Genomic DNA, 54,826 nt, shown 5'->3' on the forward strand with positions numbered 1-54,826 from the left:
GCTATGGCTTGGGGGCAGGGGCCGCCTCGGGTTTGTCCAGCTTCACCTCAAACCCATACTGCACCGTGTCCAGGCCGGTGCGCTGGTAGGTTTCCAATGTCGTCGGCTGGCCGTAGAAGTAATGCACGTCGAACAGCGCCGTGCCGTATTCCTCGGCGCGGTGGCTGACGCCGAGAATTTCCTTCAGGTAGTTGCCGCTGGCGTCCTTGGCATAGAACCGCCAGCTGTCAGAGGGGAACAGCTTCTGGTCGACAATCAGCGCGTTGTCCTTCAGCTCCAGGCCCTTGGGCAGTTGCCCGGCAGTGAGGCTGCCTTTCTCGATGGTCGCCAGGAACAGCGGCATCGATCCGACGGCAAACCCCGGGTTTTCAGGAAACAGGTTCAAGTCATAGGTGATGGTGCCGCGCCCCGGGTCGACCTCGTAGGCTTCGGCGGGCAGTTCGATCGGCTCGCCAAGCTTGCCTTCGTCGTTGGCGGTGAGGAACGTCACCGGGGCATCGCCGCCGCCGCGGTCCTCGCCCAGCAGGTCGTCGTTGAAGGTGTAGGGGTGATCGAACTCAACGTGCGCCGCACTGGCGTCATCCACCGACTGGTTGATGGTGACGCTTTTCTTCAGTTGGTCTTCGGACAGGGTGGCGTCCTTGAGCCAATCTGCGGCCTGGTCGTCATACACGGTGACGGGCATCGGCAACGGCTGTACGGTTTTTTCCAGGCTGTTCTTGTCGAAGCGCCGTACGGGCAGGTCCAGGTCCTTGCGGGTCACCGTGGCCTGGGAAAAGTCGAGCACGCTGACTTGCACATTGTCGATCAGGCCATTGAAGTACACCTTGGTGTAGTGGCTGTTCTGCTTGAGCTCGAAGGCTTTCTGCTCGTCTTCCAGCTGTTTCTCGAAGGCGTCGGACCAGCCCTTCTGCTTCTGCATTTCGGCCAGTTGCTTCTCGTAGAACGCCAGTTGCGCGGCGTTTTCGTTGATCGAGCCCGAGCGCGAGAGAAATTGCCCGGTGGTGTCACGAGCCTGCACCAGCAACGGGTTCGGCGATTCGTCCGCGACTTCCGGCGCCAGCGGGGCGCTGTTGGTCAGTTCGATCTCGGCGTAGTTCTTTTCCAGGGCCAGCAGGGTGACGGTGACGTTTTCTTCGGTGCGCTTGCGGCCCACGTCCTTTTTCGACAAGTCGAAGGTGAAGACTTTACGCGGGGCAATCACTTCCACCTTGCCCTTGAGGGTGACGGGCTGCGGCTGGCTTTTGTTCTCCGTCTCGACGCCTTCGACGAACGGGTAGGTCACCGTCAGGTCATCGGGGTTGGTCAGGTTGGAACTGGTGGGGCTCAACTGGATGCCCGGATCGGTTTCCGACCATTCCGGCTGGAACGGGATGACCTTGTTGTTGCTCAGGGTCACCGACTGCCATTCCAGGCCGTGTGGGAAGGGGAACTGGTCGGGCATGTTGAAGTTGAACGGGAAGATCGGCTGCAGGTCCGTCAGGTAGTCCGAATGGGACGCCTTGCGCAGGACAAACAGGCCATTGATGTAGGTATCGACCAGGGCCTGCGGCGTAGGGTAATGCTTGAGCAGCGCCAGGGCGTCTTCGCTGTACTCGGCCTCGATGGGCTTGGTGGCGAGCTTGGCGCGCGCCCGTTCCAGCAACAGCAGCGAGCCTCCGAGCTCGGACACGGCGTCCTTGAGCTTGGGGTCCTGGATGGCGTCCAGGGATTGTTCGAACTTGGCGGTTTTCTCTTCGAGACTGGCTTGCTTGTGTTCATCGCTTGGGGAACAACCGCTGCCCATCAGCAACGCCGCACACAGGCCAAGGCTGGCCAAAGGGGATCGCACATCCATTATCTGAGTTTTCCTGTCCGACATCATCGAGCCGAGTTGATGAGCTCGACACTAGCAGAAAAATTCCTTAACAGATGCCGTACAGATCAGTTTTCTCGACGGTTTCTGGGGTTTGGGTGCGGCTGGTATACTCGCCGCCATTTTTAGCCAAGCTGTGTGAGATTCAATGGAACGCTTTATCGAAAATGCAATGTATGCCTCACGCTGGCTGTTGGCGCCGATCTATTTCGGGCTGTCCCTGGGGCTGCTGGCGCTGGGCCTGAAGTTCTTCCAGGAAGTGTTTCATGTGATTCCCATCGTGTTCACCATGAGCGAGTCGGATGTGATCCTGGTGCTGCTGTCGTTGATCGACATGGCCCTGGTGGGCGGCCTGCTGGTGATGGTGATGATCAGCGGCTACGAGAACTTCGTCTCCCAGCTGGACATCGACGAAAGCAAGGAGAAGCTCAACTGGCTGGGGACCATGGACTCCTCGTCGCTGAAGATGAAGGTCGCGGCGTCCATCGTAGCGATTTCGTCGATCCATCTGCTGCGGGTCTTCATGGACGCCAAGAACGTCGATCCCGAGCACCTGAAATGGTACGTGATCATTCACATGACCTTCGTGGTGTCGGCGTTTGCCATGGGCTACCTGGACAAGGTTACCAAGCATTAATCAGCCCCTGGCGCTCTCCTGCGCGGGGCTCATCAAGGGCGTGGCTTGTGTGCTAGTCTGCTCGCCCTTTTAGTTTGGACGGCACCTGTGTCGTCCTACAGCGGAGCCTTTCCATGTCCGAAGTTAATCTGTCCACCGACGAAACCCGCGTGAGCTACGGCATTGGCCGTCAGTTGGGCGACCAGCTGCGCGACAACCCGCCACCGGGCGTGAGCCTGGACGCGATCCTGGCTGGCCTGACCGACGCTTTTGCCGGCAAGCCTAGCCGTGTGGACCAGGAGCAAATGGCCGCCAGCTTCAAGGTCATCCGCGAAATCATGCAAGCCGAAGCCGCTGCAAAGGCTGAAGCTGCTGCTGGCGAAGGCCTGGCTTTCCTGGCTGAAAACGCCAAGCGTGACGGCATCACCACCCTGGCTTCCGGCCTGCAATTTGAAGTGCTGACTGCAGGTAGCGGCGCCAAGCCGACCCGTGAAGACCAGGTGCGTACTCACTACCACGGCACCCTGATCGACGGCACTGTGTTCGACAGCTCCTACGAGCGCGGCCAGCCTGCGGAATTCCCGGTTGGCGGCGTGATCGCCGGCTGGACCGAAGCCCTGCAACTGATGAATGCCGGCAGCAAATGGCGCCTGTACGTGCCGAGCGAACTGGCTTACGGCGCTCAAGGCGTTGGCAGCATCCCGCCGCACAGCGTTCTGGTGTTTGACGTCGAGCTGCTCGACGTTCTGTAAGACCTTACCTGCAGGAGCGAGCCTGCTCGCTCCTGCAGTGTTTTGCGCGGTTGCTCATGGATGAAACTTGCCATTGAGATCCGTCACCGGGCGCAACGCTCGGGCATAGCAGAACAGAAACAGATTTCTCACCACTTCCTTCAGCACCCCGGGCTCACTGGAACTCAGGCCATTGACGTCCAGGTCGCCCTGATCCTGCAGTTCGCTTAACGCCTCTTCTTCCAGCACCGCGCAGACTTCCCCGGTTTCCCGATGGAGGATTCGCAGGTAAGGGTGTGGACGGTCCAGCCAGGCATCGATCAAATAAGTCATGGGAAGTATCTCCTTGATGGGTTTCAATGAGAATAATTCTTATTCGTAGAATAGCAAGTCCCTATTGGCCATTTCCGGACTTTTCTGTGTGGATATTGTTTTTGATCAAAAGGCCTGGCCTTTTGCCGCCAGTGCGGAACTGACGCGGGGAGGGTGAAGCGCCATCCCGTGCAGGGCACGGGATGGAGGCAGCATATTCAGACCTTGCGGACGAACTCGGACTTGAGTTTCATCGGGCCGATACCGTCGATCTTGCAGTCGATATCGTGGTCGCCATCGCACAGGCGGATGTTCTTGACCTTGGTGCCGACCTTGACCACCAGGGACGTGCCCTTGACCTTGAGGTCCTTGATCACGGTGATGGTGTCGCCGTCCTGCAGGACGTTGCCCACAGAGTCTTTCTTCACGGATTCATCGCTGGCCGCCTCGGCTTCGCCGCCGACGGCCCACTCATGGGCGCATTCCGGGCAAATCAGCTGGGCGCCATCTTCGTAGGTGTATTCGGAATTGCATTTCGGGCAGGGTGGCAACGTGCTCACTAAAGCTCCTTGGTTTCAGGATGGCTAAAAAGCGCACATTGTATAGGGTTTTAGCCGGGCAGGGGGCAGCAACGCCAGAGAACGCTGTGGGAGCTGGCTTGCCTGCGATGCAGGCACCTCGGTTTGTCTGTTACACCGCAGTGATGCAATCGCAGGCAAGCCAGCTCCTACATGGAGCAGAGCAGAATCAGTGAGTACGGGCGACCGCGAACTCACTCAGCTCAACCAGGGCGTCCCGGTATTCGCTGGCTGGAAGGGCTTCCAGGCATTGGATCGCGCGAGCCACGTAGTCACGGGCCAGTTGCGCGGTGTATTCGAGGGAACCCGAGGCTTCCACGGCTTCGCGGATGCTTTCCAGGTCTTCGATCCCGCCTTTCTGGATCGCCTTGCGCACCAGGGCGGCCTGTTCCGGCGTGCCTTCGCGCATGGTGTAGATCAGTGGCAAGGTCGGCTTGCCCTCGGCCAGGTCGTCACCGACGTTCTTGCCCAGGGTTTCGGCGTCGCCGCGATAGTCCAGCAGGTCGTCCACGAGCTGGAAGGCCACGCCCAGGTGATCGCCGAACGTGCGCAGGGCTTCGCTCTGCTCGGGCGTCGCTTCGCACAGGGCGGCGGCGCTATGGGTCGAGGCTTCGAAGAGCATCGCGGTTTTGCCGCGAATCACTTCCATGTAGGTTTCTTCGGTGGTGCTGGCGTCGCGAACCTTCGACAGCTGCAACACTTCGCCTTCGGCGATGATGCGCGTGGCCTGTGAAAGAATCTTCATCACCGGCATCGAGCCCAGCTCGACCATCATTTCGAACGAGCGCGAGTACAGGAAGTCGCCCACCAGCACGCTCGGCGCATTGCCCCACATCGCGTTGGCCGTCTCGCGACCACGGCGCATGCCGGACATGTCGACCACGTCGTCGTGCAGCAGGGTGGCGGTGTGCAGGAACTCGATGGTCGCGGCCAGCAGGCGCAGGTCATCGCCTTCGCGGCCCAGGGCCTTGCCACACAGCAACACTAATAAAGGACGCAGGCGTTTACCGCCGGCCGACGTAATGTAGTCGCCAATTTTGGAGACCAGCGGCACTTTAGAAGTCAGCTGCTTCTTGATGATGCCGTCGACGGCGCTAAAATCGTCCGCCACCGCGCGGTAGAAAGCTTGGGGTTGCATCAGCGACAGTCGCTCCAGAAGGGTTGCGCGGCATGCTAGGACCCGCGTCCCGTAGTGTCAAGGCGCGATAGACGGCTACTTGCAACACCTCCATAGCTTGCGTACAATCGCGCACCCTGAACTTCCTGGGCAGCACCTGCCTTACGCAATTGCATTCGGGACGTCCATCCCATGCAGCCATGCCAGCCAATACCTCTTCTTATAAAGCGCTGGGTGAGCAGGATTATCGGAGAAATACCATGTCGTACGCAGTAATTGTTACTGGTGGCAAGCAATACAAGGTCGCCCCAGGTGAATACCTGAAGATCGAGAAGCTGGAAATCGCTACTGGCGAATCCGTTACTTTTGATCGCGTTCTGTTGGTCGCCAATGGCGATGACGTGAACATCGGCGCTCCAGTTGTTGCAGGCGCTACCGTTGTGGCTGAAGTGATCTCCCAAGGTCGTCACGATAAAGTCCGCATCATCAAGTTCCGTCGTCGTAAGCACCACATGAAGCGTATGGGCCACCGCCAGTGGTACACCGAGATCAAAATCACCGGTATTCAGGCTTAATTTCAGCCTAATTCCTCACTAGGAGAATTGACTCATGGCACACAAAAAAGCTGGTGGTAGTACCCGTAACGGTCGCGACTCAGAAGCCAAACGCCTTGGCGTGAAGATGTATGGCGGCCAGGTTATCATTCCGGGCAACATCATCGTGCGTCAGCGCGGCACCCAATTCCACGCCGGTTACGGTGTTGGCATGGGTAAAGATCACACTCTGTTCGCTAAAATCGACGGCGTGATCAAGTTTGAAGTAAAAGGCGCTTTCAACCGCCGTTACGTGAGCATTGTCCCGAAGACTGAAGTCGTCGCGGCATAATTACGTAGTTGCTGGAAAAGCCCTGTCTCGCGACGGGGCTTTTTCGTTTGTGGGGTGAGTCTCTTGCAAAGCTGTTTGTGATGGGCGAAAGCAGTGGATTTGCGGTCGTTGCTTGAGGTCGCTGCGCTCATTTTTGCAAGAGTCTTATGTCTTGGTTTCTTAAGCTCGTCCGTGTGGCGAGAGGCGTTTTGTTATGAAGTTCGTTGATGAAGTTTCGATCCGAGTAAAAGCTGGCGACGGCGGTAACGGTTGCATGAGTTTCCGTCGGGAAAAATTCATCGAAAACGGTGGTCCTAACGGTGGTGATGGTGGTGATGGCGGCTCGGTCTACATGATCGCCGACGAAAACCTCAACACCCTGGTGGACTACCGGTACACCCGGCACTTTGATGCCGAGCGTGGCTCCAACGGCGGCAGCACCGACTGCACCGGTAAAAAAGGCGAAGAGTTGGTGCTGCGGGTTCCGGTTGGTACCACCGTGATCGACTCCGCAACCCAGGAAGTCATTGGTGACCTGACCAAAGCCGGTCAGCGCCTGCTGGTGGCTCATGGCGGCTGGCACGGTCTGGGCAACACCCGTTTCAAGTCCAGTACCAACCGTGCGCCACGCCAGACCACGCCGGGCAAGCCAGGCGAGCAGCGTGACCTGAAGCTGGAAATGAAGGTGCTGGCTGACGTGGGCCTGCTGGGTCTGCCGAATGCCGGCAAAAGTACGTTCATTCGCTCGGTGTCTGCTGCCAAGCCGAAAGTCGCCGATTACCCGTTCACTACCCTGGTGCCGAACCTGGGTGTGGTCAGCGTCGACCGCTGGAAAAGCTTCGTGGTTGCGGACATTCCGGGCCTGATCGAAGGCGCTTCCGACGGCGCAGGCCTGGGGATCCGTTTCCTCAAGCACTTGTCCCGCACCCGTTTGCTGCTGCACCTCGTCGACATGGCGCCGCTGGATGACACCAGTGCACCGGACGCTGCTGAAGTGATCGTCAGCGAGCTGACCAAGTTCAGCCCGTCCCTGGCTGAGCGTGATCGCTGGTTGGTGCTGAACAAGTGCGACCAGATCCTTGAGGAAGAGCACGAAGAGCGCGTCAAGGAGATCGTTGATCGCCTGGAGTGGACCGGTCCGGTCTACGTGATCTCGGCCATTGCCAAAGAAGGCACTGAGCGCCTGACTCGCGACATCATGCGTTACCTCGAAGACCGTGCCGATCGCCTGGCCGCCGACCCTGTCTACAAGGCCGAGCTGGCTGAACTGGATCAGCGCATCGAAGACGAGGCTCGTGCCCAGTTGCAGGCGCTGGATGATCAGCGTGCCCTGCGTCGCAGTGGCGTCAAGTCGGTCCATGATATCGGTGACGATGATTGGGACGAGGAAGACGTGGATGATGAAGATGGTCCGGAAATCATTTACGTGCGCGACTGATTCGTTGCAGTAAACTTAAGCGCCGCTCAATCGAGCGGCGTTTTGGTATCTGGAAATCGGTAGTCACGAATAACGTTATGGGCGGCGCTGGGTCGCGCGGCCCTCTATCTAAGGTTGAAGATGATGCGGAGCAAGGTGACAGGTGCGCAGCGTTGGGTCGTTAAGATCGGTAGCGCGCTGCTGACGGCGGATGGCAAGGGGCTGGATCGTGCGGCCATGAGTGTCTGGGTGGACCAGATGGTGGCCTTGCATGAGGCCGGCGTCGAGTTGGTGTTGGTGTCGTCCGGGGCGGTTGCCGCCGGCATGAGCCGCCTTGGCTGGACCGCGCGACCCAGCGCGATGCACGAGCTGCAAGCCGCTGCTGCCATTGGTCAGATGGGCCTGGTACAGGCCTGGGAGTCCAGCTTTGCCGAGCACGGGCGCCACACGGCGCAGATTCTGCTGACCCATGACGACTTGTCCGACCGCAAGCGCTACCTGAACGCCCGCAGCACCCTGCGTGCCCTGGTTGAACTCAAGGTGATCCCGGTGATCAACGAGAATGACACCGTGGTGACCGACGAGATTCGCTTCGGTGACAACGACACCCTGGCAGCGCTGGTGGCCAACCTGGTTGAGGCTGACTTGCTGGTGATCCTCACGGATCGCGACGGCATGTTCGACGCTGACCCGCGCAATAACCCTGAGGCCCAGCTGATTTACGAAGCGCGTGCCGATGATCCGGCGCTGGATGCGGTGGCTGGCAGTGTCGGCGGTGCCCTGGGGCGTGGCGGCATGCAGACCAAGCTGCGTGCGGCACGGCTGGCGGCGCGTTCCGGCGCGCATACCATCATCGTTGGCGGTCGGATTGAGCGGGTGCTGGATCGCCTCAAGGCGGGCGAGCGCATCGGTACGCTGCTGTCGCCTGAGCGTGGCATGCTGGCGGCGCGCAAGCAGTGGCTGGCGGGGCATCTTCAGACGCGCGGTACCCTGGTGTTGGATGCTGGTGCGGTTTCAGCGTTGTCCCAAGGCAACAAAAGCTTGCTGCCGGTGGGTGTAAAACTGGTCCAGGGCAGCTTCCGCCGTGGCGAAATGGTGGTGTGCGTGGCGCCGGACGGTCGTGAGATTGCCCGTGGCCTTGCCAACTACAGCGCCCTTGAGGCGCAGAAAATCATCGGGCAGTCGTCTGAGGCGATTGTCGGTCTGTTGGGTTACATGGCTGAGCCGGAGCTGGTTCACCGGGATAACCTGATTCTGGTTTAAGTAAAAAGGAAGTCTCGATGCGCGTAATGAAGGGATTGCTCGGTTTGCTGCTGGCGATGCCGTTGCTGGCGTCGGCCGAAGAGATTGGCCAGGTGTCGACGGTGTTCAAGTTTGTCGGCCCCAATGACCGGATCGTGGTCGAGGCCTTTGATGACCCGAAGGTGGATGGCGTGACCTGCTACCTGTCTCGCGCCAAGACGGGCGGGGTAAAGGGTGGGTTGGGTCTGGCGGAGGATCGCGCCGAGGCGTCGATTGCCTGTCGCCAGGTAGGTGCGATTCGCTTCAAGGGCGAGCTGAAGGATGGGGATGAGGTGTTCAAGGAGCGCACGTCCCTGGTCTTCAAGACCATGCAGGTGGTGCGTTTCCTCGACAAGAAGCGCAATACCCTGGTGTATCTGGTCTACAGCGACCGCTTGATCGAAGGCAGCCCGCAGAATGCGGTGACGGCGATTCCGATCCTGCCGTGGCCCACAGCGCAATAAATCTGAAGCAGAGCCGGCATGCCGGCTCTTTTTTCGGCTTTCCCAAATCGCAGGCAATAAAAAACCGACCCTGGGGTCGGTTTTTTAACAAGCTTATCGCTTAGGCTGCAGCAGCAAGGTTCAGAGCCTTGATGTGGCCATTCAGACGACCTTTATGGCGAGCAGCTTTGTTCTTGTGGATGATGCCTTTATCGGCCATACGGTCGATAACTGGCACAGCCAGAACGTAAGCAGCTTGAGCTTTTTCAGCGTCTTTTGCGTCAATGGCTTTAACTACATTCTTGATGTAGGTACGAACCATGGAACGCAGGCTGGCGTTGTGGCTGCGACGCTTCTCAGCCTGTTTTGCACGTTTTTTGGCGGAAGGTGTGTTGGCCACCGTCGAGCTCCTCGAAAGACTTTTTAGGAAATAGCAAACAAAATAGGCCGCGAATCATGCCGATGAGTTGAAGTCTTGTCAAGGGCGTGTGATGCGAACTGCTGAGTGGTCGATCTTAAGAGGCGGGTGATTTATTTCCGGCGCTTGACCTGTAAACTCGCGAGCTTTGGCTCTGTGCTTGTTGCAGGCGCGGAGTATCGCATATGTGGGCCGTTTGTTCGCCTGCTCTTTATCTATAGGCAAAAACTCTTTCAATGAATCTGCTCAAATCGTTGGCCGCTGTCAGCTCTATCACTATGATTTCCCGGGTTCTGGGGTTTGTGCGTGACACGTTGCTGGCGCGTATTTTTGGCGCCAGCATGGCCACGGATGCCTTCTTCATTGCCTTTAAACTGCCCAACCTGCTGCGGCGGATCTTCGCCGAGGGGGCTTTTTCCCAGGCATTCGTGCCGATTCTGGCGGAGTACAAGGCCCAGCAAGGCGAGGAGGCGACCCGCACCTTCATTGCCTATGTTTCGGGTTTGCTGACGTTGGTGCTGACGCTGGTGACGATCGCCGGGATGCTCGCCGCGCCCTGGGTGATCTGGGCCACGGCCCCCGGTTTTGCCAATACACCGGAAAAATTCGCCCTGACCACTGATCTGTTGCGGGTGACCTTTCCTTATATATTGCTGATTTCCCTGTCGTCCCTGGCCGGGGCGATCCTCAATACCTGGAACCGTTTCTCGGTGCCGGCCTTCGTGCCGACCCTGCTTAACGTCAGCATGATTATTTTTGCGCTGTTCCTGACACCGTATTTCGATCCGCCTGTGATGGCCCTCGGCTGGGCGGTCCTGGCTGGTGGCCTGGCACAACTGCTGTACCAGCTGCCGCACCTGAAGAAAATCGGCATGCTCGTGCTGCCGCGTTTGAATCTCAAGGACACCGGCGTCTGGCGGGTGATGCGCAACATGCTGCCGGCCATCCTCGGGGTTTCCGTCAGCCAGATTTCCCTGATCATCAACACCGCCTTCGCCTCGCTGCTGGTCTCGGGTTCGGTGTCGTGGATGTACTACGCCGACCGTCTGATGGAATTGCCGTCCGGCGTGCTCGGCGTGGCACTCGGCACCATCCTGCTGCCAACGCTGTCGCGCACCTATGCCAGCAAAGACCGCCACGAATATTCGCGGATTCTCGACTGGGGCCTGCGCCTGTGCTTCGTGCTGGTGCTGCCGTGTGCCGTGGCCCTGGGGTTGCTCGCCGAGCCACTGACGGTCGCGCTGTTCCAGTACGGCCAGTTCACTGCGTTTGACGCCTCGATGACCCAGCGTGCGCTGATCGCCTATTCCGTCGGCCTGCTGGGCATTATCGTGATCAAGGTGCTGGCCCCCGGCTTTTATGCTCAACAAAACATCCGTACCCCGGTAAAGATCGCGATCTTCACCCTGGTGGTTACCCAGCTGCTCAACCTGGCGTTCATCGGTCCGCTGAAGCATGCCGGGCTGGCGCTGGCGATCAGTGTGGGGGCCTGCATCAACGCCGGGCTGCTGTTTTATCAGCTGCGTAAACAGAAAATGTTCCAGCCTCAGGCGGGCTGGGGCTTGTTTGCGCTCAAGTTGGTGGTGGCGGTGGGGACGATGGCCGCGGTACTGCTGGGCCTGATGCACTTCATGCCGGCCTGGGAGCAGGGCCATATGCTCGAGCGCTTCATGCGCCTGGGAGCGTTGGTGGCGGCTGGTGTGCTGGTGTACTTCGGCATGTTGCTGCTGATGGGCTTCCGCTTGCGGGATTTCAATCGCAAGTCGCTGAGCTAGAGACTTTTCGTCGATAAGACGGTTGTTTTATCGATTCGCGCAAATGGCCTGCGCTGTTGCCTGTCGTCCGGGGCCGGGTGTGGTTATAATCGACCACTTTATGAGCAAGAAGCGCGTTATGCAGCTGGTTCGAGGTCTCCACAACCTGCGCCCCCAGCATCGGGGCTGCGTCGCCACTATTGGCAACTTTGACGGTGTTCACCGTGGCCACCAGGCTATCCTGGCCCGCCTGCGTGAGCGTGCGGTTGAGTTGGGCGTGCCCAGCTGCGTGGTGATTTTTGAACCACAGCCGCGCGAATTCTTTACCCCGCAGACGGCGCCGGCGCGTCTGGCCCGCCTGCGGGACAAGCTGCAACTGCTGGCTGAAGAAGGTGTGGACCGCGTCCTCTGCCTGGCTTTCAACCAGCGCTTGCGCAGCCTCAGCGCCGCCGAGTTCGTCGACCGTATCCTGGTGGACGGCCTTGGCGTGCAGCATCTGGAGGTCGGCGACGACTTCCGTTTCGGTTGCGACCGGGTAGGGGATTTCGATTTCCTGCAGCAGGCCGGCGTCACCCAGGGTTTTACCGTCGAAGCCGCGCAAACCGTCGAACTGGACGGCCTGCGCGTGAGCAGTACCCAGGTGCGTAACGCCCTGGCCGCTGCCGACTTCGCCTTGGCCGAGCGTTTGCTCGGTCGCCCGTTCCGGATTGCCGGGCGGGTGCTGCACGGCCAGAAGCTGGCGCGCCAACTGGGCACGCCAACCGCCAACGTGCAGCTCAAGCGCCGTCGTGTGCCACTGACCGGGGTTTACCTGGTCAGTGTCGACATCGACGGCCAATCGTGGCCCGGAGTCGCCAACATAGGCGTCAGGCCCACGGTTGCAGGTGATGGCAAAGCCCACCTGGAAGTTCACCTTTTGGATTTTGCCGGTGATTTGTATGACCGGCGTTTGACGGTGGCTTTCCACCAAAAGCTGCGTGAAGAGCAGCGTTTCGCCTCCCTGGAGGCGTTGAAAACGGCGATCAATGCGGATGTCGCCGCCGCCCGTGCACTAGCCGCACCTAGCGCCCATCGCTAATGAAGAGCCTTAAATGACCGACTATAAAGCCACGCTAAACCTTCCGGACACCGCCTTCCCAATGAAGGCCGGCCTGCCACAGCGCGAACCGCAGATCCTGCAGCGCTGGGACAGTATTGGCCTGTACGGAAAGTTGCGCGAGATTGGCAAGGATCGTCCGAAATTCGTCCTGCACGACGGCCCTCCTTATGCCAACGGCACGATTCACATCGGTCATGCGCTGAACAAGATTCTCAAGGACATGATCATCCGCTCGAAAACCCTTTCGGGTTTCGACGCGCCTTATGTCCCGGGTTGGGACTGCCACGGCCTGCCGATTGAACACAAGGTCGAAGTGACCTACGGCAAGAACCTGGGCGCGGATAAAACCCGCGAACTGTGCCGTGCCTACGCCACCGAGCAGATCGAAGGGCAGAAGTCCGAATTCATCCGCCTGGGGGTGTTGGGCGACTGGGCCAACCCGTACAAGACCATGAACTTCAAGAACGAGGCCGGTGAAATCCGCGCCTTGGCCGAAATCGTCAAGGGCGGTTTCGTGTTCAAGGGCCTCAAGCCCGTGAACTGGTGCTTCGATTGCGGCTCGGCCCTGGCTGAAGCCGAAGTCGAGTACGAAGACAAGAAGTCCTCGACCATCGACGTGGCCTTCCCGATCGCCGACGAAGCCAAACTGGCGCAAGCCTTCGGTCTGGCGAGCCTGGCCAAGCCAGCCTCCATTGTGATCTGGACCACCACCCCGTGGACCATCCCGGCCAACCAGGCGCTGAACGTGCACCCGGAATTCACCTACGCCCTGGTGGACGTCGGTGACAAACTGCTGGTGCTGGCTGAAGAGCTGGTGGAGGCGTGCCTGGCCCGCTACAACCTGCAAGGCTCGGTGATCGCGACCACTACCGGGTCCGCGCTGGAACTGATCAACTTCCGTCACCCGTTCTACGACCGCCTGTCGCCAATCTACCTGGCCGAGTACGTTGAGCTGGGCGCCGGCACCGGCGTGGTTCACTGCTCGCCTGCCTATGGCGTAGACGACTTCGTGATCTGCAAGCAGTACGGCCTGGTCAACGACGACATCATCAATCCCGTGCAAAGCAACGGCGTGTACGTGCCGTCCCTGGAATTCTTCGGTGGCCAGTTCATCTTCAAGGCCAACCCGGCGATCGTCGACAAGCTGGCGGAAGTCGGTGCGCTGCTGCACACCGAAACCATCACCCACAGCTATATGCACTGCTGGCGTCACAAGACCCCGCTGATCTACCGCGCCACTGCGCAGTGGTTTATCGGCATGGACAAAGAGCCGACCAGCGGCGAAACCCTGCGCAAGCGTGCGATCAAGGCGATCGAAGACACCAAGTTCGTTCCGGCCTGGGGCCAGGCGCGCCTGCACTCGATGATCGCCAACCGTCCGGACTGGTGCATCTCCCGCCAGCGCAACTGGGGCGTGCCGATCCCGTTCTTCCTGAACAAGGAAAGCGGCGAGTTGCACCCACGTACCGTCGAGCTGATGGAAGAGGTTGCCCAGCGCGTTGAACAAGAGGGCATCGAAGCCTGGTTCAAGCTGGACGCCGCCGAGCTGCTGGGCGACGAAGCGCCGCTGTACGACAAGATCAGCGACACCCTCGACGTCTGGTTCGACTCGGGTACCACCCACTGGCACGTACTGCGCGGCTCGCACCCGATGGGCCATGAGACCGGCCCGCGTGCCGACCTGTACCTGGAAGGTTCGGACCAACACCGTGGCTGGTTCCACTCCTCGTTGCTGACCGGTTGCGCGATCGACGATCACGCCCCGTACCGCGAGCTGCTGACCCACGGTTTCACCGTCGACGAGAACGGTCGCAAGATGTCCAAGTCCCTGGGCAACGTGATCGCGCCGCAAAAGGTCAACGACACCCTGGGCGCCGACATCATGCGCCTGTGGGTTGCCTCTACCGATTATTCGGGCGAGATGGCCGTTTCCGAGCAGATCCTGCAGCGCAGCGCCGATGCCTACCGCCGGATCCGTAATACCGCACGCTTCATGCTGTCGAACCTGACCGGTTTCAACCCGGCCACCGACATCCTGCCGGCCGAGGAAATGCTCGCCCTGGATCGTTGGGCCGTGGACCGTACCCTGTTACTGCAGCGCGAGCTGCAAGAGCACTACGGCGAATACCGCTTCTGGAACGTCTACTCGAAGATCCACAACTTCTGCGTGCAGGAGCTGGGTGGTTTCTACCTCGACATCATCAAGGACCGCCAGTACACCACCGGCGCCAACAGCAAGGCCCGCCGTTCGGCGCAGACCGCGCTGTACCACATCTCTGAAGCGCTGGTGCGCTGGATCGCCCCGATCCTGGCATTCACCGCCGACGAACTGTGGGAATACCTGCCGGGCGAGCGTAACGAGTCCGTGATGCTCAACACCTGGTACGAAGGCCTGACCGAATTGCCGGCCGACTTCGAGCTGGGCCGCGAGTACTGGGAAGGCGTAATGGCCGTCAAGGTTGCCGTGAACAAGGAACTGGAAGTGCAGCGCGCGGCGAAGGCCGTTGGCGGCAACCTGCAGGCCGAGGTCACGCTGTTTGCCGAGGAAGGCCTGACCGCTGACCTGGCCAAGCTGAGCAACGAACTGCGCTTCGTCCTGATCACCTCGACCGCCAGCCTGGCGCCGTTTGCCCAGGCGCCTGCAGATGCCGTTGCGACCGAAGTCCCGGGTCTCAAGCTCAAGGTGGTCAAGTCCTCCTTCGCCAAGTGCGCCCGTTGCTGGCACTGCCGTGAAGATGTCGGCGTGAACCCCGAGCATCCGGAAATCTGCGGTCGTTGCGTCGACAACATCTCTGGCGCTGGCGAGGTTCGTCACTATGCCTGAAGCCAGTCGTTTTGGACGCCTGGGCTTGCTCGTGTTGAGCGTGCTGGTGCTGGTCATTGACCAGCTCAGCAAGGCTCACTTCGAAGGCGCCCTGGAGATGTACCAGCAGATCGTGGTGATTCCCGACTACTTCAGCTGGACCCTGGCCTACAACACCGGCGCTGCGTTCAGCTTCCTGGCTGACAGCTCCGGCTGGCAGCGCTGGCTGTTTGCCCTGATCGCCGTGGTGGTCAGTGCCGTGCTGGTAGTCTGGCTCAAGCGCCTGGGGCGTAACGACACCTGGCTGGCCGTTGCGTTGGCGCTGGTGCTGGGTGGCGCATTGGGCAACCTCTACGACCGCATTGCCCTGGGCCATGTGATCGACTTTATTCTGGTGCATTGGCAGAACCGCTGGTACTTCCCGGCGTTCAACTTTGCCGACAGCGCCATCACCGTCGGTGCAATCATGCTGGCGTTGGATATGTTCAAAAGCAAGAAAACCGGAGAGACCGTTCATGACTGAACAGGTATTGGCTGAGCAACGCATTGGCCAGAACACGGAAGTCACCTTGCATTTCGCATTGCGCCTGGAGAATGGCGACACGGTCGACAGCACGTTCGACAAGGCCCCGGCGACCTTCAAGGTCGGCGACGGCAACCTGCTGCCGGGTTTCGAAGCGGCACTGTTCGGTTTCAAGGCCGGCGACAAGCGCAACCTGCAGATCCTGCCGGAAAACGCCTTTGGCCAGCCCAACCCGCAAAACGTGCAGATCATCCCGCGTTCGCAGTTCCAGGACATGGAGCTGTCGGAAGGCTTGCTGGTGATCTTCAACGATGCGGCGAATACCGAGCTGCCGGGTGTGGTGAAAGCCTTTGATGACGCGCAAGTGACCATCGACTTCAACCACCCGTTGGCCGGGAAAACCTTGACCTTTGATGTTGAAATCATCGACGTTAAAGCGCTGTAACTAACGAAATCGGCCTACTGCAGGGGCGAGCTTGTTGGGGCTGCTTCGCGGCCCAGCGGGAGCAAGCGCCCTCGCCACACAAGCTCGATCCTACAGGGCAAGACACGAGGCACAGCATGCAAATCAAACTCGCCAACCCCCGTGGCTTCTGCGCCGGCGTGGACCGGGCGATTGAAATCGTCAACCGCGCCCTGGAAGTTTTCGGGCCGCCGATTTACGTGCGCCATGAAGTCGTCCACAACAAGTTTGTGGTCGAAGACCTGCGCAGCCGCGGGGCCATCTTCGTTGAGGAACTGGACCAGGTGCCGGACGACGTTATCGTCATCTTCAGCGCTCACGGCGTTTCCCAGGCGGTACGCACCGAAGCAGCAGGCCGTGGCCTGAAAGTGTTCGACGCCACCTGCCCGCTGGTGACCAAGGTGCACATCGAGGTCGCGCGCTACAGCCGTGATGGTCGTGAATGCATCCTGATCGGCCACGCCGGTCACCCGGAAGTCGAAGGCACCATGGGCCAGTACGATGGCAGCAATGGTGGGGCGATCTACCTGGTGGAAGACGAAAAAGACGTCGCTGCATTGCAGGTGCACAACCCTGAAAAGCTGGCTTTCGTTACCCAGACCACCTTGTCCATGGACGACACCAGCCGCGTCATCGATGCCTTGCGCTCGCGCTTCCCGGCCATCGGCGGTCCACGCAAGGATGACATCTGCTACGCCACCCAGAACCGCCAGGATGCGGTCAAGCAATTGGCCGACGAATGCGATGTTGTGCTGGTGGTGGGGAGCCCCAACAGCTCCAACTCCAACCGCCTGCGCGAACTGGCCGAGCGCATGGCCACCCCGGCCTACCTGATCGATGGTGCCGAAGACATGCAGCGCAGCTGGTTCGACGGTGTCGAACGCATTGGCATCACTGCCGGAGCCTCGGCCCCGGAAGTCCTGGTGCGTGGCGTTATTCAGCAACTGCAGGCCTGGGGCGCCACGGGCGCTGATGAACTGGCTGGCCGTGAAGAGAACATCACTTTCTCCATGCCCAAGGAGCTGCGGGTTCGTTCGCTGCTCTGAGGCCCAGAGTGCCGGCATAGCCCCGGCACAAAGCCTGCTCGGTCTTGTTACTGCGCAGGCTGATACGCCCGCTGGCGGCCAGCACTATTTGATACAGGCTCAGTTGCTGGTCCGTCGCACACACGTGGACGGTGCCGGCGCTGAATGCCCCTGCTGACAGCAGCGGTTCACCCAGGCTGCTGAAGCGTATCTGGGTTCTCACCGGCGTATTCCCCACAATCGGTATCTGCCCACTGTCCTGGCGCTCCAGCAGCACCGGGTTTTTGTCGTCCAGATGGCCGCGACCGTTCAGGTCCAGTATCACCCTCCAACCCCGGCTCCAGTCATCGTCCAATGCATGGATAACCACCGTGCGATTGCGTGCGATGGCTTCTGTGCGGGCATAACGCAGTCCGCCGGCAAGGGATTCGGCGGCGCTCTGGCGTCGTTGCGACTCGAGCAGCCCCTTGAGACTCGGCACTGCCAGATTGGCCAGGATGCCGCTCAGGAACAGGCCCAGAACCAGCTCAATCAGCGAGAAACCTCGTTGTTTCATGTGCCGTCCCTCCGTGGACGCGGTGTGCTTTTTCAGTCGGTGCCGGATGGCAGACATAGTTATAGCGCCCAGTCCGGCGGGTCGAATGGTGGCCATTCTGTCCAAAGTATTTCGCTTTGTTCCGGGGGGCAGCGCCCAGGCAATACCGGCGCTAGTCTTGCGTCGCACAGCAGGTTTGCGCTGCTTTCTGATGACCTTCGACATGGATGGCGATGGTAATGAACGCTTTTTCCGTAACGCCCCACCCGCAACCGACCCAGGCCGGAATGACCCTGATCGAGGTCCTGGTATCTGTGCTGATCCTCGCTGTCGGCCTGCTAGGGGCGGCAGTCATTCAGCTCAATGCATTGAAATACACCGACAGTTCCAGGATGACCAGTCAGGCCAGTTTCATTGCCTACGACATGCTCGACCGGATCCGCGCCAATTCGGGTGCTGATTACTCCTGGGGCCAGGGTGAACGCGCGCCCTCCAGCACCTCGGTCGCGAGTGTGCGTGATCTGGACCTGCACGACTTTGAAGCGAATATCGCCGGGTTCGCCGGGGAAAGCGCCAAGGGGTCGGTTGCGGTCAATCAGCGAGAAGTGACCATCAGCATCAGTTGGGACGACTCCCGTGGAGCGAAGGCTCAAGGCACCCGGGAAACGTTCACCCTGACCAGCCGGATTGCAGTCGACCCGAGGGTGTTGCCATGAGAGGTCCAGTGTGCGGTTTCAGCCTGGTGGAGATGCTGCTGGCATTGGCCCTCGGCCTGATGTTGATCCTGGGGGTGACCCAGATTGCACTCAGCTCCCGAACCACTTATGCCAGCCAGAGTGCGGCTTCGCTGTTGCAGGATGATGCACGGTTCGCCCTTGGCAAGCTGATTCAGGAAATACGCCAGGCGGGCATGTTTGGCTGCTTGTCCGCTGCATCAATCAGCAACGCTCCCGCAGGTTTTGATCGTCCCATTGGATGGAGTACCACCGGCAGCTCCCGGTCCCTGACGCTGGTGACCGCCGACGTAGGGCAGGGTGGCAGCAAGCCGGACTGGACGGTGCTTTCCGATTGCACCGGCTCTGCCCACGCCTATGTTGGAAGCGCGCCGGCAGCGACGCCCGGGCAAATCCATTTCCCTCTGCGCAAGCTGACCTACACCTTTGAGGGCGGGCAGTTGAAGTTCAGCACGCTGGCGGCCCCGAGCAAAGCGGTGCTGGTGGATAACGTGGGGGCATTCGATATCAGTTTCGGCGTGGCCGACAAGCCTGGCTCAACGGTTGTCAGCCGATATGACCCCAACCCCGGCGATGAGTCGCTCATCCGCAGCGTGCGGATTCTGCTGACACTTCAGGATCCAAATGGGTTGGTGAAAGACCAGGCCTACAGCGTGGTCGCGGCACTACGTAATCGCCTGGAGTAGCGTGCCCATGGGTTATTACCTCTCCCGTTCGAGGCAGGCAGGCATGGTTTTGCTGATCAGCCTGGTATTCCTGCTGCTGTTGGCACTCCTCGGATTGTCTTCGATGCAGGGAGCAATCTCGCAAGAAAAAATTACCGGCAGCCTTCGGCAGCGCAACCAGTCGTTTCAGCAGGCCGAAAGCGGCCTCAGGCTTGGCGAGTCTTTGGTGCAGGCGTCAGGTTTCGCCCTGCGCCCTTGCCACTCGACGGCTGCGTGCGCGCCACCTGCCGAATCGGTTTCGGTAGTGGGGCCGGGGACGAATCCCGTATCGACTGTGACCTGGATAGGGATGAAAGACGGCGTCTACGGTATTCAAAACCTGGGGCCGGGAACGGGTTTTGCTCAGCTCCCGGCAGAGGCCCAGGCCACGGTCTATCGCGTGACATCAGTGGGCGTCAGTGGGCACTCACGCTCCGTCCTGGAGTCTGTGTATGCCCGTGTGGGCAGCGGGCCTGGCGAGCGTTTCCGAAGAATCATGTGGCGACAACTTCAATAAGTGAGCAGCGCGATGGGCAAGGATTGCACAGGCTTCACCCTGATCGAATTACTGATCGCCGTGGCGATCGTCGGACTCCTGGCGGGCGTCGCCTATCCCGGGTATCTCAGCCATATGAAAAAGGTCTATCGCGCGGAAATTGCCGGGTTGCTGAGTGAGCAGGCACAGTACCTTGAGCGTTATTACGCGAGGAACGGCACTTTTATTGATGCGACTGGCGTCATCGCCGGCAATGATCGCTATAGAATCACCCCTGCATTGAACCCTCAGGATTTCGTTCTGCTTGCCACGCCGGCAATTGACTCGGTGATGGCGGGCGATCCCTGTGCCGCCTTCAGCCTGAGCAGTACCGGTGCGCGAAGCAATCCGGGAGCCGCGCCTGATATGACGCGCAAGGCGTGCTGGGGGCAATGATGAGGAAGCTGGACGATTGGGCGCCGGGCGTGCCTTTTTCTTTTTATCGGCTGGATCGAACAATGGCTAAGCAACAGCAAGTAGTGGTTGTGGGTGGTGGGGTAATCGGGTTGTTGACGGCGTTCAACCTGGCGACCCAAGGGCAAGAGGTTGTGTTGCTGGATCGTTCGGCGGTCGGTCAGGAGTCTTCCTGGGCCGGCGGCGGCATTGTCTCCCCGCTCTACCCGTGGCGCTACAGCCCGGCCGTGACGGCCCTGGCGCACTGGTCCCAGGATTTTTACCCGCAACTGGCAGAGCGTCTGTTCGCGGCTACTGGCATTGACCCGGAAGTTCACACCACCGGCCTGTATTGGCTGGACCTGGATGATGAAACCGAGGCGCTTGCCTGGGCAGCCCGCGAAGGGCGCCCGCTGAGCAAGGTGGATGTTTCAGCTGCCCATGACGCTGTGCCGGTGCTGGGTGCCGGGTTTTCCCAGGCGATCTATATGGCGGATGTGGCCAATGTGCGTAATCCGCGGTTGGTCAAATCCCTCAAGGCGGCCTTGTTGGCCCTGCCGGGCGTGACGATTCACGAGCAGTGTGCGGTTGATGGGTTTATTCAGCAGGGCGGCAAGGTTGTTGGGGTGAATACGGCGCTCGGGCCGATCCATGGCGATCAGGTAGTGCTGGCCGCCGGCGCCTGGAGCGGTGAGTTGCTGGGCCGCCTGGGGCTTGAGTTGCCCGTGGAGCCGGTCAAGGGGCAGATGATCTTGTACAAGTGTGCGTCGGACTTCTTGTCGTGCATGGTCCTGGCCAAGGGGCGTTATGCGATTCCCCGGCGGGATGGGCACATTCTGATCGGTAGCACGCTGGAGCACGAGGGGTTCGACAAGACGCCCACCGACTCTGCACTGGAAAGCCTGAAAGCCTCTGCCGTCGAGTTGATTCCGGCCCTGGCCGATGCCGAAGTGGTGGGGCATTGGGCCGGTTTGCGGCCCGGCTCGCCGGAGGGCATTCCGTATATTGGCAAGGTGCCAGGTTTCGACGGGCTGTGGCTCAACTGCGGGCACTACCGCAACGGCCTGGTGCTGGCGCCGGCGTCCTGCCAACTGTTTGCCGATTTGTTGCTGGGACATGAGCCGATCATTGATCCGGCCCCGTATGCGCCGGCAGGCCGAATCAACGCTGGATAGATTTCGGCCCTTGCTCCAGATGCGCCTGGGTGCAATACCATTCCTGGCGCAGGCTCAAGGCTCGATCCTGTGGCAGGTGAAGGCCACAGTGGGCGCAACGAACCATCTGGATCGGGCCCTGTTCGCTGGGCCGCTGCTGTTTGGCGGCCGGGCTTTTGAATTTGCGCCAAAACCATACCGCGGCAGCAATAACGGCGATCCAGAACAGTAGACGAACCATGGTGGGCAGCTTCTCGACAAGGAATCCCGCAGTTTAGCCAAGGACGTGATGGGCGCACAGCGCAATTATGCAGCGCAATAAAAAAGGGAGCTCCGAAGAGCTCCCTTTTTGCATCGCGGCGAACAATCAGTCAAAGATACCGAAAGTCATGTAGCTGAACCACGAGCGATCTTCGTTATTGCCCAGGGCTTGAGGCCCTTGCTCTTCGATGATGTCGCCGTTTTCGTCACGCGGCTTGAGGTCCGATGGAATCGAATCCTTGGCGTCCTGGTATTGCTTGATGATGTCCTGGTTGGCGCGGGTTTCGCCCGGCGGCAGCGGTGGACGGGACTCGATCAGGCCCAGGGTGTACTTGCTCAACCACGAGCGGTTGTCGGCTTCGGCAACCTGCGGTACGAACTGGCCGTCCTTCAGGCTTGGGTGGTCCGGGTAGTTGAGCTTCAGGGTTTCCAGGCTGGTGGCCGCCAGGGCGTCCAGGTGCAGGCGCTGGTAAGCCTCGGTCATCACGGCCAGGCCGTCACCCACCGATGGGGTTTCCTGGAAGTTTTCCACTACGTAACGGCCACGGTTCGCGGCAGCAACGTACGCCTGACGGGTCAGGTAGTAGTGGGCTACGTGGATTTCGTAGGAAGCCAGCAGGTTGCGCAGGTAGATCATGCGCTGCTTGGCGTCCGGCGCGTAGCGGCTGTTGGGGTAGCGGCTGGTGAGCTGGGCGAACTCGTTGTAGGAGTCGCGGGCAGCGCCCGGGTCACGCTTGGTCATGTCCAGCGGCAGGAAGCGCGCCAGCAGGCCAACGTCCTGGTCAAACGAGGTCAGGCCCTTGAGGTAGTAGGCGTAGTCCACGTTCGGGTGCTGAGGGTGCAGGCGGATAAAACGCTCGGCGGCGGACTTGGCAGCTTCCGGCTCGGCGTTCTTGTAGTTGGCGTAGATCAGCTCGAGCTGGGCCTGGTCGGCGTATCGCCCGAACGGATACCGCGACTCCAGTGCCTTGAGCTTGGTCGTGGCGCTGGTGTAGCTGTGGTTGTTCAGGTCGGTCTGAGCTTGTTGGTACAGCTCGACCTCGCTCAGGTTTTCGTCGACGACTTCCTTTGTTGACGAGCAAGCAGCAGTCATGGCGAGGATGGCGATCAGCAGCAGGTGTTTCACTTGCATGGCGGCTTGCGTCCCTATGACGGCCGCTGTCTTGGGCGGGGCCGTCCTGTTATGATGAGCGCCCCTTGGAAAGCCTCGGGGCAAAAGACGCCGTATTTAACCACAAGCGCGCAGCCGAAACCAAAGGCTGTGCCACGCCTAGTCTGAGCATGTCCGATAAAATTGAACTTCGCGCAGAGGTGCCGTCCGAATTGGGCGGCCAACGCCTCGATCAAGTCGCCGCACAATTATTCGCTGAGCACTCGCGCTCGCGCCTTTCCGCCTGGATCAAAGACGGCCGCCTGACTGTGGATGGAGCGGTTATCCGCCCGCGAGACATAGTCCATGGTGGTGCGATTCTTGAGCTGACTGCCGAGCAGGAAGCCCAGGGAGAATGGATCGCCCAGGACATTGAACTGGACATCGTCTATGAAGACGACGACATCCTGGTGATCAACAAACCTGCCGGCCTGGTGGTTCACCCGGCCGCCGGGCACGCTGATGGCACGCTGCTCAATGCCTTGTTGCACCACGTGCCGGACATCATCAATGTCCCGCGCTGCGGCATCGTGCACCGCCTGGACAAGGACACCACCGGCCTCATGGTGGTGGCCAAGACCATTCAGGCGCAGACGCAGCTGGTCACACAACTGCAGAGCCGCAGCGTCAGCCGGATCTACGAATGCATCGTGATCGGCGTGGTAACCGCCGGTGGCAAAATCAATGCCCCGATCGGCCGCCACGGCCAGCAGCGCCAGCGTATGGCGGTGATGGAAGGCGGCAAGCAAGCCGTCAGCCACTACCGCGTGCTTGAGCGTTTCCGCTCCCACACTCACGTGCGGGTAAAGCTGGAAACCGGTCGTACCCACCAGATTCGGGTGCACATGGCGCACATCAACTTCCCGTTGGTCGGAGATCCGGCCTACGGTGGCCGCTTCCGCATTCCGCCGGCGGCCAGTGCAACCATGGTTGATTCGCTGAAAACCTTCCCGCGCCAGGCGCTGCATGCACGCTTCCTGGAGCTGGATCATCCGACGAGCGGTAAACGGATGAGCTGGGAATCGCCACTCCCAGACGATTTTGTCTGGTTGTTGTCGCTGCTCAAGCAGGATCGCGAGGCGTTTATAGGATGAGTGACTGGCTGATTCCTGACTGGCCCGCGCCGGCCGGGGTGAAAGCCTGTGTTACCACCCGTGCGGGCGGCGTCAGCGTGGCGCCGTTCGACAAGCTAAATCTCGGCGATCATGTCGAGGACAGCCTCGAAGCCGTGCTCGAAAATCGCCGTCGTCTCTGCGCTGCCTTCAATATCCAGCCCGCCTGGTTGCGCCAGGTTCACGGTGTGGTTGTCGTCGAGGCGGATCCCGGCCGGACTGCCGAAGCCGATGGCAGTTGGACCAGCACTCCGGGCATCGCCTGCACTTCGATGACGGCTGATTGCCTGCCTGCCTTGTTTTGCAATCGCGCCGGTACCCGCGTCGCGGCAGCCCATGCCGGCTGGCGTGGCCTGGCCGCTGGCGTATTGGAAGCGACCGTTGAAAGTCTGGATACCGAGCCTGCCGACGTATTGGTGTGGCTGGGGCCGGCCATCGGTCCGCAAGCCTTTGAAGTCGGCCCGGAAGTGCGTGAAGCCTTTATGCAGCAACTTCCGGAAACGATTGAGGCGTTCGTGCCCAGTCAGAACCCGGGCAAGTTCATGGCCGACATTTACCAGCTGGCTCGCCTGCGGCTTGCCGCCCGCGGCGTCACTGCCGTGTACGGTGGTGGCTTGTGCACTGTGACGGATCCCCGCTTCTATTCCTACCGTCGCAGCCCGCGCACCGGTCGGTTTGCCTCCCTTGTCTGGCTTGAACGCTAGACTCCTTTGACTTGGGTCAATCCTGACGCAAGTCAGCGGTCGCCCGCTTGAATCTTCCAGAATCCACCCCATCTATAAGGGTATCTGGCAGGTTTCTTCATTCAGGATGTGTTTGTTCATAGCTCCGGCCTGCTCAAAAGGAAGGTGACTAATGCGTATTGATCGTTTAACCAGCAAATTGCAGTTGGCTTTATCTGACGCCCAATCTCTGGCGGTTGGCCTGGATCATCCGGCCATCGAGCCTGCGCACTTGATGCAAGCGCTCCTGGAGCAGCAAGGCGGTTCCATCAAACCCTTGCTGATGCAGGTGGGCTTCGACGTCAACAGCCTGCGCAAGGAGTTGAGCAAAGAGCTCGACCAACTGCCGAAAATCCAAAACCCGACTGGCGACGTGAACATGTCCCAGGATCTGGCGCGTCTGCTTAACCAGGCGGATCGACTGGCGCAGCAAAAGGGTGACCAGTTCATCTCCAGTGAAGTGGTGCTGCTCGCCGCGATGGACGACAACAGCAAACTTGGCAAATTGTTGCTGGGCCAGGGCGTGAGCAAAAAAGCTCTGGAAAACGCCATCAACAACCTGCGCGGCGGCGAGGCGGTAAATGACCCTAACCACGAGGAGTCCCGCCAGGCCCTGGACAAATACACCGTCGACCTGACCAAGCGCGCCGAAGAAGGCAAGCTTGACCCGGTGATCGGCCGTGACGACGAAATTCGTCGCACCATCCAGGTCCTGCAGCGTCGCACCAAGAACAACCCGGTGCTGATCGGTGAACCTGGCGTGGGTAAAACCGCGATTGCCGAAGGCCTGGCCCAGCGCATCATCAATGGTGAAGTGCCGGACGGCCTTAAAGGCAAGCGCCTGCTGTCCCTGGACATGGGGTCGCTGATTGCCGGCGCCAAGTTCCGTGGCGAGTTCGAAGAGCGCCTCAAATCCCTGCTGAACGAACTGTCGAAGCAGGAAGGGCAGATCATTCTGTTTATCGACGAACTGCACACCATGGTCGGCGCCGGTAAAGGCGAAGGCTCGATGGACGCGGGCAACATGCTCAAGCCGGCACTGGCGCGGGGCGAGTTGCATTGCGTGGGTGCGACCACGCTGAACGAATACCGTCAGTACATCGAGAAGGACGCGGCCCTTGAGCGTCGCTTCCAGAAAGTATTGGTGGAAGAACCGAGCGAAGAAGACACCATCGCGATCCTGCGTGGCTTGAAAGAGCGGTATGAGGTCCACCATAAAGTCGCGATCACCGACGGTGCGATCATCGCGGCGGCGAAACTGAGCCATCGCTACATCACCGATCGGCAGTTGCCGGACAAGGCCATCGACTTGATCGACGAAGCGGCCAGCCGCATTCGGATGGAGATCGATTCGAAGCCCGAAGTGCTGGACCGTCTGGATCGGCGCCTGATTCAGCTGAAAGTTGAATCCCAGGCCCTGAAGAAAGAAGAAGACGAGCCGGCGAAGAAACGCCTGGAAAAACTCCAGGAAGAAATTGTTCGCCTCGAGCGTGAGTATTCGGACCTCGAAGAAATCTGGACCTCGGAAAAAGCCGAAGTGCAGGGTTCTGCGCAGATCCAGCAAAAGATCGAGCAGTCCCGTCAGGAACTGGAAGCAGCCCGCCGTAAAGGCGACCTGAACCGCATGGCCGAGTTGCAGTACGGGGTGATACCGGACCTGGAGCGTAGCCTGCAGATGGTCGACCAGCACGGCAAGCCTGAGAACCAGCTGCTGCGCAGTAAGGTGACCGAGGAAGAAATCGCCGAAGTCGTCTCGAAGTGGACCGGTATCCCGGTGTCGAAAATGCTCGAAGGCGAGCGCGACAAGCTGCTGAAGATGGAAAGCCTGTTGCACCAGCGCGTCATCGGCCAGGAAGAGGCGGTGGTCGCGGTGTCCAACGCGGTGCGGCGTTCGCGGGCCGGGTTGTCCGATCCGAACCGTCCGAGCGGCTCGTTCATGTTCCTCGGCCCGACCGGCGTGGGCAAGACCGAGTTGTGCAAGGCCCTGGCTGAATTCCTCTTCGATACCGAAGAGGCGATGGTGCGGATCGATATGTCCGAGTTCATGGAGAAACATTCCGTGGCTCGCCTGATCGGGGCGCCACCAGGCTATGTAGGGTACGAGGAAGGCGGTTACCTGACTGAAGCGGTACGGCGCAAGCCTTACTCGGTGATCCTCCTGGACGAGGTCGAGAAGGCCCACCCGGATGTGTTCAACGTGTTGCTGCAAGTGCTGGAAGATGGCCGCCTGACGGACAGTCACGGGCGCACCGTGGACTTCCGCAATACGGTGATCGTGATGACCTCCAACCTGGGCTCGGTACAGATTCAGGAGCTGGTGGGTGACCGTGAGGCCCAGCGTGCAGCCGTAATGGACGCGCTGACCAGCCACTTCCGGCCGGAGTTCATCAACCGGGTCGATGAAGTGGTGATCTTCGAGCCTCTGGCGCGGGATCAGATCGCGGGCATTACCGAGATCCAGTTGGGCCGCCTGCGCAGCCGTCTGGCGGAGCGCGAGTTGTCCCTGGTGCTGAGCCGCGAGGCGTTGGACAAGCTGATCGCGGTTGGTTACGACCCGGTTTATGGCGCACGGCCGTTGAAACGTGCGATCCAGCGCTGGATCGAGAACCCGTTGGCGCAGCTGATCCTGTCGGGCAGCTTTATGCCGGGCACCAGCGTCGAGGCGACGGTGGAGAACGACGAAATCGTCTTCCACTAAGCCCAAGCGGTACTGCTATAAGAAGAGGCCCCGCATTGCGGGGCCTTTTTTTTCGATAGGGCGTTGAACTGTAAGGCAAAGGCTTGTAAAGTGCGCCCCGCAGCAACGTCAGCCCAACGGTTTCTTCTCCCCAAGGAGAAATCAGAAAGAAGCGCAAATCATTGTCTTAAAAGCAATTTAAAGGGTTGACAGGGGTTTTTAAGATTGTAGAATAGCGCGCCTCAGAGACACTAACGTAGCGATACGGAAGCGTCGAAGAGAAGGTAACATGCAACAACGTAACACTTTGAAATACGTAGTTCCGTGATAGCTCAGTCGGTAGAGCAAATGACTGTTAATCATTGGGTCCCAGGTTCGAGTCCTGGTCACGGAGCCAATTTCAAAACCGGGGTATAGCGCAGTCCGGTAGCGCGCCTGCTTTGGGAGCAGGATGTCAGGAGTTCGAATCCCCTTACCCCGACCATATTTGGGTCGTTAGCTCAGTTGGTAGAGCAGTTGGCTTTTAACCAATTGGTCGTAGGTTCGAATCCCACACGACCCACCATTTTTGAGACCAGTTGACGCTGGAATCAAATCTTAGAATCAGAGGTTCTAGCTCTGATAGAGGCGGTTTTACGGTTTTGGAAAGTGTTACAGCACTTAGATATCGCCGTAGACATGCAGCCGTCTGAGGCGAACAGTAGTTTCGGTTCGTCATGATGTCAATGTGCATAGGCTTTGCGATGCGCATTCCGGGGTATAGCGCAGTCCGGTAGCGCGCCTGCTTTGGGAGCAGGATGTCGGGAGTTCGAATCCCCCTACCCCGACCATATTTAATGAAAAAGGCGTCTTTATGACGCCTTTTTTTGTGCCTTGAGCAAAGTCGTACCGTTCGTCTGGAAAAAATCCGGATTTCGACCTGGTTCTTTATTCCGGGCATGCGAAAGCCTCTGGCCAACCAGAATTCCCTATAGCCAGTGCGCTTTGATTATGAGCGTACTAGGGCGATGCTCTGGAAAATGATGAGCTTCGCATTGAATGCTCAGTTGAGGTGCGTTTCCTGAATGTGCCGACACCAAGCCCGCTCGCCATTAGCGTCAATAGTAGACTCTGCTCTACTTGATCTACTGGTGGGTCCATAGAGCATGTCATTGACTCGCGATGCAGTTGCGCAGATGCGAGCTCGAGAGCCTTCTGTAGCGCGCTTCGGCCAGTCGACTTGGTCCGCCGATCAATACTGACCTCTGTGCTGCTAGATTGTTGTGGAGCTGGCAGCTTCTTGGGCTCTGGTTGAGCGGTTTCCTGTGAATGCACACCTATTTTGGCGGGTAAGGGGGCAGAGGGTTTGCCACTTGGATCAACCCGTGTCACTCGGCTCAGAGCGCCCTGAGCCCGACTCCGCTCATGTAGAACAGCACGCATATGGTCGTAGTCCGCCTCTATGTAATTCATCGTTGTCGCTAGATTCGAATGATTCAGCAGGCTTTTCGTGAGATGAATGTTTCGCTCAGGCTGCTTCATCAAGTCTGTTGCTAATGTGTGCCTGAAGCGGTGAGGGGTCATGCGCACGCCGATCTTATCGGTGAGCTTGCCGTACATTGACTCCACCTGGTCGATGTTCATTTCCTTGCCATGGAAGTGACGAGAGAATCTGTTGACGTTGAACAGCTGATCGTCTGGTGAAAAACCGATTTTCTCGGCCTCCCCCAAGATCCTGGATAAGTGTGGAGCGAGTCCTTCCATAATGGGGAGGAAAAACTCCCGATGGGTCTTCTCTGTTTCACCGCGGACCAAGATCATCTGGCTGTCCCAGTCGATATCTTTGTAACGCAGGCACAGCAGGGCATTCAGACGTATGCCTGTGTAATAAAACATCTCGAAGACGCTGAGCCAGAACCAGGCAGGTGTGATCTGGCTACGTTCATGCGTACAACGTTCTTGGCCTACAAGGGATATGAGCCAGTTGCGTGCTCGTTGGATGGCGTCTCCATTGATTGTCTTGCTGGCTCGCTTTGGTGGGATAACGCTGGTTTTCTTGAATGGGTTGATCGTGGTATGGGTCATCAGGCCGTGTTCTATGGCGTAGCCCCAAACAGTTCGAAGGTGATTTGAATAGGTGTTCCAGCTGCGTTTGGATAATCCGTTCTCAAGGACTTTTTTTCGCCATGTCAGAACCGCACGATGATCGATCTCCTCAACTGAGGCCGTTCGGAAATGCTTGAGTAGTGCTTTGGTCGAGGCGCGATAGATCTTTGCACTGGCAGGCCGCAGATCATGGGCAAAGATGTATTCCTCCGTCAGATTCGAGGGCGTCGTCATTGTGGCGGCTCCGTTGCTTCTGACTTCAAGGACAGGCTGATATTGTCGAAAGGGACCTCAGAGAAGATTGTTCGCGGGTCTAGTAGTAAGTACCCCTTGAGCTGCTTGGATTTTCGAGGTCCAACAACGTCACAGGTCCAAATATTCAAACTCTTATGCGTTTTTCGATGAAGTTTCTGTTTCTCGAAACTACGTTGAACCAGCTGCCAGGCGCTGACTTGCTGTACTTTGGCTTGCTGTTCGATATGGGGGAATTCAAGGACGTAGCGTTTGAAAATTCCAGGCGTTACCAGCATAGCGGTCCCTGCTACGGTATGAACCAGCGCTTTGGTATCGTTGATAATGATGGTCCGGGATGCGATGCCTTTCTTAAGCCATTCAACAAATCCCTGACCGATCTCGGTGTTATTGCTAGGCATCGGAGTGACTTCTTCGATTATTGCTAAAGGCGCACCTCCTTGATTGGAGGTTTGGGAAGGCTGGATTTCATCCAGTTTCGGAGGCGCGGTATGTGCCGCTGAGACCGCTTTGTTTTTGGTGTCTTCTGATGGCTCATTGATGTTACCAAGGAGCGCCAGTAGCTCGTCAAATTCATCTGTACTGCTCGAGGAATGCTGAGGTAGTTCGAACGGTGATGGCTGTGCCGGTGCTAAAGGCGCCGGCACAGGGCTGGATTGAATTTCCGAAGGCAACTTTTTGGCCGGTGTGGCGACGGTATTTTCACCTGCAGAGTCTTCTACCGGGTTGCCAGCTTCTACCTCAAGAGTCCCAGCGTAAGCTGTGGGCCGATCACTTGGATCATTCCAGATCAGTGCCGGTGAGAGCTTCAGCAGGGTGAAGGTGTTTCGCCAGCCACGACCATTGTCTATCGTGGCTTTCCAGATTGCCTTGTCTTGGGCATTGGTTTGGATTACCCCCTGATCTTGCAGCATGTTGAAGAAAGGCGCATTCGTACTGGGTACACCTTCAACGCCTTTGGTCAGCAAATAGGCTCGCAATTGATCAGCAATAGGCTTGCTAACCAGCCAAAGAGCATCCTGTGTCAGCCATCCATCTGACGGTCCATCGGGTTGATTCAGTTTGAATGTATCTCGGACCAGGTGACGCAACCCATCTGCTAATTGACGCTGCAAAGACTGTTTGGGCGCGGACAGCGCGCGGGCTGGATTTCCACCGAGCTCCTGTGCGACGGACGCCTGATCGGCCTTGACCACGATCTCTCCCAAAATGCCGGCATGTTCGTACTGACCAGCCAAAATGAAGATTAACTGCGACCACACTTCGGGGAAATTACTGAGCCAATCTAAGATTTCTGAGGAGAGGATCTGCGCGTAGATCAGTGCGGCAGCGGCTCCGTGAAGTTGGTAGTTGCGTCCTTTCACGTAACGGAATCGATAGGGACGATCGATTGGGCCGTGCCACGGGTGCCAGGTTTTACCTCCTGCCAGCTCGACGTGCACGTCGACGGCGATCTTGCCGAGGTCGTGTATCAGAGCGCCGTAAGCCGCGGCGGCAGTCCAGGCCTCAGCCTGTGCTGATTGAGACTCCGGCGGTGCGCCTATAGGAAGCAGGTAGCTCTGTCGAATTTTCAAGGCATAGGCGACGATTTCAAGCCCGTGATCCAGCATGCCGCCAGGGTGTGCATGATGGTGGTTTTGCGAAGCAGGGAGCTGCTGGACCAACTCCGCGTAGCGCTCAAGTGGACGCCTATAGAGCTCGACAAACTGTGAGCGAGATAACGATGCGCGCTGCCAAATGTTCTCCAGTAGTTTCTGACGGCGCGGCGATGCCAGTAGTGCTTGGCTAGAGGCCGGCTGTATAAAACCGTTAGGGGAGGGGCTTTGGGCGGGTAGCGCTTTATTGCGGCGGAAAATAGAGAACATCGCCTGCTCCGTAAATGATTCATGGGGCAGGCTTTTCTCCTATCAAAGGGGGGGCGAGCAAGGGGAAAGGATCACTGGTTGCCTCGGGTATTTCTTTTGGCGAAGAGCCATCTTTCTATGGTGGTGACGGAGAAAGGAATGCAGAATTATCGTCGTTTCGGTCTAAGGGCACGGGGCCGCAGATCGACTATGTGAGGAAAAAATGATGGTTTCACTTCGCTACGCTACGAAATCAACCTCAGATAATGTTTGGGCACTTTGTGATTTGATACGTGACAATAAGTGTGATGAGATCATTCTTTTTGCTAGTGTAGGGAATGATCTTGATGATGAGGAAGCAAGGTGGGACAACAACCTTCCTCTGGTTGTCGCCTTAGCTAAATATATTATTCCTCACGTTGATAGCGTCTTGGTCATTTTTGATGGAGTGTTTCTAACCGCTGCGCGTTCCGCTCGTTATGGTGAAGTACGTGAACTGCTGGATGTAGCTATTGCGTCTGACAAGGTTTATTACTCTGGGCAGAGAGCCCCACTTACTAGCGAAATGACTCCTGACGAGGCTGTTTCAACTCTTATTAATTTAGGTTCTATCCAACCGTTGACGGTTGAGTCCAGAGCTGAATACTTTTCTTTGCTTAGTAATTTTACAGAAGACGAGTTAGTTGAAGTTTATTCGACTCGCGAGATGCGTTGATGAGATTGGACCTTTTTCCCGCTGAAAGCGGCCCTTTCGGGTAAGGCTTTTACCCTTGTGAACCATTCCATTCGCTTCTACAAAACCTTTTACCTTTTGGGCCATTTTTGTTGTGAAAGGGGGGCATCTGGTGCTGAAGGCAAAGGCCGTTTGTCTCATGATCTTGCAGCATAGAAAAATCGGTATTATAAGTAATGTCAAATCGCCCCTAGACCGGGTAAGAAGGAGACGCACCATGACCGCACAGACCTCTCAGGGAGTAGCAAGTCGCTTAGGCTATGGCCTGGGTCAGGCTGCGCGCCTCGTTTGGTGCAGTCAGAACCGTACCCTGCGTTGGGTCAAGCGTCTGGTTGTGGCTGCCGTACTCCTATATTTTTCTGCAGACATTTTCAGCGGGATTATCAGCGTTGCAGTATTTACCTTGGTTTTGGGTGGAGGGCTCTGGGCGTTGAATCACAGACCTACGCCTCGCAGAAACCAGATAGAGTATGGTCAATGCTATGGCCCCGATGGCTATGGGTACTATGTTGCTGGTCAACGTGTAGACGACGATGATTAAGGGTCTCATATCAATGATATGAGACCCTTACGTTACATAACGCTACGTTTGACAGTATTCACCCCTTCCTGACCTGCCTTTTGAACATCTTTTGTTCCGCTGGTAAGGCCTTCCAATGCTTTTCCTGCGCTCACCCCTGCCCATCCCAGCGCGCCCATCCAAAACACTGGCAGGATGATGAACATCGAGCCCATCACGAAGTTTAAGATTGCGTCCTGGGTGGCAGTGTTCAAACCCATCACAGGATCAAATGATAAATGCGGAGAACCGGCTCCATATAAAGCGTCCAATATCGTGGTATCGACCCATCTAGCCAGTTGAAACCAAAAGTCCACGAATATCAGAGCGAAAAAAACAACGGACATAGTCATGGCCACTTTTAGTTGGTAAGCCCCGACGATTAGCACCAAGGGAATGCAAATCACCATCGCCATTTTCAAGAACGCCATGACCATCGGTAGCGCCTGGCGAACCATGTCCATCGCTGGAAAATAGGCCATAGATCCTAATGCAACCCCGAGAGTCCCCGCTGCCCGGGCTGCACCATTCCACACAGTTCCGTCGATTTGTCCCCCGTAGTCCGTATAAACATCCCCTTTCACCTGGTTCGACGGCGAGACCAGTTGCCGGACAAGCGAGTCAGTGACTTCGTCCGGGGACAACCACTTTGCCCAGCCGAGCATTTTGGTCATGAGGTCCGGCGACACTTGAGCCTTGATACGGTCCCGCAGTCCCACTCCGCTATCTGACCACCATTGTTTGCAAGTTGGATAGCCCCCACCTCCACCCACTTGTGGTAAACCCACATCACGAGATGCGTTATAGGGCCATGATGCCCTTGGAGTTTTGGAGTAGTCCGTGTCGTAATAACCCGAGGTGTTCAATAAATAGTGCGAACCAATCCAGCTGAGTTCCTGCGCAAAACGAGGGTCATTCCCTTGCGCTCCCAATTCGGGTTGGCGCATGAATAATCTGGCACGGGAGGGTCCATAGCAATCGTGCGTAAAGTCGCCAATTTCCTGAGCCAATAGCGGGTTGTTGATCTTGGTGTTGCTAACTTCCATGCGTACTTGCCGTAAATCAGTCCCGCAGGGAATTGCTGCTACAGCGCCATTGGTTAATCCCTTTGATAATGCATGCATTAATGCCCACCACATGGGCATCTGGGCACTCTTTCCTGCCAGTGAGCTGAATGTTGTGTTCCAGCCTGTGTCTGTGGGTTTAGGTAAGTTGTATTGACATTGCTGAGCTCTACTCTGGTCAAATGCCAAGGTATCAAAACTCACATTGACGGCTGGTACAGCGAAGAATGCGACTACGATGTAGCCAACGTAGATATTGGTTTCGATACGTGCCAGTGAGAGAACGCCTTTGTTGCCCTCATCGGCCCCCTCACCACGGACTTTCAGCCACTCTCGAATAACGATGATGCAGAAGGGGAGGGCGAATAGACCGGTATCTGAAATCATCGCCCAGATACCATTGTTGATGATCCAACCGACCAACGTCAGGTAGTACTCTAAATAGTCATTGGTGTAGAGCGTCACAGAACACCCCCTGCCTGATACAGCACCTTGCTCAGTTCAACCATCAGAAATAATAAGATCACCATTATCTCGATCTTCAACAGGCCTTTGCGCCGTTTCGAGCGTTCTGAGTTCGATAACCGTACCTTGAATTTGAACCAGGCAACGGTCAGTGCGATATAAAGCATTAGGCGCCAGGTAAAGAGCGGCCAATAGTGGTCGGTGCGCCAGGCTTGCCATTGCTCGGCGCTGTCGAACATGTTCATCAGGACAGCGCTGAGTAGGACTACGAGGGCGGCAGTCGCGAGCAAAACACCCAGAACAAGCAGAATGCTCCTCCCGGTTCGTCGAACCAGCGAACGGTTGGGAGCGGCGACAGGCTCCTGTATTTCGGTCATGGCCTTTCTCACTGTTTGTTCTGGGCGGGTGACTGCAACTGGTCCAATCGATTCGTTTCTGGGGCTCCCGGGGACACGCCACGAGAGTCTTCTGCCCGTGCTTTGCTGCGTTCAATGATGGTCAGAGGCGAGTTCTTCGCGAGCTGCTGACGCATGTCCAGTTCCATTTTGAGGTTGCCGATCTCCTGTTGCAGCGAGGAGCTCTGCTGGCCGACTGCCTGGACGGCGAGGTCATTAGCCGCGACGTTCGGTTCCCGACTGCCTGCCATCAAGGTGCGCTGTAGGGTCAGAGCTTTCTCCAACACATCGGACAACGCGACTTCGGAGGCAAGCCGGCGAGCGAGTACGTCCTGGTCGCGCTCATCCTTGAGTGCTGCTACAACGCCTCGGGTGATGGGTAACGAGTTGCTGCTCGCTGCTTCCAGGTTTTCTAGCGACAGCGTTTTGCTTCCGCTCAGCAGTTCCTGCAGGGCCTTCAGCTTGGTGTCGTACGTTTCCTGGATCAGCGGCGTGAGGCCGACGCCTGCGGCTGTCACCGTTTTAGGGCAACTGTCACAGGTCTGCTGTTGTTGTTCACCCAGGACACGATTGGCAAAGGTGGTGGCTTCCTGGGGCGATGACCAGACATTGCACACCATGCCGTTGTTGCAGTTCGCTTTACTGATGGATGCGGTGTCGCCGGCCGCGCGCTTGTTCAGAAGGTTGTAGCCCGCCTTGGTGACGTCGCCTACGATACGAATTGGCTTCTGACCGGAACCACCTGCTCTATCACCACCAACCCAAGTGACGCCATCGTTTCCACCTTTCTTTTCGACTTGTTCCACCGCCGACACTGCGTCTGTGTTGGATGTTAGCGCCTGACTCATAGCCTGACCTTCAGCAAGCTTGCCCCAGCCCATTTGGTTACCGGCGATATCCGCCATCTTTTCGCCAATGGCGCGGCAGGTGCCTTTGGAGCGGTCGAAGTCCAGGCGGGCCTGCAAAATGCCGTTGGTGATGAGGTTGTATAGCGCCGGGTTCGCACGTTGAAGAATCAGTGCCGGCAGCGAAGCCACGGCGCTGGTGGCGCTCTGTACCACCGAGCTCATGATGTTTTTGAAGCCGGAAGTGGCACCATTCAATTGGTTTTCAAGGGTTGTGCTCAGGCTCATGTTTCCGCAGATTAGATTGGTATTCCAACCGCCTCCCACAGAAATACTATCCATGTTGCCTGCGCTCCCCATGGTGACTGCGTTGCCGCCGCCAATGCTATACAGCACGTTGTCCCCAATGACGCTTCCGGAGGAGGAGACGTTGATTGGATCAGCAGAGAGCGCTATTGCACTGCTGAGGCTGCAGGCGAGCCCTATCGCCAAGGTAGTGAGTTTCATGCTTTGCTCCGATCGCTGTTTCATTGGAAGTCCGTACTGCCGAGGAAGGTCTGTCCTCGACGCTGGCAACACGAATAAGGGCGCCAGAGTGCCCAGGCGTAGCCGCCATCCTGCGCATCGATGTTCGGATCGATGGTGGGAAAGGTTGCGCAAGTCGGGTTGAGGACTGGGGTGAGCTCTTGCCACTTACCAGTGGAGGCGTCACCTTCGCGTAGCGGCCCTGCGGGCCAGTAACCGGGGTAGGGAAGGGCGAGCATCGGCAAGTAGACATGGACCTGGCCTGGGCGGGTAACCACGTCGCCGGCACGCTGCGCAATAACTGCGCCCGTTTTGTAGTCGTCAGTCTGGTTAAGGAAGCCGCTACGCGGGTAGACGTTCCCCCAGCTGCTTGCTGAGAGCAGGCTACCGACTTCGCGCATGCCCGGAATGAGTGCTTCGGGGTATACGGATTCCGGGACGCCGTATCGCCAAGCAATGGGGTCAAGGGTGCTCAGAAAGTAAGGCACAAGCGGTAAGGTTGCGCCTTTGCATACATAGCCCGAGGCGCTGGCAAACTGACTCAACGCCGCACCACCTGGATGGCCGATGACATCGGCTTCCTTAAATTTGATGATGTTGTTCTCTGCAACGTGATTGGTAGTGCCGTCGTTGCCCGCTTGGGCCATCGGATTCGGGGTGCCAAGAGGTGACATCTCTATCCAAGGGTTCATCCCGGTATTCGCATATGCAGACACCACAGCGTCCGGTACGTAGTGACGAACCTTGGTCGAGGTTTTGACTTTGCATCCGAATGGCGTGCAGAGCAGCCAATAGCAGATGCCGACCACTTTGTACTCCAGGCAGGTTGGTGACAGGGTCGAGGCAATAATCGCTGCCGAGTTGATCGCAGCCGATGCACTGAATGACAGGCTGAAAGTGATAGCCAGCGACAAAGGCCGGATCGCAAAACGTGAGCGTCTCATCGTGACAGGCTCCGTGCTCGTTCAATCAACGCGACGGCTTTAGCTGCGTCAGGCTCGCCGTACACGACGTAGCGACGATCTACGACCACGGCTGGGAGTTTTTCGACTCGCAGGCTCCAGGCGTCTATGACGCCCTGCTGGGCTTGGGCCAACTCGTTTTGCAGATGCTTCCCTGCAGGGCTGACAAGGTAGCGTTGAATGGCCGCTTCTGCCTGGCGTGGATCGGCGGGTAGTTGGTTGGAAAGTTGTTCTTCAAGGCGCTGCTGATCATCCAGGAAGATGACGCGAGCGCCAGAAGGTGCGGATACTGGATGTGCTCGGTTTGTAATGACCCACGTCTCCGCGTGGGACGCAGTTGACAAGAACAGTAGCAGTGAAAACAGCCAGCGCCGCGTTTCGCTAATGTGGGTAAGGATCTGGAGCATGGCACCGTACCTGATATGGATTCAGGTACAGAAAACCGGATGGCTGTCTTGAGCGCAGTAAGAAATAGGAATTTGGAAGCTTTGGGTATTTGAGAGCGACGAATTCGTGTGGGTTGGATTAGAGATGGCACTTGGTCGGCTCAAATTGACGACGCAGTGAGTACGCAGTTAACTGGCTATCCACACAGCAAGAGTTCAAGCCAAGTTTATGAGGCGACCCTTCTTGGCCCCATCGCCGCCGATGGTCCACAGTACGCCAGTCGGACGAGTCTCGCCACCGCCCCACGACATAACGAAAAATCACTTCTATTGAAGCTTCGGGCGACATCAACGGCAAAATGCTCGCCCTGCCGATATCGTCAGCGGGTTTGGTCGTGCTGGAGAAAACAACCTCAAGATTCGAAGGCTTTATCTTTATCCTTGGGCAGGCAGTAGTTTGTGCTGTCCTGCTTGAGATCCTTCACGATCAAATGTTGCAAACGGAGCGCCTGCTGCACAGCTTCAATGTCATCTTCGATGACGTTAAGGATAAGATAAAAACCTATCCTCCGAGACCGTATTGCTGTTAAAGACCATCCTGCCGATTGCGTTTTCGGTGCTCTACGTAGTGCCTAATTTCCGCAGCCCATGAGGCTTTTGTGACACGTTCGTAGTCTCATTTAGCTACGCCCAAACGATTCATCCGCCTGTAGCGGTCAAAGCCGCTTTTCATAATAGGAAGATATGCATTTTTATAAAAAATCTCTAGATGCTCCAGGTGGGATACGAGTTGATTTCTGATGGTCGTATGATGCATTCAGCGTGCTCTGCCAATAAAGCTAAACTTTAAATAGTTGAACTCACGAGCTCTACGAGAGGCCTTACAGATATGTAATATTCGCGGCAGCTTCCTGAAAGGCATCACTGGTTATCCTCTAGTCAGAAGTAAGTGAGCACTAGGAGAAAATCATGAAATTATTAAAAGTTGTTTTTGCCGCTTCCATCTTGACCATGTCTTCTTTGGCCATGGCTGAAGGAGGTGGTGACCGTGTTTATGGTCGAATGATGCAAGAGAACCAGAAGGCGATGGAGCAGTACGCCTTAGAAAACGGAAAGGCGACACCTGAAGTTGTTCATTATGAATACGGAATGAACCTCGATGTCCAGAAGGTAATCAGTACCACTCAAGCCAATAAAACCTGTGGCGTAGCCCCTTCGCGCATGACCTATGAAGATTCGGCGGGCAAGCTCAACACCTTGGAATACAAGGTTATGGGTACTAACTGCCCTCACGGAAGTTAATTAGCGTTAGCCCTGACTGCGCAAGGTTGTTCGGTATGTTTTGAGCCTGCTTGCTGTTCGCTGACACAGAAGTAATTTTCAGGTCACGCTGGAGTTATCTATTGTATGAAATTATGTCTGCCGGCACGTAGGAGAAATCCTCACGTGCTGGTGGCTTTTATAATTATAAAAAATATTTCATAAAGAAACTCTGCCAAGCTAAAGCCTGGAGTGTTAAATGAACAATAAAAGCATTTATGGTCTTTCTCTCATTTCCCTTGGCATGAGCATGGGGCAAGTTGCAGTAGCTGTGGAGCAAAAGCCTGAAGGGTTCATTGAGGGGAGCACCTTTAGTATTCTCAATCGGAATCTCTATCTCAATCGTGATTATCGAAAGGGTCAATCAAGCCCCACGGGCAATGGTTACTCAGCCGAATGGGCTCATGGCATCATTGGCCGATTCGAATCAGGCTTTACTCAAGGTACCGTAGGCTTCGGCATTGATGCGTTTGCAATGGAAGGCCTCAAGCTCGATTCAGGTGATGGTCGCTCGGGAGCCCGTAGCTCAGTCGATGTCTTGCCGCACAATAGCAAAGGCCAACCTGAAGACTCCTACTCAAAAGTAGGCGGGGCCGCAAAAGTGCGTTTCCTGGATACAGTCGTCAAGGTAGGCGACGTATTTCCATCGACGCCTGTCGTTGCCTATGGGGATTCCCGACTTCTCCCGGAGAGTTTCCGGGGTGCAACGTTCACTAATACCAGCATCAAAGGCCTGACCCTTCAGGGGGGCCGGCTGCATGCGATGAGCCAACCCAATTCCAGTAGCATGCGTGACGGCTTTTCAACTTTTTACGCCGGTGTAGTAGATGCTCCATGGATCGCTTATCTAGGGGGCGATTACACGGTCAATGAACACGTAGGTGTGAGTCTTTACACCAGCCAATTCAAGGATGTGTGGAACCAATACTACGCGGGCACCACATTGAGCTATCCACTCTCAGAAAGCGTATCGCTAATTGGCGGCTTTAATTACTACCGAGCGGTTGATGAGGGTGAAAAACTTCTGGGAAGCTTCGATAACAAGATCTGGAGCGGCAAGACCGGGGTCAAATTCGGAGCGCACGCCGTGACCGTTGGTTACCAGCGCAATAATGGTAACGACGACTTTGACTACCTTCGCCAGTCCGACTCAATTTTTTTGGATAACTCCATTCAGTACAGCGATTTCAACTCACCGAAAGAGCAATCCTTGCAGCTGCGCTACGATCTAGATATGCAGGCTTTCGGCATCCCCGGTCTGAGCTTCATGACCCGCTACGCTAAGGGTTGGGATGCGGACTATTCCAACGCAAACAGCGTGTACATGCGTCGCGGAGCGGACGGTGCCCCATTGCAGGACCAAAAGCGTTGGGAGCGAGACATCGAGGCTAAGTATGTCATCCAGTCAGGCTCACTGAAGGACATGTCTTTACGTGTCCGCCAAGCAACGACACGAGCTACCGATTTCGAATCTGATTTGGACGAGGTCAGACTGATTGTTGAATATCCACTGCAACTCCTTTAACGGGCATTAGCCATCGGCATCAACTGTCCGGTATCCCCGATACACCCCGTCTCCTTGTTTCTCCTTTGGTTTGGAGACGGCTTAGGCGCCCTAGTGGCGCCTTTTTTTGTGGATTGAAGAAACTGTTGGTATATCCATCCCGGCGGCGAGCGTCCCTGGGGTTGTATGGCTGATTGGAACGTGTGAACATACTCTCAATATAGGTAGGGGGGGTATGGTATGGGTCATATGAGATCAAGCAAAGACAATCTTCTTAAGCGTGTAAAGCGAATCGCTGGGCAAGTCCAGGCGATTGAGCGAGCACTCGACTCTGATGATGACTGCTCGAAAACCCTGCTTTTGGTCGCTTCTGCCCGTGGCGCTATCAATGGGCTGATGGATGAAATTATCGAAGACCACGCTCGTGAACACGTTGCGAATCCGACACTCAGCAACGAAGAAAGAGCGAAAGGCGTCGATGAGCTTCTCGAAGCCATTCGCCGCTATTCCAAATAGGATTTGCCCAGATGAGTAATTCGTACACCGACTATTCCCACGACCATATGTTCCTGGGGAAATCACATGAAGAAAACGCCAAGCGAACCTTGTGGGTAGTGGCTCTGACCGTCGTAATGATGGTTGCTGAAATCACCGCAGGTTATCTCACTGGCTCAATGGCGTTGCTTGCTGATGGATTTCACATGGCAACACACGCTGGAGCACTTGGCATAGCCGCAGCTGCTTACGGTTACGCAAAAAGACATGCCTCAAATGCTCGCTACAGTTTTGGAACTGGCAAGGTTGGAGACTTGGGTGGCTTCGCATCTGCTCTGATTTTGGGACTGGTCTCTTTGGGAATTGCCGGAGAGTCGCTATTTCGTCTCTTTCAACCGACTCAAGTGCAATTCGGGACAGCGACTCTTATCGCAATTGTCGGATTAGCAGTGAATGTGGTGAGCGCGCTTTTGCTGTCTGGCGGTCATAATCATCACCATGGGCATGACCACGGCCAAGATGAATCTCACCATGCACATGGTCATGACAATAATCTGCGCTCTGCTTATATTCACGTCATTGCAGATGCACTGACTTCGGTTCTGGCCATCGCAGCACTGCTTGCTGGTCGTTACCTTGGTTGGGTCTGGCTCGACCCTGCAATGGGGATTGTGGGTGCAGTTGTCATCGCACGCTGGGCTTGGTCGTTGATGCGGGTGACTGCGAGTGTATTGCTAGACCAGACAGATGATCATGTCGCTGAAGAGATTCGTGAACTGGTTGAGCGACAGGGAGATGCTTCGATCATAGATCTTCATGTCTGGCAGGTAGGGCCGCAAGCCCGCGCCGCTATTGTGAGTGTTCTAGGCAGCCCAGCAGTGAATGCACAAAACATACGAGAACGGCTTGCGACAGTTCATGAGATCACTCATCTGACAGTTGAGTACCGCACGAAGCCGGGCGCTGTTTCACCCGATCAGGTCGCCGTTCAGGCTTAGCAATGAGCCCGTAGTTCGCATAAGTTCGCCGAGGAATTGACCAATGGCCAAGGACATCGAGAATCCGTGTACTTCTGTCTGCCAGTTGAACAGCGAACTGTGCGTCAGCTGCGGTCGCACCAAGGAAGACATCAGAAAATGGAAACGAATGAAGCGTCCAGAAAAAATGGCCGCTGTACAACGCGCGACCCTGCGTCTGAAAAGCCTGCAAAAAAAGAACTCTCAAACCACTGTAATTTAACTTTTCTACGCTTTCAGCCGAGACAGATGTCCAGATTCGGAAAGGCAAGCTGAGTGGCAACGCCACCCGAACTTAGCACTATCGTGGTCAGATGCGCAGTGCTTGTCAGCAGACGGAGCATGGCGTCATCTCAAATTGTTATTGAGGACAGCAGTACGGGGTTATCCGATTCGGCGCAGGCGCGCCTTTACAGCTTGTTGCTGATCGTCCTTTGCGTATTGCTTGAGAATGAAATCAACATAGCATGTCCCGCTGCATGGCCATGAGCTGGGACCATGCTGTGGCCGAATGGATGAGGTGGGATTAGTTTGCGGGGTATTCAGCAATGACCTGATCTACGCCGGCTTTGGTCAGGCCGATTATTTGGTAGGTCTCATGTACTCCGTCGACTTCCATTCCTGGAGAACCTGCTGGCATTCCAGGAGCAGCGATCCCGAGAAGGTCGTCACGCTTACTCATCGCAATTATTTGCTCAACTGGCACATGACCTTCAACAAACTTCCCGTTGATCATCGCAGTGTGACAAGACGAGAGTCGTGGAGCGACACCTAGATCTTGTTTGACAGCACTCATGTTGGTTTCTACATGATCAATGACGGTGAAGCCATTGGCCTCAAGATGCTGAATCCATTTTTTGCAGCATCCGCAGTTTGCATCTCGATGCACATCGATGGTCAGGGCCTGCGCCGCTTGAGCCGTTGAGCCGATGAACAGCGCAGCGAATGTTGCAATACGCAGAAATCGACTTGAAAGTCGGAAGCTACCTGTCATGAATATTTCCTTTTCCCTTGGAGACGGCGAGATGTTCTACGAAGCAATAGAACCCCACTCAAGCGTTCATGCCGCTGCAAAGGTTACATTGAAGGATCTACTTTAGAGTCGGGGAGCCAACTCCCCGATCATTTGAATTCGTAGGGCTAGTGCTCAAATCGCTCAGAACCACATCCGAATACCAGCTACAAACCGGGCCTCGTTTGTCTTTTCCCCTTCATCGCTGGCTAGGTCAGCCGTCTTACCATATGAGCGATTCCAGCTAACACCAATGTAGGGTGCGAATTGACGAGTAATTTCGTAGCGCAACCGCAGGCCTAGTTCGGTGTTGGCCAATCCAGATCCTATGCCGCGCTGAGGATCATTTTTCCCGTACAAGTTTACTTCGGCGGTCGGCTGCAAGATCAGGCGATTGGTCAACAGGATGTCGTAATCGCCTTCAAACCGAGCTGCGGTTTGACCGTTCTCACCAATATAAGCAGTCGCTTCAGCTTCAAAGTTATAGAGGGCCATGCCCTGAATACCGAGCGCTCCCCATGTTTGAGGTGACCCAGGTTTGAAGTCTTGTCGAATGCCGGTGACGACATCCCACCAAGGACCGATGGCGTGTCCCCACAGAGCCTGAAGTTCAGCGTTCTCGGTTACGCCATTGGTACGTTCGCCTTCCGAACGCAACCATAGGCGATCGACGTCACCGCCGATCCACCCTTTTGCATCCCAAGCCAGCGCACTACCGTTGTCAGCGTCTTGGTACTCAAATTTATCCAGGAGGATGAACGAGTTAATTTTTTTATCGTGCACACCATGGCCTGGTAAGTCTGGAAAAGCGGCGGCCCGGTCAGCGTCGGTAAGTACGGGGATTGGGGTTCGGCTTGTGGTAGTCGCCCCTCCATCCATGCTTTCCATACCGTCCATTTGCCCGTTATCGCTGTGATCCATAGCCCCCATCTTGCTATGGTCCATGGCTCCCATTGAGCCGTGGTCCATCTTGGAGTGATCCATCGCGGCATCTTTCGGTTTGGCGGGTTTGGATTTTTGTGCAGTTGAAGACTTTGCGTCCGCACTTGATGGCATCGCCATCGACGGATCCATCTCTTCAGCGGCTTGAGCCATGAAAAAGAATGCTGGACCGGTAGAGACTGCAAGTGCCATCAGCGTTGGGCGTAAAAACTTACTGGTCATGATCTCAATCTGCCTTTTTGGTTTTTTGGTCATGATCCATCGACTCATGGCTCATCTGGCTATGGTCCATCGCCCCGTGATCTAGCTTCGAATCGTTTGCCGTTGCTGGCTTGTCCGTTGCTGTAACAGGAACAGTGGTTGAATGGTCGCTGCCATTTTCCTCTGCCAGCACCGTGGACGAGAGTCCACCCAGCAGGACAGCGGCAAAGAGGCAACCCACGAGGGAATTACGATTTCGGTATGTGCTCACAGATCGTCTCCTTTACTCATCAACCCGTACTTCACGGAACATGCCCATTTCCATATGGAAAAGCAGGTGACAGTGATATGCCCAACGGCCTAAGGCATCAGCGGTGACTCGATAGCTGCGTTTGGTACCTGGTGGCATATCGATCGTGTGCTTGCGCACCATGAACTTGCCGTTCTCGTCCTCAAGGTCACTCCACATGCCGTGAAGGTGGATGGGGTGTGTCATCATGGTGTCGTTCACCAAGGTGATGCGCAGACGCTCGCCATACTTCAGGCGCAGCGGTTCGGCGTCAGAGAATTTGATGCCGTTGAACGACCACGAAAACTTCTCCATGTGACCGGTCAAATGAAGCTCGATGGTACGATTTGGCTCGCGGCCGTCAGGGTCTTGGAAAGTGCTTTTCAAGTCGGAGTAAGTGAGCACTCGACGACCATTGTTCCGCAAGCCTATGCCCGGATCACTTAGCTTTGGCGTTGGATTCATGGCTTGCATATCAACCAGGGGATTGTTGGTTTCAGAGGCAGGGTGTGTCTGCATTTCTCCACCCATACCACCCATGCCAGCCATCCCTGACATATCACCATTGCCCATCCCAGCCATCTTGCTGTGATCCATGCCCGCCATGTTAGTCATGTCACCGCTGTCCATGCCGGTCATCCCGGTCATGTCACTTTGGTCCATACCGGTCATCTTGCTGTGGTCCATGCCCGCCATGCCCGCCATGCCGGACATGTCACCTGGTGTCTTCTCTGCGCCGCCCATACCAGCCATGCTGCCATGGTCCATACCAGCCATACCGCCCATCCCCATGTCATCCATAGTGACGATTGGACGTGGATCTATAGCAGGTACCTGAGCAACTAGCCCTTCACGAAGAGCGAGGGTTCCGCGTGCATAACCCGTCCGATCCATAGACTGGGCGAAGATGGTGTAAGCCTCTTCACTGGCAGGCTCTACGATCACGTCATACGTTTCAGCTACGGCGATGCGGAATTCGTCAACACTCACTGGGTTGACGTGTTGGCCGTCGGCGGCCACAACGGTCATTTTCAAACCAGGAATGCGGACGTCGAAATAGCTCATCGCCGAGCCGTTGATAAAGCGTAGTCGTAGCTTCTCACCCGGCTTGAAAATACCGGTCCAGTTACCGTTTGGCGCCTGGCCATTCATGAGATAGGTGTAAGTATCTGCGCTGACGTCTCCAAGGTCGGTTGGGCTCATGTTCATTTCAGCCCACATCTTCCTGTCAGCTACTGTAGCTGACCAACCTTGCTTACTGACATCGTCGATAAAATCACCAACGGTGCGTTTATGGTGGTTGTAGTAGCCCGACTGTTTCTTAAGCTTGGCCATGACGCGACTAGGATCTTCATCGGTCCAATCAGTCAACATCACCACATAGTCGCGGTTGTATTGAAAAGGTTCAGGCTCTTTCGAGTCGATAACGATTGGCCCGTAAACCCCTGCCTGCTCCTGTAAGCCCGAGTGGCTGTGGTACCAGTACGTACCATTCTGATGAACCTTGAACTTGTACTCGTACATGCCGTCGGGTGCGATGCCATGGAAACTCAAGCCAGGTACACCGTCCATATTGGCCGGCAGAATGATCCCGTGCCAATGGATTGAGGTGTCTTGGTCCAGGCGGTTTTTTACACGCAGGGTGACTGTCTCTCCTTCGCGCCAACGCAGCAAAGGTCCTGGCAATGATCCATTGATGGTCATGGCTGTTCGCGGCGAGCCGGTAATGTTTACAGGTGTTTCACCAATAAACAGATCAAATTCATTGCCGGTGAGTACGCTCGGCAGACCTGGACTTGTCACCGCCCATACTGGAGTGCGCCAAAGGCCAAAGCCGCCGAGAATGCCACCAGCGGCCAAGCCTTTTACGAATGTCCGTCTAGAGGTTTTGGAATGCATGCCGTTTATTTCCAATCAGTCAAAAGGGAAGCCGTGCGAAACAACCGATCATGAGTTGCCCGGATCAGCTTTGCCCACCGTCACAAAAGACAAACTCTTACGGCAAGCGAGCTCAGAAATTGCCACATTTAAACCACCGCAGTGATTACATTTCTGTCAGCTTGGAGGGCTAGCTATTTAGCAATTCTTGTGATCCATCGCCTTGGCTTTGCTTTCAGCGACGGGATGTTGGGCATTTTGCGTTTGAGCTACTCGGTACGATTCCATCGAATTATTCCTGGCCACTTCCATGCGTGCGAAAGTCCGGTCACCACCCCCTTCAGCCATAGCCAAAGAAGAGACGGTCAGAGCCGCGATGACGAACAAGGTTTTGATAGGGTTCATTTGGGGGGCCTCGGATGATTATTGGTGACCCCTGAATCCACATCAGTCGTTGACTCTAGGGGGTGAGCTTGAGGCTCAATAGGACTATAAGACTCATCCCCTGTCAGGAAGCTTAGGCCAATATTACAGTTGTGTCAGGTTGCGATATTTCTCTTGAGATGCAGAGTGATTAGTCCGTAAGGTCTAAGCTATCCAACGACACATAACCTCCATCCACCATCTAAAATTTACCTGTGCGGCGTTGTAAGTTTCCGGTCACTGCACGATGGCGTGGCGTTTTTTGAGTTTTTCGCTGAAATCATACATCGGCTCGGACGCACTACGTTAAGCACTTGAGTGTTCGATAGGTGGGAATTAAATGGCAGCGTAACTAAAGGTGGCCACCGGTGAGTATTAATTTTGACAAAGCGCTTGGCTCCGCAGAAAGAGCATTACGTTTTCGCAGCCAACGAGCTGAGGTACTTAGCAATAATATCGCTAATGCCGACACTCCTAACTTTAAGGCCAGGGACTTGGACTTTTCTGCTGTACTGGCTAGCCAAACAAAAGGAGGTTTGGCTACTCCGTTCTCTTTAAAAACAACAAACCCAAAACATATTGCCGTAAACGAATTAGTAAGTGATATTCACGGCGGTGCTTTGCTTTACAGTACGCCGAACCAACCTTCCATTGATCAAAATACTGTGGATCAACAGGTCGAGGTCGCAAAGTATACGGAAAATGAAATTCATTTCGAAACCGCCTTTACTAGATTAAATGGAGCATTTAAGGGGCTACTTAAAGCTCTGCGAGGTGAATAATAAACTTTACCCAGCGAGGGAATCAGCGCCTCAGGCGCTGATTTGGGAAGGGAAACCGAGTGCTTCGACAGTTTTACGGACTTGCTCTGGGTTTTCACTGCTTTCAACGCTTACCTTACCTGCTGCGCGATCCACGGAAATCATAGCCTCGCTGTCCAGTGACTGAATTGCTTTGGTGATTTTGCTGACGCAGCTACCGCAACCAATGCCTGATACGTTTAAGACGAACATGGTTATTCCTCTTGTGCTGAGCAGTCTATTTTCACCGCAACAACAAGATCAACGTTGACACCACGGTAAGGTCAAGAGTTATGTATAGCGGGCTGTGAGCATCGGTTACGCTCATTCAATTCGGGTATTCCTCAGCCTCAAAGCATTGAAAACTACAGACGCAGAACTGACGCTCATGGCTAACGCAGCAATCATTGGAGACAGAAGGTGCCCCGTCAGTGGATAGAGCAGGCCTGCGGCGAGGGGAATACCCATTGAGTTGTAAAGGAAGGCGAACCCCAAGTTTTGCCGCATGTTTTTTACCGTTGCAACCGAAAGTGCCCGTGCCCGTAAAATCCCCATCAGGTCGCCTTTTACCAGCGTGAGCTGCGCGCTATTCATCGCGACGTCAGTCCCTGTACCCATGGCAATGCCCACATCTGCTCGCGCCAAGGCCGGTGCGTCGTTGATACCGTCGCCGGCCATGGCAACCTTTCGACCGGATTGCTGGAGGTCCGCCACCAGGCGCTCCTTGTCCTGAGGTTTCACTTCACCATGAACCTCTTCAATACCCATCTCCTTGGCGACAGCACGTGCGGTGGTGAGCCCGTCTCCCGTGGCCATGATGATTTTTACGTTATCAGCCTTAAGCTTGGTGACTGCTTCTTTAGAGGTCGGTTTTATCGGGTCTGAGACCGCTAGTAATCCTGCCAAGACCCCGTCAACTGCTAGATAGATGATGCTGATGCCTTCAAGGCGCAACAACTCTGCACGTTCTTGTAAGACCTTTGTGCTCACGCCGGCAGCTTCCATCAGTGCAGTGTTGCCCAGCTGTACTTTCTTGCCATCAACGAGACCACTCACCCCAATCCCTGAGCCGGACTCAAACGATTCAGGCTTGGTGAGCGCAATATTTTCAGTTCGGGCGTGATCGACGATGGCGTGTGCCAAAGGATGTTCGCTGCCTTGATCAAGGCTAGCGGCCAGTTGAAGCACATCGCGTGGGTTGAAATCTGGTGTGGCCTCCACACTGTGAAATACCGGCCGTCCCTCTGTCAGGGTTCCCGTTTTATCGACAATCAGTGTGTCGATCTTGCAAAGGTTTTCGATGGCACTGGCATCTCTGAACAGCACACCCATACTGGCGGCTTTACCCGTCGAAACCATGATCGACATGGGCGTTGCCAGACCCAGAGCACAGGGACAAGCGATGATAAGCACGGCGACAGCGTTGATCAGGCCGAAGACCCAGCTGGGTTCCGGGCCGAACAGTCCCCAACCTATGAGGGTCAGCAACGCAATCGCGATAACCGCCATCACAAAGTAGCCGGCGATCGAGTCGGCCATTCGTTGCATGGGCGCTTTGGAGCGTTGGGCTAGTGCGACCATTTGTACTATCTGCGACAGCATGGTGTCAGCGCCGACCTTTCGCGCCTCCATCACCAAGCTTCCATGAGTATTAAGCGTGGCACCGATCAGACTATCCCCTGCTCTTTTCATGACCGGCACAGGTTCACCAGTGAGCATGGATTCATCCACCGCACTTTCTCCCTCGAGTACAGAGCCATCAACTGGCACTTTTTCACCAGGTCTGACCCGCAAATGGTCTCCCAAGTGAACATGGGTAAGAGGAATGTCTTCCTCCTGACCATCGGCGTTGATCCTGCGTGCAGTCTTGGGAGATAGGCCAAGAAGGGACTTAATGGCGGCGGAGGTTTGTGACCGTGCTTTGAGCTCAAGAATCTGCCCAAGCAAGGTGAGCGAGATGATGACCGCAGCGGCTTCGAAGTAGACGCCGATGCGTCCATCTTGCATGAAGGTGGTGGGAAAACTTTGGGGAAATAGGGTTGCCGCGACGCTGTAAAGATAGGCTGCGGCAGTACCTAAACCAATCAGAGTCCACATGTTTGGACTGCGATTTCTAACGGATGCTATGCCTCTTACAAAAAAGGGCCAACCTGCCCATAAGGTGACCGGAGTGGCAAGAGCGAACTCGATCCAGTTTTGAACCGAACCATGGAAGATTTGTAATGAGTGACCCGCCATGGCTAGAAGGGCCACCATTACGGTTAAAGGCAGCGACCACCAAAAGCGGCGGGTGAAATCCAGGAGCTCGGGTTTGTCATCGTCATCAAGCGCGGGCATGACGGGCTCTAATGTCATGCCACATTTAGGGCAATTGCCGGGCCCTGGCTGTCTTATTTCCGGGTGCATAGGACAGGTAAACTCAGTGGCTACCTGTAGCGTGGGCTCTATAGCGGCGCTGCTGGGTTCAGCGCTGGGATGATTACCAATGTAGCGTTCTGGATCTGCCCGAAATTTCTCTTGGCATTTCTGGCTACAAAATTGATACGTCTGTCCTTGGTAAGACTCGCCAAATTTACTTGGAGGTATAACCGCCATACCGCACACCGGGTCGCGTAGACCACCGTCATTGGGTGAGGCAGCGTGGGCGGGACCGTGATCGTGGTGGCTCGGTGGAGTGGGCATAGCTATTTCTCTTCCTTGTTGGTTCCTGCCTGATCGCCATGGTCATGTCCGCCATGTCCATGTCCAAAAAAATGCATCAATGGACAGATCAACAGGATGAGGTAGGGCAAATACGGATAAACGTGGGTGAAATGTTCCCGCACCCCGTAAAAGGCACCGATCGCAATGAGCATGATCAGTACAACGCCTGTTTTGCGCCTCCAAAATGGTGGGGAGGTGCTTCCAGCCGGATGCTGATGCTTATCCATGATCTAGACCCCGTGTGTGAGCGTGTTGCTCTGATCTCTGCCTCAGAGCATAGCGAACTCTTGCGTCGACGCGGTTTTAGCGGTCGGTTCAGGCTTACTTCAAGTCAAATTGACCGACCATCCCCGACTGGTAATGACCTGGCACGTTGCAGGCAAATTGAAGTCCAGTTGTGTTGTTGAAGGTCCAGATCAACTCCTTGGTTGCCCCTGGCTCGATCAGCACGCTATTCGGGTCGTTGTGTTCCATTCCAACCATCTTCATGCCTCCCATGCTATGGCCCATGTTGCCCCACATTTTTCCAGTTCCGGTGGGTGTAAGCGTTCCATTCTGGAACATGCTCGCCATTTCTTTTTGGTGCGCCGCGTGAGCAGCGGCTTGGCCGATATTGAACTCGTGCAGCAACGCCCCTTTGTTGTGAAGTACAAAGCGAACCGTTTCACCGGGCTTTACGTCGATGCTTTTAGTTTTGAAGAAAATATCACCCATCTCTACATCAACCGTGCGAGTGACCTCTGAGGCGACTCCAGGCTGACCGATATCCTCTTTCCCATGACCTACGCTGGCCATCGCCGTAGCGCCGAGGAGTAGGGTGATTGCCGCAATAACTGGAGTAATGAGCTTAGTTTTCATGGTGACCTCGAGAGCCAGTGGAAAATACTAGCTATGCTAAAGGGATAGAGCTGAGCGTTAACTGACTTGAACACTACATTTCTGTCAGTTTTCCTGAGAAAACACGGCGCCCAGATGACGCCGTGTCTAGTGGGCGGTTCAGAGAGCCCCGTAGGAGTTATTCGGTTACTGATGGTTCTCAGAAAGCATCAGTTTGTGCTCGCGCTGCATTTGGTTCAAAACGTCATCAACCATGGCGTCGTGTTTTTCCATCCAGGCGAGATGTTCCTGAGGTGACATTGATGCTTTTGGATGATCTAGATGAAGCTGGCCCATGATCTCGCCCAGTATTTTCATATGCTCGGCCATGTGAACATGGCGCTGCCCTTCAGGAGCTTTTTCAGCTTGTACCAAGGTCGCTTCGGCTTTATCGCGCAGGCTTTCCATGCGCTCCATAATCCGATCTGCACCACCTTCAGCCAACGCAGATGCTGAGATGAGTATCGAACTAGCAAAGAATAGGACTTTTAAACGGTTCATGAGGAAGCTCCTTTTTGATTTGTTTTCCGGCTCCTCTAGCTTTCATGGTTAAGAGTCGGTCGAGCACCAGAAAGTACTCATGCTCGAACCCTAGACAGCACTCGCTGACATCTACCTGAAGCCAATATTACTTTTCTGTCAGTTGCTGGTTGGCAGAGGCATTTCATTGCAGACTCAGCCTCACAATTATTCGAGAGCCATCCCCATGAGACTTCTGGTTGCGGAAGACGAACCCAAAATAGGTATTTATTTGCAGCAAGGACTCACCGAGGCGGGGTTCAATGTTGATCGTTTTACCAATGGCAAAGACGCGCTTCAGCACGCCTTGAGCGAGGCGTATGACCTGCTGATTCTCGATGTGATGATGCCTGGGCTGGATGGCTGGGAAGTACTTCAGAAAGTGAGAGCATCCGGAAAAAATGTCCCTGTGCTTTTCCTCACGGCGCGAGACCGAGTTGAGGATCGGGTAAAAGGACTTGAGCTGGGGGCTGACGATTACCTGATCAAACCCTTCGCATTTTCTGAATTGCTGGCTCGCGTCAGAACGCTGCTGCGTAGAGGTACCACTGCCCCCTCCCAAACCCATATGAAATTGGCTGATTTGGAGGTGGACCTCCTCAAACGCAGGGTTATCCGCGCAGGCAAACGTATAGATCTAACGGCCAAAGAGTTTGCGTTGCTCGAATTGCTGCTCCGTCGTCGAGGTGAGGTTCTGCCCAAGTCGCTTATTGCTTCCCAGGTCTGGGACATGAACTTTGACAGCGATACTAACGTCATCGAGGTTGCTGTCAGGAGGCTCAGAGCAAAGATTGATGATGATTTTGAGGTCAAGCTTATCCACACCTCTCGAGGCATGGGGTACATGCTGGATGCGCCGGATTCGGGGACGGGGTCGGAATGAAGCGAATGTCCCTGACTACGCGCATGAGCCTGATGTTCATGCTAGCTGTAACGGCTGTGCTCACCGTCGCTGGACTCAGTTTTAACAACCTCAGCCGGCATCATTTCAAGATGCTGGATCAGCAGGCGCTGAACGAAAAGCTTCACTCGACGCAAAGAATTTTGACTGGGTTGAACAGCATTGATCAATTCAGTGATGTTAAGCCTGAGCTGGAGGCACTGCTTGGTGCTCATCGTGATTTGACAGCTCTTATCATCGATGGTGACGGTAAGCTCCTGTTTGCTGACCCAGGTCCGATCGTAGTTCCTGAAGACTTCCGAACGGTCACAAACAGCAATGTCTGGGAGTGGCGAGACCAGGAGCAGATATTTCGAGGCGTGACGGCGCAAGCCATAGTGACGGGGCAGGACAAGCCATTGACAGTGATGTTGATCTTTGATGTTACTCAACATATGGCCTTCTTCGAGACGCTTGAACGATGGTTTTGGATAGGACTGGTGATAAGCGCGCTGGTCAGTGCTGCACTGGGCTGGATGGTAGCGCGTAGTGGACTACGACCTATTCGCCTAGTCACTCAGGTAGCAGCTTCGATGTCAGCTAAATCGCTCAAAGAGCGTATTCCATTAGGTCCCGTTCCCCAAGAGCTCCAGCAGATGGTGCTCTCGTTCAACGCAATGTTATCTAGACTGGACGATGCGTTTGTTCGTTTATCGAACTTCTCTGCGGACATTGCTCACGAATTACGGACACCCGTTAGCAATTTGATGACTCACACTGAAGTGATTTTATCTAGAAAAAGAAATATTGAGGACTACGAGGACAATCTGTACTCAAATCTTGATGACTTGAAACGTATGGGACGTATGATTGATGACATGCTTTTTCTAGCGAAATCAGATAACGGTCTAATTACACATGAAAACAAACCGATTGACCTGGTAGCAGTAGTAGAGAAATTACTCGAGTACTACCGTTTGCTGGCTGATGAGCGAGGGATCGACCTGAAGGTCACAGGCAGGGGTAGCGTCCGAGGTGACGTACTCATGCTCGACAGGGCCATCTCTAATCTGCTCTCAAATGCGCTCCGGTACACCCCCGAAGGAAAGTGTATTACTGTCGATATTCGGCAGAAAGGAACTTCAATATCAGTCTCTGTGGAGAACCCGGGAGAGCCCATTGCGTCCGAGCATCTTGAAAAGCTGTTTGATCGATTTTATCGCGTGGACCCAGCTCGCAGAGAAGGAAGTCCAAGTAATGCAGGGCTAGGTTTATCGATTACTCGATCTATCATTGAAGCGCATGACGGAAAAATATGGTGTACGTCGTTAAACGGAATAACAGCCTTTCATATTGAACTCCCATGTGCTGATGCAAGAAAGGTCTAAGACACCTTGTTCATATGTATGCAGGCAACATGTGGTTAGCTCAATAGGATCGTTTTTGGATGAGAGAAAACTCTTGGAGCGTTCCAAAGAAAGTCGCGTATTTGGCGCCGTATCCGGGCAGATCAGTGCCAAAAACCCGCCCCAAGCTGACTGAAATGTAATCGAACAGTTTGCGTTCATGTGGCATCGTGTACTCGCACTGTGACGTTGGAAATCTTGTGATTCCTCCCTGTCCAGCCGGCCCTAGAACACGGAATTTGCTAGGTATTCGTCAGTGGTTTTAACGAGCGTCAAAAAGTAAAAAACTAGATATTCCCTAAAAACCTAGAACCAACAGCTTTTGCTGTCAGGAGTCTTGCATGTCATTCCTTAAAACTACCACCGTAGCTGTTGCGCTGACTGCGGGTTTGCTTCTGAGTGCAGTTGCTCAGGCGCATCCAAAGCTGGTTTCTTCTACTCCCGCTGAAGGATCGGATGCGGCGGCTCCGTCTAAAATCGAACTGCACTTTTCTGAGAATCTAACGACTCAGTTCTCTGGTGCAAAGCTGATTATGACCGATATGCCTGGTATGCCGAATTCACCTATGGGCGTAAAAGCTAACGTGGCAGGTGGCGGTGATCCGAAGACGATGGTTATTACACCCGCATCCCCATTGACCACGGGTACTTACAAAGTCGAATGGCGTGCCGTTTCCTCGGACACTCACCCGATTACCGGCAACTTTTCTTTCAAAGTGAAATGATTCATGAGCGACTCATTAAATATCGTTGTTCGCTTTGCTCTTTATTTCGACCTGATGCTGTTATTTGGACTGGCAATTTTTGGTCTTTATAGCCTCAGGGGAAAAGAAAGAATATCGGGAACAGTTTTGAATTTTGAGTCGCTTCTTTACAGTACTTCTGCTGTAGGTGTAGCTCTGTCCCTTGCCGCCATGTTGTTACTTGCGAAAGCAATGAGTGGCGTGTCGGGTTTCATGGAGCTACATCACCATATCTTTCAAATGGTTCTCATGGGGACTGACGTCGGTTTGACCTGGATGGTCCGAATAGGGGCGTTGGTGACGGCCATTATTGGCGTTTCCCTGAACAAGCGCTTTCCAACACTGAGTCTTTGGATTGTCACTGTCTGTGGCGCGATTGCGCTAGCGACGCTGGCATGGACAGGGCACGGAGCAATGGACGAGGGGAG

Annotated in this window: 58 protein-coding genes and 4 tRNA genes (1 of these 62 cut by a window edge); 37 read left to right on the forward strand and 25 right to left on the reverse strand. The window is 55.9% G+C overall.

Translation table 11 applies throughout. The features are described from left to right. Position 1: 1 nt before the first annotated feature. A complete protein-coding gene (locus AC3WKX_RS11370) occupies positions 2 to 1,837 on the reverse strand; it encodes a hypothetical protein (protein WP_102369930.1) in 1,836 nt (611 codons plus the stop codon). 166 nt (positions 1,838 to 2,003) lie between these two features. Between AC3WKX_RS11370 and AC3WKX_RS11375 the strand changes: the two genes are divergently transcribed. Further along, positions 2,004 to 2,492, forward strand: a complete 489-nt coding sequence (locus AC3WKX_RS11375; RefSeq protein WP_003215853.1) for a TIGR00645 family protein — start codon at positions 2,004 to 2,006, stop codon at positions 2,490 to 2,492. A 113-nt stretch (positions 2,493 to 2,605) separates the two neighbouring features. After that, a complete protein-coding gene (gene bamJ / locus AC3WKX_RS11380) occupies positions 2,606 to 3,223 on the forward strand; it encodes a BamJ family beta-barrel-assembly machinery protein (RefSeq protein ID WP_003215854.1) in 618 nt (205 codons plus the stop codon). 54 nt (positions 3,224 to 3,277) lie between these two features. On the opposite strand, the gene AC3WKX_RS11385 is transcribed toward bamJ, so the two are convergent. The 3 genes from AC3WKX_RS11385 to AC3WKX_RS11395 all read right to left on the reverse strand — a co-directional run bounded on the left by AC3WKX_RS11385 (position 3,278) and on the right by AC3WKX_RS11395 (position 5,230). Further along, positions 3,278 to 3,535, reverse strand: a complete 258-nt coding sequence (locus AC3WKX_RS11385) for a PA4570 family protein (protein WP_003215856.1) — start codon at positions 3,533 to 3,535, stop codon at positions 3,278 to 3,280. 197 nt (positions 3,536 to 3,732) lie between these two features. Then, positions 3,733 to 4,074: a zinc ribbon domain-containing protein YjdM gene (locus tag AC3WKX_RS11390; RefSeq protein ID WP_003215858.1), complete on the reverse strand. Its 342-nt coding sequence runs from the start codon at positions 4,072 to 4,074 to the stop codon at positions 3,733 to 3,735. 187 nt (positions 4,075 to 4,261) lie between these two features. Next, positions 4,262 to 5,230: a polyprenyl synthetase family protein gene (locus tag AC3WKX_RS11395; RefSeq protein WP_003215860.1), complete on the reverse strand. Its 969-nt coding sequence runs from the start codon at positions 5,228 to 5,230 to the stop codon at positions 4,262 to 4,264. Positions 5,231 to 5,469: 239 nt separating this feature from the next. Between AC3WKX_RS11395 and rplU the strand changes: the two genes are divergently transcribed. From rplU to AC3WKX_RS11420, 5 genes are all read left to right on the forward strand, one after another. Further along, a complete protein-coding gene (rplU, locus tag AC3WKX_RS11400) occupies positions 5,470 to 5,784 on the forward strand; it encodes a 50S ribosomal protein L21 (protein ID WP_003176051.1) in 315 nt (104 codons plus the stop codon). 34 nt (positions 5,785 to 5,818) lie between these two features. Continuing rightward, entirely contained in the window at positions 5,819 to 6,094 is a 276-nt protein-coding gene (rpmA, locus tag AC3WKX_RS11405) for a 50S ribosomal protein L27 (protein WP_003215862.1), read from the forward strand. Between the two features lie 193 nt (positions 6,095 to 6,287). Next, positions 6,288 to 7,511, forward strand: a complete 1,224-nt coding sequence (gene cgtA / locus AC3WKX_RS11410) for an Obg family GTPase CgtA (RefSeq protein ID WP_003215864.1) — start codon at positions 6,288 to 6,290, stop codon at positions 7,509 to 7,511. Positions 7,512 to 7,634: 123 nt separating this feature from the next. Continuing rightward, positions 7,635 to 8,753, forward strand: coding sequence for a glutamate 5-kinase (proB, locus tag AC3WKX_RS11415; RefSeq protein ID WP_003215866.1), 1,119 nt, complete (start codon positions 7,635 to 7,637; stop codon positions 8,751 to 8,753). Positions 8,754 to 8,770: 17 nt separating this feature from the next. Next, positions 8,771 to 9,235, forward strand: a complete 465-nt coding sequence (locus tag AC3WKX_RS11420; protein ID WP_008432835.1) for a CreA family protein — start codon at positions 8,771 to 8,773, stop codon at positions 9,233 to 9,235. 100 nt (positions 9,236 to 9,335) lie between these two features. Here the strand turns inward: AC3WKX_RS11420 and rpsT are convergent, their stop codons facing one another. Beyond that, the gene (gene rpsT, locus AC3WKX_RS11425) at positions 9,336 to 9,614 is read right to left on the reverse strand and encodes a 30S ribosomal protein S20 (protein ID WP_003215870.1); all 279 of its coding nucleotides are present in this window, start codon (positions 9,612 to 9,614) and stop codon (positions 9,336 to 9,338) included. A 254-nt stretch (positions 9,615 to 9,868) separates the two neighbouring features. Between rpsT and murJ the strand changes: the two genes are divergently transcribed. The 6 genes from murJ to ispH all read left to right on the forward strand — a co-directional run bounded on the left by murJ (position 9,869) and on the right by ispH (position 17,320). Next, positions 9,869 to 11,407 carry a murein biosynthesis integral membrane protein MurJ gene (murJ, locus tag AC3WKX_RS11430; protein WP_003215872.1) on the forward strand — a complete coding sequence of 513 codons (1,539 nt, stop codon included), beginning with the start codon at positions 9,869 to 9,871 and terminating at the stop codon, positions 11,405 to 11,407. 118 nt (positions 11,408 to 11,525) lie between these two features. Next, a complete protein-coding gene (gene ribF / locus AC3WKX_RS11435) occupies positions 11,526 to 12,464 on the forward strand; it encodes a bifunctional riboflavin kinase/FAD synthetase (protein ID WP_003215874.1) in 939 nt (312 codons plus the stop codon). A 13-nt stretch (positions 12,465 to 12,477) separates the two neighbouring features. Beyond that, positions 12,478 to 15,309, forward strand: coding sequence for an isoleucine--tRNA ligase (ileS, locus tag AC3WKX_RS11440; RefSeq protein WP_008432838.1), 2,832 nt, complete (start codon positions 12,478 to 12,480; stop codon positions 15,307 to 15,309). After that, positions 15,302 to 15,811: a signal peptidase II gene (lspA, locus tag AC3WKX_RS11445; protein ID WP_003215877.1), complete on the forward strand. Its 510-nt coding sequence runs from the start codon at positions 15,302 to 15,304 to the stop codon at positions 15,809 to 15,811. The genes ileS and lspA overlap by 8 nt, the downstream gene beginning before the upstream one ends. 7 nt (positions 15,812 to 15,818) lie before the next feature. Further along, complete coding sequence (fkpB, locus tag AC3WKX_RS11450) at positions 15,819 to 16,256, forward strand: FKBP-type peptidyl-prolyl cis-trans isomerase (RefSeq protein WP_003215879.1); 438 nt, start codon at positions 15,819 to 15,821, stop codon at positions 16,254 to 16,256. Between the two features lie 116 nt (positions 16,257 to 16,372). Further along, positions 16,373 to 17,320, forward strand: coding sequence for a 4-hydroxy-3-methylbut-2-enyl diphosphate reductase (gene ispH / locus AC3WKX_RS11455; RefSeq protein ID WP_003215881.1), 948 nt, complete (start codon positions 16,373 to 16,375; stop codon positions 17,318 to 17,320). On the opposite strand, the gene AC3WKX_RS11460 is transcribed toward ispH, so the two are convergent. After that, positions 17,274 to 17,855 (reverse strand): GspH/FimT family pseudopilin, encoded by a 582-nt coding sequence (locus AC3WKX_RS11460; RefSeq protein ID WP_102605973.1) that lies wholly within the window; start codon positions 17,853 to 17,855, stop codon positions 17,274 to 17,276. The two genes, ispH and AC3WKX_RS11460, sit on opposite strands and share 47 nt — an antisense overlap. A 218-nt stretch (positions 17,856 to 18,073) precedes the next feature. On the opposite strand from AC3WKX_RS11460, the gene pilV reads away from it, so the two are divergent. The 5 genes from pilV (at position 18,074) to thiO (ending at position 21,375) form a co-directional block, all read left to right on the forward strand. After that, positions 18,074 to 18,550: a type IV pilus modification protein PilV gene (gene pilV, locus AC3WKX_RS11465; protein ID WP_102605972.1), complete on the forward strand. Its 477-nt coding sequence runs from the start codon at positions 18,074 to 18,076 to the stop codon at positions 18,548 to 18,550. Then, positions 18,547 to 19,254, forward strand: coding sequence for a PilW family protein (locus tag AC3WKX_RS11470; protein ID WP_102605971.1), 708 nt, complete (start codon positions 18,547 to 18,549; stop codon positions 19,252 to 19,254). The genes pilV and AC3WKX_RS11470 overlap by 4 nt, the downstream gene beginning before the upstream one ends. Before the next feature lie 7 nt (positions 19,255 to 19,261). Continuing rightward, positions 19,262 to 19,789: a pilus assembly PilX family protein gene (locus AC3WKX_RS11475; protein ID WP_102605970.1), complete on the forward strand. Its 528-nt coding sequence runs from the start codon at positions 19,262 to 19,264 to the stop codon at positions 19,787 to 19,789. A gap of 12 nt (positions 19,790 to 19,801) precedes the next feature. After that, entirely contained in the window at positions 19,802 to 20,203 is a 402-nt protein-coding gene (locus tag AC3WKX_RS11480; protein ID WP_003215892.1) for a type IV pilin protein, read from the forward strand. 62 nt (positions 20,204 to 20,265) lie between these two features. Then, complete coding sequence (gene thiO, locus AC3WKX_RS11485; protein WP_102605969.1) at positions 20,266 to 21,375, forward strand: glycine oxidase ThiO; 1,110 nt, start codon at positions 20,266 to 20,268, stop codon at positions 21,373 to 21,375. Here thiO and AC3WKX_RS11490 read toward each other — a convergent pair. Next, entirely contained in the window at positions 21,362 to 21,595 is a 234-nt protein-coding gene (locus tag AC3WKX_RS11490) for a PP0621 family protein (RefSeq protein ID WP_026078011.1), read from the reverse strand. The genes thiO and AC3WKX_RS11490 overlap by 14 nt on opposite strands. A 126-nt stretch (positions 21,596 to 21,721) precedes the next feature. Next, positions 21,722 to 22,747 (reverse strand): outer membrane protein assembly factor BamD, encoded by a 1,026-nt coding sequence (locus AC3WKX_RS11495; protein WP_003215898.1) that lies wholly within the window; start codon positions 22,745 to 22,747, stop codon positions 21,722 to 21,724. 149 nt (positions 22,748 to 22,896) lie between these two features. On the opposite strand from AC3WKX_RS11495, the gene rluD reads away from it, so the two are divergent. The 7 genes from rluD (at position 22,897) to AC3WKX_RS11530 (ending at position 28,106) form a co-directional block, all read left to right on the forward strand. Then, the gene (rluD, locus tag AC3WKX_RS11500; protein ID WP_003215899.1) at positions 22,897 to 23,859 is read left to right on the forward strand and encodes a 23S rRNA pseudouridine(1911/1915/1917) synthase RluD; all 963 of its coding nucleotides are present in this window, start codon (positions 22,897 to 22,899) and stop codon (positions 23,857 to 23,859) included. Further along, positions 23,856 to 24,581, forward strand: a complete 726-nt coding sequence (pgeF, locus tag AC3WKX_RS11505) for a peptidoglycan editing factor PgeF (protein WP_102605968.1) — start codon at positions 23,856 to 23,858, stop codon at positions 24,579 to 24,581. Before rluD ends, pgeF begins: the two co-directional genes overlap by 4 nt. 151 nt (positions 24,582 to 24,732) lie before the next feature. Continuing rightward, complete coding sequence (gene clpB / locus AC3WKX_RS11510; protein WP_003215904.1) at positions 24,733 to 27,297, forward strand: ATP-dependent chaperone ClpB; 2,565 nt, start codon at positions 24,733 to 24,735, stop codon at positions 27,295 to 27,297. 300 nt (positions 27,298 to 27,597) lie between these two features. Next, positions 27,598 to 27,673: transfer RNA gene (locus AC3WKX_RS11515), tRNA-Asn, on the forward strand. Between the two features lie 10 nt (positions 27,674 to 27,683). Then, positions 27,684 to 27,760, forward strand: a tRNA-Pro gene (locus AC3WKX_RS11520). A gap of 5 nt (positions 27,761 to 27,765) precedes the next feature. Next, positions 27,766 to 27,841, forward strand: a tRNA-Lys gene (locus AC3WKX_RS11525). Between the two features lie 188 nt (positions 27,842 to 28,029). Continuing rightward, positions 28,030 to 28,106, forward strand: a tRNA-Pro gene (locus AC3WKX_RS11530). A gap of 169 nt (positions 28,107 to 28,275) precedes the next feature. On the opposite strand, the gene AC3WKX_RS11535 is transcribed toward AC3WKX_RS11530, so the two are convergent. Then, a complete protein-coding gene (locus AC3WKX_RS11535) occupies positions 28,276 to 29,595 on the reverse strand; it encodes a site-specific integrase (protein ID WP_008432853.1) in 1,320 nt (439 codons plus the stop codon). Continuing rightward, a complete protein-coding gene (gene mobH / locus AC3WKX_RS11540) occupies positions 29,592 to 31,478 on the reverse strand; it encodes a MobH family relaxase (protein WP_102607484.1) in 1,887 nt (628 codons plus the stop codon). The genes AC3WKX_RS11535 and mobH overlap by 4 nt, the downstream gene beginning before the upstream one ends. Before the next feature lie 205 nt (positions 31,479 to 31,683). On the opposite strand from mobH, the gene AC3WKX_RS11545 reads away from it, so the two are divergent. Then, positions 31,684 to 32,172: a hypothetical protein gene (locus tag AC3WKX_RS11545; protein WP_019821334.1), complete on the forward strand. Its 489-nt coding sequence runs from the start codon at positions 31,684 to 31,686 to the stop codon at positions 32,170 to 32,172. 235 nt (positions 32,173 to 32,407) lie between these two features. Beyond that, positions 32,408 to 32,731 carry an Ac45/VOA1 transmembrane domain-containing protein gene (locus AC3WKX_RS11550; protein WP_008432855.1) on the forward strand — a complete coding sequence of 108 codons (324 nt, stop codon included), beginning with the start codon at positions 32,408 to 32,410 and terminating at the stop codon, positions 32,729 to 32,731. Positions 32,732 to 32,763: 32 nt separating this feature from the next. On the opposite strand, the gene AC3WKX_RS11555 is transcribed toward AC3WKX_RS11550, so the two are convergent. Genes AC3WKX_RS11555 through AC3WKX_RS11575 form a run of 5 tightly spaced genes read right to left on the reverse strand, consistent with a single transcriptional unit; the run spans position 32,764 to position 37,412 of the window. Continuing rightward, positions 32,764 to 34,278, reverse strand: coding sequence for a conjugal transfer protein TraG N-terminal domain-containing protein (locus tag AC3WKX_RS11555; RefSeq protein WP_008432856.1), 1,515 nt, complete (start codon positions 34,276 to 34,278; stop codon positions 32,764 to 32,766). Continuing rightward, the gene (locus AC3WKX_RS11560; RefSeq protein ID WP_008432858.1) at positions 34,275 to 34,655 is read right to left on the reverse strand and encodes a hypothetical protein; all 381 of its coding nucleotides are present in this window, start codon (positions 34,653 to 34,655) and stop codon (positions 34,275 to 34,277) included. The genes AC3WKX_RS11555 and AC3WKX_RS11560 overlap by 4 nt, the downstream gene beginning before the upstream one ends. Positions 34,656 to 34,663: 8 nt before the next feature. After that, positions 34,664 to 36,025, reverse strand: coding sequence for an integrating conjugative element protein (locus AC3WKX_RS11565; RefSeq protein ID WP_024073345.1), 1,362 nt, complete (start codon positions 36,023 to 36,025; stop codon positions 34,664 to 34,666). 20 nt (positions 36,026 to 36,045) lie between these two features. Next, complete coding sequence (locus tag AC3WKX_RS11570) at positions 36,046 to 36,987, reverse strand: TIGR03756 family integrating conjugative element protein (protein WP_008432863.1); 942 nt, start codon at positions 36,985 to 36,987, stop codon at positions 36,046 to 36,048. Beyond that, positions 36,984 to 37,412 carry a TIGR03757 family integrating conjugative element protein gene (locus tag AC3WKX_RS11575; protein ID WP_008432865.1) on the reverse strand — a complete coding sequence of 143 codons (429 nt, stop codon included), beginning with the start codon at positions 37,410 to 37,412 and terminating at the stop codon, positions 36,984 to 36,986. Before AC3WKX_RS11575 ends, AC3WKX_RS11570 begins: the two co-directional genes overlap by 4 nt. A gap of 948 nt (positions 37,413 to 38,360) precedes the next feature. Between AC3WKX_RS11575 and AC3WKX_RS11580 the strand changes: the two genes are divergently transcribed. From AC3WKX_RS11580 to AC3WKX_RS11600, 5 genes are all read left to right on the forward strand, one after another. Then, positions 38,361 to 38,693 (forward strand): DUF2790 domain-containing protein, encoded by a 333-nt coding sequence (locus AC3WKX_RS11580; RefSeq protein WP_008432869.1) that lies wholly within the window; start codon positions 38,361 to 38,363, stop codon positions 38,691 to 38,693. Positions 38,694 to 38,910: 217 nt separating this feature from the next. Further along, positions 38,911 to 40,236, forward strand: coding sequence for an OprD family porin (locus AC3WKX_RS11585; RefSeq protein WP_008432871.1), 1,326 nt, complete (start codon positions 38,911 to 38,913; stop codon positions 40,234 to 40,236). Positions 40,237 to 40,455: 219 nt separating this feature from the next. Further along, positions 40,456 to 40,731 carry a metal/formaldehyde-sensitive transcriptional repressor gene (locus AC3WKX_RS11590; RefSeq protein ID WP_024073346.1) on the forward strand — a complete coding sequence of 92 codons (276 nt, stop codon included), beginning with the start codon at positions 40,456 to 40,458 and terminating at the stop codon, positions 40,729 to 40,731. Positions 40,732 to 40,742: 11 nt separating this feature from the next. Then, positions 40,743 to 41,708 carry a CDF family Co(II)/Ni(II) efflux transporter DmeF gene (gene dmeF, locus AC3WKX_RS11595; RefSeq protein ID WP_008437453.1) on the forward strand — a complete coding sequence of 322 codons (966 nt, stop codon included), beginning with the start codon at positions 40,743 to 40,745 and terminating at the stop codon, positions 41,706 to 41,708. Between the two features lie 43 nt (positions 41,709 to 41,751). Next, positions 41,752 to 41,949 carry a DUF1289 domain-containing protein gene (locus tag AC3WKX_RS11600; RefSeq protein ID WP_008437450.1) on the forward strand — a complete coding sequence of 66 codons (198 nt, stop codon included), beginning with the start codon at positions 41,752 to 41,754 and terminating at the stop codon, positions 41,947 to 41,949. A gap of 303 nt (positions 41,950 to 42,252) precedes the next feature. Here the strand turns inward: AC3WKX_RS11600 and AC3WKX_RS11605 are convergent, their stop codons facing one another. From AC3WKX_RS11605 to AC3WKX_RS11625, 5 genes are all read right to left on the reverse strand, one after another. Then, a complete protein-coding gene (locus tag AC3WKX_RS11605) occupies positions 42,253 to 42,720 on the reverse strand; it encodes a DUF411 domain-containing protein (RefSeq protein WP_008437448.1) in 468 nt (155 codons plus the stop codon). 162 nt (positions 42,721 to 42,882) lie between these two features. Further along, positions 42,883 to 43,935: a copper resistance protein B gene (locus AC3WKX_RS11610; RefSeq protein WP_008437443.1), complete on the reverse strand. Its 1,053-nt coding sequence runs from the start codon at positions 43,933 to 43,935 to the stop codon at positions 42,883 to 42,885. Next, on the reverse strand, positions 43,907 to 44,152 hold the full coding sequence (locus tag AC3WKX_RS11615; RefSeq protein WP_024073347.1) for a hypothetical protein: 246 nt from the start codon (positions 44,150 to 44,152) through the stop codon (positions 43,907 to 43,909). Before AC3WKX_RS11615 ends, AC3WKX_RS11610 begins: the two co-directional genes overlap by 29 nt. A 12-nt stretch (positions 44,153 to 44,164) precedes the next feature. Beyond that, entirely contained in the window at positions 44,165 to 46,069 is a 1,905-nt protein-coding gene (locus AC3WKX_RS11620) for a copper resistance system multicopper oxidase (RefSeq protein ID WP_008437439.1), read from the reverse strand. A gap of 177 nt (positions 46,070 to 46,246) precedes the next feature. After that, entirely contained in the window at positions 46,247 to 46,453 is a 207-nt protein-coding gene (locus AC3WKX_RS11625) for a co-regulatory protein PtrA N-terminal domain-containing protein (RefSeq protein ID WP_019821302.1), read from the reverse strand. Between the two features lie 386 nt (positions 46,454 to 46,839). On the opposite strand from AC3WKX_RS11625, the gene flgB reads away from it, so the two are divergent. Then, positions 46,840 to 47,253, forward strand: a complete 414-nt coding sequence (gene flgB, locus AC3WKX_RS11630) for a flagellar basal body rod protein FlgB (RefSeq protein ID WP_008437437.1) — start codon at positions 46,840 to 46,842, stop codon at positions 47,251 to 47,253. 30 nt (positions 47,254 to 47,283) lie between these two features. On the opposite strand, the gene AC3WKX_RS11635 is transcribed toward flgB, so the two are convergent. The 5 genes from AC3WKX_RS11635 to AC3WKX_RS11655 all read right to left on the reverse strand — a co-directional run bounded on the left by AC3WKX_RS11635 (position 47,284) and on the right by AC3WKX_RS11655 (position 51,351). Then, entirely contained in the window at positions 47,284 to 47,484 is a 201-nt protein-coding gene (locus AC3WKX_RS11635; protein WP_008437435.1) for a heavy-metal-associated domain-containing protein, read from the reverse strand. 111 nt (positions 47,485 to 47,595) lie between these two features. Continuing rightward, on the reverse strand, positions 47,596 to 49,953 hold the full coding sequence (locus tag AC3WKX_RS11640; RefSeq protein ID WP_024073349.1) for a heavy metal translocating P-type ATPase: 2,358 nt from the start codon (positions 49,951 to 49,953) through the stop codon (positions 47,596 to 47,598). 2 nt (positions 49,954 to 49,955) lie between these two features. Further along, entirely contained in the window at positions 49,956 to 50,201 is a 246-nt protein-coding gene (locus AC3WKX_RS11645) for a DUF2933 domain-containing protein (RefSeq protein ID WP_032899631.1), read from the reverse strand. Between the two features lie 94 nt (positions 50,202 to 50,295). Continuing rightward, positions 50,296 to 50,832 (reverse strand): cupredoxin domain-containing protein, encoded by a 537-nt coding sequence (locus AC3WKX_RS11650; protein WP_008437431.1) that lies wholly within the window; start codon positions 50,830 to 50,832, stop codon positions 50,296 to 50,298. Between the two features lie 165 nt (positions 50,833 to 50,997). Next, positions 50,998 to 51,351: a co-regulatory protein PtrA N-terminal domain-containing protein gene (locus AC3WKX_RS11655; RefSeq protein WP_008437430.1), complete on the reverse strand. Its 354-nt coding sequence runs from the start codon at positions 51,349 to 51,351 to the stop codon at positions 50,998 to 51,000. A gap of 205 nt (positions 51,352 to 51,556) precedes the next feature. Here AC3WKX_RS11655 and AC3WKX_RS11660 point away from each other — a divergent pair, with 205 nt between their 5' ends. From AC3WKX_RS11660 to copD, 4 genes are all read left to right on the forward strand, one after another. Then, the gene (locus AC3WKX_RS11660) at positions 51,557 to 52,252 is read left to right on the forward strand and encodes a heavy metal response regulator transcription factor (protein WP_008437429.1); all 696 of its coding nucleotides are present in this window, start codon (positions 51,557 to 51,559) and stop codon (positions 52,250 to 52,252) included. Beyond that, the gene (gene copS / locus AC3WKX_RS11665; protein ID WP_008437425.1) at positions 52,249 to 53,637 is read left to right on the forward strand and encodes a copper resistance membrane spanning protein CopS; all 1,389 of its coding nucleotides are present in this window, start codon (positions 52,249 to 52,251) and stop codon (positions 53,635 to 53,637) included. Before AC3WKX_RS11660 ends, copS begins: the two co-directional genes overlap by 4 nt. Positions 53,638 to 53,996: 359 nt before the next feature. Then, complete coding sequence (copC, locus tag AC3WKX_RS11670; RefSeq protein ID WP_008437424.1) at positions 53,997 to 54,380, forward strand: copper homeostasis periplasmic binding protein CopC; 384 nt, start codon at positions 53,997 to 53,999, stop codon at positions 54,378 to 54,380. A 3-nt stretch (positions 54,381 to 54,383) separates the two neighbouring features. Further along, a protein-coding gene (gene copD / locus AC3WKX_RS11675; protein ID WP_008437423.1) for a copper homeostasis membrane protein CopD crosses the window boundary here: on the forward strand, positions 54,384 to 54,826 show its start. 496 nt of this gene lie beyond the right edge of the window; only the first 443 of its 939 coding nucleotides appear in the window; its start codon is at positions 54,384 to 54,386; its stop codon lies beyond the right edge, outside the window.

This window comes from Pseudomonas sp. GP01-A4 (assembly GCF_058780865.1).

What these genes read in the sequence shown, in the direction of transcription:
- AC3WKX_RS11560 (WP_008432858.1), bottom strand. Translation starts at nt 34,655, where the DNA reads ATGACCGAAATACAGGAGCCTGTCGCCGCTCCCAACCGTTCGCTGGTT.
- cgtA (WP_003215864.1), top strand. Translation starts at nt 6,288, where the DNA reads ATGAAGTTCGTTGATGAAGTTTCGATCCGAGTAAAAGCTGGCGACGGC.
- AC3WKX_RS11640 (WP_024073349.1), bottom strand. Translation starts at nt 49,953, where the DNA reads ATGCCCACTCCACCGAGCCACCACGATCACGGTCCCGCCCACGCTGCC.
- copS (WP_008437425.1), top strand. Translation starts at nt 52,249, where the DNA reads ATGAAGCGAATGTCCCTGACTACGCGCATGAGCCTGATGTTCATGCTA.
- AC3WKX_RS11495 (WP_003215898.1), bottom strand. Translation starts at nt 22,747, where the DNA reads ATGCAAGTGAAACACCTGCTGCTGATCGCCATCCTCGCCATGACTGCT.
- pilV (WP_102605972.1), top strand. Translation starts at nt 18,074, where the DNA reads ATGAACGCTTTTTCCGTAACGCCCCACCCGCAACCGACCCAGGCCGGA.
- rluD (WP_003215899.1), top strand. Translation starts at nt 22,897, where the DNA reads ATGTCCGATAAAATTGAACTTCGCGCAGAGGTGCCGTCCGAATTGGGC.
- AC3WKX_RS11645 (WP_032899631.1), bottom strand. Translation starts at nt 50,201, where the DNA reads ATGGATAAGCATCAGCATCCGGCTGGAAGCACCTCCCCACCATTTTGG.
- rplU (WP_003176051.1), top strand. Translation starts at nt 5,470, where the DNA reads ATGTCGTACGCAGTAATTGTTACTGGTGGCAAGCAATACAAGGTCGCC.
- AC3WKX_RS11585 (WP_008432871.1), top strand. Translation starts at nt 38,911, where the DNA reads ATGAACAATAAAAGCATTTATGGTCTTTCTCTCATTTCCCTTGGCATG.
- AC3WKX_RS11490 (WP_026078011.1), bottom strand. Translation starts at nt 21,595, where the DNA reads ATGGTTCGTCTACTGTTCTGGATCGCCGTTATTGCTGCCGCGGTATGG.
- murJ (WP_003215872.1), top strand. Translation starts at nt 9,869, where the DNA reads ATGAATCTGCTCAAATCGTTGGCCGCTGTCAGCTCTATCACTATGATT.
- AC3WKX_RS11480 (WP_003215892.1), top strand. Translation starts at nt 19,802, where the DNA reads ATGGGCAAGGATTGCACAGGCTTCACCCTGATCGAATTACTGATCGCC.
- AC3WKX_RS11605 (WP_008437448.1), bottom strand. Translation starts at nt 42,720, where the DNA reads ATGACAGGTAGCTTCCGACTTTCAAGTCGATTTCTGCGTATTGCAACA.
- AC3WKX_RS11590 (WP_024073346.1), top strand. Translation starts at nt 40,456, where the DNA reads ATGGGTCATATGAGATCAAGCAAAGACAATCTTCTTAAGCGTGTAAAG.
- AC3WKX_RS11395 (WP_003215860.1), bottom strand. Translation starts at nt 5,230, where the DNA reads ATGCAACCCCAAGCTTTCTACCGCGCGGTGGCGGACGATTTTAGCGCC.
- mobH (WP_102607484.1), bottom strand. Translation starts at nt 31,478, where the DNA reads ATGTTCTCTATTTTCCGCCGCAATAAAGCGCTACCCGCCCAAAGCCCC.
- ileS (WP_008432838.1), top strand. Translation starts at nt 12,478, where the DNA reads ATGACCGACTATAAAGCCACGCTAAACCTTCCGGACACCGCCTTCCCA.
- AC3WKX_RS11610 (WP_008437443.1), bottom strand. Translation starts at nt 43,935, where the DNA reads ATGACCAAAAAACCAAAAAGGCAGATTGAGATCATGACCAGTAAGTTT.
- AC3WKX_RS11385 (WP_003215856.1), bottom strand. Translation starts at nt 3,535, where the DNA reads ATGACTTATTTGATCGATGCCTGGCTGGACCGTCCACACCCTTACCTG.
- ispH (WP_003215881.1), top strand. Translation starts at nt 16,373, where the DNA reads ATGCAAATCAAACTCGCCAACCCCCGTGGCTTCTGCGCCGGCGTGGAC.
- AC3WKX_RS11625 (WP_019821302.1), bottom strand. Translation starts at nt 46,453, where the DNA reads ATGAACCCTATCAAAACCTTGTTCGTCATCGCGGCTCTGACCGTCTCT.
- AC3WKX_RS11580 (WP_008432869.1), top strand. Translation starts at nt 38,361, where the DNA reads ATGAAATTATTAAAAGTTGTTTTTGCCGCTTCCATCTTGACCATGTCT.
- AC3WKX_RS11545 (WP_019821334.1), top strand. Translation starts at nt 31,684, where the DNA reads ATGGTTTCACTTCGCTACGCTACGAAATCAACCTCAGATAATGTTTGG.
- AC3WKX_RS11600 (WP_008437450.1), top strand. Translation starts at nt 41,752, where the DNA reads ATGGCCAAGGACATCGAGAATCCGTGTACTTCTGTCTGCCAGTTGAAC.
- AC3WKX_RS11620 (WP_008437439.1), bottom strand. Translation starts at nt 46,069, where the DNA reads ATGCATTCCAAAACCTCTAGACGGACATTCGTAAAAGGCTTGGCCGCT.
- dmeF (WP_008437453.1), top strand. Translation starts at nt 40,743, where the DNA reads ATGAGTAATTCGTACACCGACTATTCCCACGACCATATGTTCCTGGGG.
- AC3WKX_RS11565 (WP_024073345.1), bottom strand. Translation starts at nt 36,025, where the DNA reads ATGAAACTCACTACCTTGGCGATAGGGCTCGCCTGCAGCCTCAGCAGT.
- pgeF (WP_102605968.1), top strand. Translation starts at nt 23,856, where the DNA reads ATGAGTGACTGGCTGATTCCTGACTGGCCCGCGCCGGCCGGGGTGAAA.
- thiO (WP_102605969.1), top strand. Translation starts at nt 20,266, where the DNA reads ATGGCTAAGCAACAGCAAGTAGTGGTTGTGGGTGGTGGGGTAATCGGG.
- AC3WKX_RS11550 (WP_008432855.1), top strand. Translation starts at nt 32,408, where the DNA reads ATGACCGCACAGACCTCTCAGGGAGTAGCAAGTCGCTTAGGCTATGGC.
- proB (WP_003215866.1), top strand. Translation starts at nt 7,635, where the DNA reads ATGCGGAGCAAGGTGACAGGTGCGCAGCGTTGGGTCGTTAAGATCGGT.
- AC3WKX_RS11475 (WP_102605970.1), top strand. Translation starts at nt 19,262, where the DNA reads ATGGGTTATTACCTCTCCCGTTCGAGGCAGGCAGGCATGGTTTTGCTG.
- AC3WKX_RS11460 (WP_102605973.1), bottom strand. Translation starts at nt 17,855, where the DNA reads ATGAAACAACGAGGTTTCTCGCTGATTGAGCTGGTTCTGGGCCTGTTC.
- AC3WKX_RS11575 (WP_008432865.1), bottom strand. Translation starts at nt 37,412, where the DNA reads ATGCTCCAGATCCTTACCCACATTAGCGAAACGCGGCGCTGGCTGTTT.
- AC3WKX_RS11655 (WP_008437430.1), bottom strand. Translation starts at nt 51,351, where the DNA reads ATGAACCGTTTAAAAGTCCTATTCTTTGCTAGTTCGATACTCATCTCA.
- AC3WKX_RS11370 (WP_102369930.1), bottom strand. Translation starts at nt 1,837, where the DNA reads ATGGATGTGCGATCCCCTTTGGCCAGCCTTGGCCTGTGTGCGGCGTTG.
- AC3WKX_RS11535 (WP_008432853.1), bottom strand. Translation starts at nt 29,595, where the DNA reads ATGACGACGCCCTCGAATCTGACGGAGGAATACATCTTTGCCCATGAT.
- AC3WKX_RS11650 (WP_008437431.1), bottom strand. Translation starts at nt 50,832, where the DNA reads ATGAAAACTAAGCTCATTACTCCAGTTATTGCGGCAATCACCCTACTC.
- lspA (WP_003215877.1), top strand. Translation starts at nt 15,302, where the DNA reads ATGCCTGAAGCCAGTCGTTTTGGACGCCTGGGCTTGCTCGTGTTGAGC.
- AC3WKX_RS11420 (WP_008432835.1), top strand. Translation starts at nt 8,771, where the DNA reads ATGCGCGTAATGAAGGGATTGCTCGGTTTGCTGCTGGCGATGCCGTTG.
- AC3WKX_RS11375 (WP_003215853.1), top strand. Translation starts at nt 2,004, where the DNA reads ATGGAACGCTTTATCGAAAATGCAATGTATGCCTCACGCTGGCTGTTG.
- AC3WKX_RS11470 (WP_102605971.1), top strand. Translation starts at nt 18,547, where the DNA reads ATGAGAGGTCCAGTGTGCGGTTTCAGCCTGGTGGAGATGCTGCTGGCA.
- bamJ (WP_003215854.1), top strand. Translation starts at nt 2,606, where the DNA reads ATGTCCGAAGTTAATCTGTCCACCGACGAAACCCGCGTGAGCTACGGC.
- ribF (WP_003215874.1), top strand. Translation starts at nt 11,526, where the DNA reads ATGCAGCTGGTTCGAGGTCTCCACAACCTGCGCCCCCAGCATCGGGGC.
- rpmA (WP_003215862.1), top strand. Translation starts at nt 5,819, where the DNA reads ATGGCACACAAAAAAGCTGGTGGTAGTACCCGTAACGGTCGCGACTCA.
- AC3WKX_RS11635 (WP_008437435.1), bottom strand. Translation starts at nt 47,484, where the DNA reads ATGTTCGTCTTAAACGTATCAGGCATTGGTTGCGGTAGCTGCGTCAGC.
- clpB (WP_003215904.1), top strand. Translation starts at nt 24,733, where the DNA reads ATGCGTATTGATCGTTTAACCAGCAAATTGCAGTTGGCTTTATCTGAC.
- AC3WKX_RS11660 (WP_008437429.1), top strand. Translation starts at nt 51,557, where the DNA reads ATGAGACTTCTGGTTGCGGAAGACGAACCCAAAATAGGTATTTATTTG.
- copC (WP_008437424.1), top strand. Translation starts at nt 53,997, where the DNA reads ATGTCATTCCTTAAAACTACCACCGTAGCTGTTGCGCTGACTGCGGGT.
- AC3WKX_RS11570 (WP_008432863.1), bottom strand. Translation starts at nt 36,987, where the DNA reads ATGAGACGCTCACGTTTTGCGATCCGGCCTTTGTCGCTGGCTATCACT.